The sequence below is a fragment of the Aminobacter niigataensis genome (assembly GCF_014200015.1).
Classification (GTDB): Bacteria; Pseudomonadota; Alphaproteobacteria; order Rhizobiales; family Rhizobiaceae; genus Aminobacter; species Aminobacter niigataensis.
This window is the reverse complement of record NZ_JACHOT010000003.1, coordinates 277,471-335,141: the sequence shown is the minus strand read 5'-3', so window position 1 is coordinate 335,141 and position 57,671 is coordinate 277,471. Positions and strand designations below refer to the sequence as shown.

The following is a 57,671-nucleotide window of genomic DNA, read 5'->3' as shown; positions in this document are numbered from 1 at the left end:
TCCCCGATGGCTGAAGACATCGAAAAGGCGGTGGCGCGCCGCCGCACCTTCGCGATCATCGCGCACCCTGACGCCGGCAAGACGACGCTGACCGAAAAGCTGCTGCTGTTCGGCGGCGCGATCCAGCTCGCCGGCGAGGTCAAGGCCAAGAAGGACAAGATCCAGACCCGCTCCGACTGGATGAAGATCGAGCGCGAGCGCGGCATCTCGGTCGTCACCTCGGTGATGACCTTCGAATATGGCGACAACGTCTTCAACCTGCTCGACACGCCCGGCCACGAGGACTTCGCTGACGACACCTATCGCACACTTTCGGCGGTTGACTCGGCCGTCATGGTCATCGACGCCGCCAAGGGCATCGAGCCGCGCACGCTGAAGCTGTTCGAGGTCTGCCGCCTGCGCGACATCCCGATCATCACCTTCGTCAACAAGATGGACCGCGAGGCGCGCAACACCTTCGAGGTCCTCGACGAGATCGAGGAGAAGCTGGCGCTCGACACCGCTCCGATCACCTGGCCAATCGGCCAGGGCAAGACCTTTGCCGGCACCTACCACCTCGCCCAGAACGCGGTGCGCCGCGGCGACGACGAGAAGGAGCGCACCGAGGTCCATGGCCCCGATTCCAACCGCGCCGCCGGCCTTCTGCCCGACAACGATCGCCCCGCCTTCATCGAGGAGCTGGAACTGGCCCGCGAGGCCTGCCGGCCCTTCGATCTCCAGGCGTTCCGCGAAGGCCACCTGACGCCGGTCTATTTCGGCTCGGCGCTGCGCAATTTCGGCGTCCGCGACCTGATCGAGGCGCTGGGCGAATTCGGCCCGGCACCACGCGCCCAGGAGGCCGACACGCGCAAGGTCGAGGCGACGGAGGAGAAGATGACGTCCTTCGTCTTCAAGATCCAGGCCAACATGGACCCCAACCACCGAGACCGCATCGCCTTTGTCCGCGTCTGCTCGGGCGAGCTCAAGCGCGGCATGAAGGCCAAGCTCGTGCGCACCGGCAAGCCGATGAGCCTGTCGGCGCCGCAGTTCTTCTTCGCCCGTTCGCGCATCACCGCCGACGAGGCCTATGCCGGCGACGTGGTCGGCATTCCCAATCACGGCACGCTGCGCATCGGTGACACGCTGACCGAGGGCGAGGACATCCTGTTCCGCGGCGTGCCCAACTTTGCGCCGGAAATCCTGCGCCGCGTGCGCCTGGGCGACGCGATGAAGGCCAAGAAGCTCAAGGAAGCGCTGCACCAGATGGCCGAAGAGGGCGTCGTCCAGCTGTTCCAGCCGGAGGACGGCTCGCCTGCCATCGTCGGCGTCGTCGGCGCGCTGCAGATCGACGTGCTCAAGGAGCGGCTGTCTGTCGAATACACGCTGCCTGTCGATTTCGAGATGGCGCGGTTTTCGATCTGCCGCTGGATCGATGCCGACGATGCGGCCGACCTGCATCGCTTCATCGAAAGCCATCGCGGCGACATCGCCCGCGATCTCGACAACGATCCGGTGTTCCTCGCCCAGCACGAGTTCTCGCTCAACTACGAGGCCGAGCGCTGGAAGATGATCCGCTTCGCCGCCATCAAGGACTATCAGGTCCGCGACAAGGTGGCGTAGCCGAGACTTTGCCGCCTTCTGGTGAGCCCGCTGGCCAAGGCTGGCGGGTGCATTTGCGTGACCACACCCGACATATATTCATGCTGCCATCGAGAGTATTTGGTTTCGCCCAATGGCGACATTTGAGCCGGAATTTTCTACTGGCCTATTCTATTAAATTACTGGAATATATATTCGATTATATAGGTCGGGTTGCAGCGCCCAACGAATGTCCATAGCGCTCATAGATTAGAGCGAGCTTGCGAAGGGCGGGTCACTGCCTTCGGCGGGTGCGAAGCACGGGCCAGCGCCGGTGGAGGCAAATGAACGGAATTGAAAAGCAGGAATACGATTCCACTGGAACAGGTGGAGGAAAGCTGGCTGCGCGCCTGGGTCAATGAGGGCATCATCACGGTCCAGGAATTCGAAACCGAAATGCGGCGGCGGGCGCCATCCGTAGTTTCAAGCCAATCCGGGGAGGTTGATGATGTTGAGCCGCCCCGCTCCGCGTCGAGCGACTAAAGCCCTTCAACGCAACCAAGTCTGTCGATGCGTTGCGTTTCGTCATTCCGTCATGCAAATCGCCTATTGGCATCGCAGCGCCGCCGTCCGCCCGTGGTCCAACCCATGGCGCGTGACAGGGCGGCACCGGAGATGTTCAATGCGCCGTTGCCTGCCAAGGGTCCCGGCGCCGCCGGGCGGGGGTCTGGCATGGAGGATATGACGTCGCATGATGGTTTCAGCATTGATCGAGCGTGAATTGACCCGTGTCGGCGCGCCTGTACGCAACGGGGTGTTCGTCGCCGTCGTTGGTCCCAGCGGCGCCGGCAAGGACACGCTGATTGCCTATGTCCGCGAGCGCCTGACCGACGACGACCATGTCGAGTTCGCCCGCCGCGTCATCACCCGCAACAGCGACGGTGCCACCGAAGACCACGACACGCTGGCCGATGCGGCCTTTGTCGACGCCGAGGCGTCAGGCGCTTTTGCGCTGTCGTGGGAAGCGCATGGCCTGCGCTACGGCATACCGGCGTCGGTCGACGACGCGATCTCGGTCGGCCACGTCGTCGTCGCCAACACCTCGCGCGGCGTCATCCCGGCCCTGCGCGCGCGTTACGCCCATGTCGCGGTCGTTGAGATCACCGCTGCCCCCGAAGTCCTCGCGACCCGTCTTGCCGCGCGTGGCCGCGAGTCGCGCGGCGAGGTTCTGGCGCGGCTCGCCCGCACCGCCCCGCACGATCTCTCCGGCCCAGGCCATGCGCTGATCGACAATTCCGGCACGCCCGAGATTGCAGGCGAGAAGTTCTTGGCCGTTCTGCGCCGGTCCGTCGCCTATTCGGATGTCTCCGGGCTTGTCTAAGCTTGTTGCGTAAGCATCAGCTTACGTTTTTCGCAAATTGATGCGCAGCATGTGATTGTCCCAGACATGCTGCGCATCGTCTGTTTCCTTGCCGCCGGGCGCGACAATAAGGCCGGCGCCGGTCGTGGCGAGGAAGCCGTCGCCGTCGGGCGCGAGGCCGCAGACCTCGACCAGATCGTTCTTCGCCACCACCTTGCCAGTCCTCGCCTCGATCGTCGCCCAGGCGTTGCCCTGTGGCGAGGAGACGGCAATCAGCCCGGCACTGCGGTTGGCCGCCACCGAGCCGATATAGTTGCGGAAGCCGCCCAAGATGCTCTCGGGCATGTCGAGCATCTCAAGCTCTTTGCCGCGCGCGGCGCGTCCGACCAGCAGCGGCTTTTCGCTGGCAGGGCCCTCGTGCTGGCAGCCGAACCACACGGTGCCCTGGGCGTCGATGTCCATGTGCCGGATCGACAGCTGGTGCAGTTTCTCAGGCAGCTCGTGCTTTTCGATGAGGTCGCCGGAAACGCGGTCGACCAGCACGAAGGATGGCTTCATGGTCGGGATGTTGAGCTTGGCGCGGCCGAAATCCGGGTGGGTCTCGATGCCGCCGTTGCAGATGGCCAGCGTGCGGCCGTCGCCGAGCAGGATCAGCTCGTGCGGGCCCACCCCATGGGTCGGGAACTCGCTGAGGCGGCGGAAGCCGTCGCGGGTGTCATAGACGCCGACCATGCCGGCGGCGTTGTCGAAGTCGTTCTCCGTCACGTAGAGCAGTGCGCCGTCGGGCGAGAACACGCCGTGGCCGTAATAGTGGCGGCCGGCGATGCTCGGGATGGTCAGCGGCTCCTCCCGGCCGGTGTGGTCGAACACGAGCATGAAGGTGCCCGGCTGGCGGGCGAACACCACCGACTTGCGCGAATGGGGATCGAAGGTCACGTCGTGGCCGCGCTCGGGCAGGGCCACGCTGTGCAAGATCTTGCCGGCCTCGGACAGCACCGCGACGCCGTATTCGCCTGAGCGTGCTTGGTAAGCAGTGGCGAACATAGCGTCGGTGTCGAGCGCCAGCGCACGTTTCGTCGGGGCGAGCGCCATCAGGAAGGACGTACCGGCGGCCTTGAGGAAGTCGCGGCGATCGAACAGGGGCGTGCGCATCGCCGAACCCTCAGTCGCCGTCGAGCGAGGAGAAGCCGGCGGTGAGGCCAAGCGCGCCGGCAAGGCGCGTCCCGAACAGTTCGGAAAGGCTCGAAGTCACCACGCCGAAATAGCCGAGCTTGCTGCGCATTTCGGTGTCGGCGAGTGCTGCATCGATCGGGCCGGAGACCGCAGCCACAGCGTTCTGCGCGTTGGCGAACTCGAATTCGATCGACTGGGCAACCCACCGGGAATCGTCGGATAGCAGGCTGCCGAACTGCGAGGCGTCGAACAGCGCCTTCATGCCTGATATGTTGCCGCCGAGCGAAGCAGCAGTGCCTTGCGAGCGCCAGTAGAGCGCCTGTTTCGGCTTGTCGGCTTTTGCCTCCTCGCCGAGGAAGCCGTTGACGCGCACGTCGCGCACCAGTTCGAGCCCGTTAACATAGACTTCGAGCAATTCGGTGACCGCTTCGGTCGCATCGCGGTAGAGCGGGTTTTCGGCGCCCGGATGCTTCCATTGGGCGGCGAAACCCTTGTCGTCGCGCCACGCGGCATCGACCTCGGAGGCTATCGAGCCGATGTTGCCAGAGATCGCCTTGCCATAGGCGCAGCGATAGGCGCCTTCGGCCCCGGTGAGATCGTCGGCGCCCGTGCCGAACAGCACGAACTCCAGCGCGCCAAGGCCCTGCATGGCGACGCTCTTCTGTGCCAGCCTGGCCGCGTCGGTCGCCGTTTCGTCCTTGTCGGCCAGCGCCGCCTGTACCTGCTTGAGGCCGGTGCCCTTGCGGTCCGGCCAGAACAGGATGCGTTCGAGCCGATTCTGCTCGGTGATCGGGCCGAAGCGGATAATTTCGATTTGCGACCATGTGGCCGTGGTTGCCGAGAACTGTGCGCGTGCGGCATCCAGATTGCCGTCCGACGGCGCCGCGCAGAGTGTAGCCATGGACCTGCCAAGCGTTGTGCTCGCCTCGACCAGCTTGCCATAGGCGGGCCGGATGAAACCCTCGATGGCGCCTGAGATCACCTTGTCCGAAGCTTCGTTAGACTGGGCCGCAGGCAGGGCGACGAAAAGCGCGAGGGATGCTGCGAGGACAATCCTAGCCATCAGAGCGACTCCAGGAATTTGATCAGGGCGTCACGGTCGGAAGCAGGCAAGGCTGCGAAGCGGTCGCGGGCGGCCTGTCCTTCGCCGGCGTGCCACAGGATGGCTTCGGTCAGGTTCCGCGCCCGCCCGTCATGCAGGAAGAAAGTGTGGCCGTTGACGGTTTGGGTCAGTCCGATGCCCCACAGCGGCGGCGTGCGCCATTCCCTGCCGGTGGCGTCGCCGACCTGCTGGCCGTCGGCGAGATCCTCGCCCATGTCGTGCAGCAGGAAGTCGGAATAGGGCCAGATCAGCTGGAAGGCCTGCGCCTTGTTTGGCGCGTCGCGCCGGGTGACGAATTTCGGCATGTGGCAGGACGCGCAGCCCGCCTCGTAGAACATCTGCTTGCCGCGCAGCACCTCCGGCTTGTCGATGTCGCGGCGCGCCGGCACGGCGAGGTTCTGCGAATAGAAGGTGACGAGGTCCATGATCGGGTCGGGTGCCTCTGCAGGACCCAGCCTGTCCTGCACGCCATTGGGCATGGCCAGGCAGGTGCCTTGCGCCTTGGTGCAGTCGCCCCAGTGGTGCGGCACGTCGGGCGTCGAGATGCCGATGTCGCCGGCGAAGGCGTCGGCCGATTGCTGGCGGATCGACGGCGCCGATGCCTTCCAGCCGAAGCGGCCAAGCGTCAGTTCCCCGGTCTTGTGGTCGCGGACGATGGAGGGCTTCCCGGAGATGCCGTCGCCGTCCTTGTCGTCGGGATCGGCGTTGGCAAGGATGTCGGCGGGGTGGATCTGCTCGACCAGCCCGAGGCCGATCATCTGCGGCGTGACGCGCGGCGACAGCGTCGTCTTGGGGTTCATCGGACCGTAGCCGAGGTCGGACACCGAATAGCTCGGCCAGCGCAGCACCATCTTGGTGCCGCCGGCCAGCTCGACCGGGAACTGCTGGTAGGAAATGACCATCCGGCCTTCGCCCTTGAGCCCGGGCACGGCCAGGTCTTGGAACTGGCCGCCATAGACCGGGTCGGGGAAGTTCAGCACCTTGCGCTCGGCCAGCGCGGCTTTTTCCTCCTCCGTCTCGGCCGGGCGTGCCAGCCTCAGGAACATCGAGGTGGCGTCGGAATTGCCCTCCGGCGGATGGCCGCGGCCATCTTTCAGGTGGCAGCTCTGGCAGGCGCGCGCATTGAACAGCGGGCCGAGGCCGTCGGAAGCCTGCGTCGAGGATGGCGACGACACCCAGAGCTTGCGGAACATGCCGTTGCCGAGCTTGAAGGTGCCTTCTTCCTCGAAGGTGATGTTGGCGGAAGAATGCGAGAATGCGTCCTGGTTGACGCGCTTCTCCGAGGTGCCGGCGCCGCCCTGCATCAGCTCGAACTGCTCGGGCCTGGAAAAGTCGGTCGTCGGCCTGACGACCCTATCGACGCGCGCCTTGTCCTTGGGCTTGAGGTCGTGGCGCTCGGTGGCCAGACCGGGCGAAACCTGTTCGCCCGCGGCCGAAGGTAAGGCCGCGGCGATCAGGATCAGGCCCGATGCAGCAACGGTGCGAAGCGCCTTGGCGCTTCGCGTCTCGTTGGCTGGGTTGGTGCTGGCAGGTGCACCCGGCAGCTTGCGGCGCGGGATCAGAAAAGTGCGCCGCATTCCGGCATGTCCTATTCGGCCTTGTCAGCTGTCTCGGCGTTGAGCTGGCCGTACTTCTCTTCGCCGATCTCGTTGAGCAGCTGCAACTGCGTCTCCAGGAAGTCGATATGGCCTTCCTCGTCGGCAAGCAGCTCCTCGAAGAGCTTCATGGATACGTAGTCGCCGTGCTGGGAGCAGACGTCCCGTGATTTCTTGTAGGAGGTGCGGGCGTCATATTCGCCGGCAAGATCGCTCTCGAGCACTTCCTTGACGTTCTGCCCGATGCGCAAGGGGGCCAAGGACTGCAGGTTGGGGTGGCCTTCGAGGAAGATGATGCGCGCGACCAGCTTGTCGGCGTGGTGCATCTCCTCGATCGATTCCTCGCGTTCCTTCTTGGCCAGCTTGCCGTAGCCCCAGTCTTCGAGCAGGCGGTAGTGCACCCAATACTGGTTGACCGCGCCGAGCTCGAGGAAAAGCGCTTCGTTAAGCCGCTCGATGACCTGTTTTTCGCCCTTCATTGATCCTACTCCCGAATTGGACCCGCAACTCTCTCACACGATCCATGTGAGAAACGATATCCACCCCACTCGCCTCAGTACGAGCGTGATAGGCTTCGGTTACCCGAATGATCGTTTCGACCACATTTGGAAAGCAGCCGCAACAGCGCCCGCGCTTTTGCAGCGTGTGATAGACCTTTGCCGGCACGATCAGGGACCACGGATCCCTGTCCAGGAGTTCTATGATCGTATCTTCGATCTCCCTTTGGGTGATCAGGTTGCAATGGCAGATCAGCATGACTTGCTCTGGGATGGCTGGCGGCGCGCATCGTGCGCGCCGCGTGGCTTGAATTATCTAGGTACGGCAGGCGCTCACTGGAAGACCTTGTCCGGAGCGTCGAGGCTGTCCGAGCCCTCGAAGGCGATGGCATCGAGCTTGAGCGTCGCCACGGCGCGCTCGATCGACTTGGTCTGGTCGACAAGAGCGTCGATTGCCGCCTGGACGGTGGCGTTGCCCTCGGCATTGCCTTCGCCGATCTGCTGGTCGTAGGCCTCGCCGCCGACGGCACGAGCCTGGATCGCTTCCATCTTGGCAACCGTGGCGTCCAGCTTGCCGGACAGTTCGGTGTCGATGGCGGCGTCGGCTGCCTTGACCATGTCGGAGACCGACGGTCCCTCGACGGTCGAACCGTCGATGCGCTTGTAGCTGCCGTGATAGGCGTTGCGGATGCCGACCGCGTCGTAGAGATGCGAGATGTGCGTGTTGTCGGAGAAGCAGTCGTGCTCTTCCTCCGGATCGTGCAGCAGCAGGCCGAGCTTCATGCGTTCGCCGGCCAGTTCGCCGTAGGACAGCGAGCCCATGCCGGTCAGGATGGTCGAGATGCCGGCATTGGCCTCGCCGTCGAGCAGCGCCTTGCGCGCGGCACCGTCGGCCTTCCAGTTGCCGACCATCTCTTCGAGATCGGCGACCAGGAGGTCGCTTGCGGCCGCGAGATACTGGCCGCGGCGGTCGCAATTGCCGCCGGTGCAGTTGGCCGTGTCGTAGTCGGTGTAGGGGCGGTTGCCGGCACCGGGGCCGGTGCCGTTGAGGTCCTGGCCCCAGAGCAGGAATTCGATGGCGTGGTAGCCGCTGGCGACGTTGGCCTCGATGTCGCCGGCCTCCTGCAGCGTGCCGGACAGGAATTCAGGCGTGATCTTCGAGGCATCGACCTTCTGGCCGTTGATCTCGATCGACGGGTTGGCGATCACGTTGGCAGTGTAGAGCTTGTTCTCGTCGGATTCGGTGCCGTAGGCCTTGTCGACATAGTCGATCAGGCCTTCGTCGAGCGGCCAGGCGTTCACGCGGCCTTCCCAGTCGTCGACGATGGAATTGCCGAAACGGTAGACTTCCGTCTGCTGGTAGGGGATGCGGGCAGCCTTCCAAGCTTCGCGCGCCACAGTGAGCGTTTCCGCCGACGGCTTGGCTATCAGCGCCTCGACCGCGGCGTCGAGTGCCTTGGCTGATGTCAGCGAGTCCTCGTATTTGGCCAGTGCGATGTCGGAATAGGTGGCGAGCACGGCCTTGGCGTCGGTCTCGGCCTTCGCCGGCAGCACGAAGATCGCGGCGGTCAGCGCGCTCGTCGCCGCAATGGCGGCAAGCCTGCCGAAGTGCCGGTTGCGCGAGATGGATGCAGGCATGGTCTCTCCTCAGTGAACCAGATGGCGCTGACGCGCGCCGGAATATCGTGTGCCGACAGCCACTTGCTGCATCGGCGGCATGGATTCGAATGAAAGCTCAGGGGTGGCCGGGCTTCGGACATGCGCACGGTTTGAAGCCCGCTCCGGGCTCGGCAAGACCATGCTGCAAACAGCCGTGCCGTGGCACGGTTCGACGAAGGCAGGCACCCGGTAGGCTCCAATCGAAAGGGTTAAAGGCCCAGACATCAAAGACAGGCGCGGTAAAGCACGGCTTCATAAAAGCGTTGCGTCTGCAAAAGTCAACGCAAAAGCCGCAAAAAGCGTAGCAGGATCAATAGTTTAGAATTATTCTAAACTAATTTTGTCCAGTTTGTGGCGCCGAGAAGCAGCCAAGTCGTTGATTTGTCGAGAGACGCATTGGACCGACGGCATCCTGCCGAGCAACGCCTGCGACAACGCGTAGCGGCTCGGCAATGCGGCCGGTGCAGGCAAAATGCCGCCTTGCGCGCTTGACAGGCCACCATCTGGCTGTCACCCCAAAATCTGCCCCTGGCCCCTTGTGCCCGTGCGGGCCAACGGCCATTTCCCCGGTTGATCCCCAACAGCGAGGCGGGCATGAAGAACGGTGTCGTGATTGTCGGTGCAGGCCATGCTGGGGTCCAGGCCGCCGCCAGCTTGCGCGAGGAGGGCTATGACGGTCCGGTCATCCTGCTCGGCGACGAGAAGGAACTGCCCTACCACAAGCCGCCGCTGTCCAAGACCTTCATCAAGGATCCGGCGGCCCAGCCGCAGCCGCTGCGCGGCGAGGTCTTCTATACTGGCCACACAATCGATTTCCGCCCGGGAACGCTGGTGGAGCGCATCGACGCCGGTGCCAACAGCCTGGCACTCGCTGGCGGCGAGAGCCTCGACTACGACCACCTGATCCTTGCCACCGGCTCGCGGCCGCGCATCCTGCCCTTGCCTGGCGCCGATCTTGCCGGCGTGCTGTCCTTGCGCTCGGTTGCCGATGCGCGGTTGATCCGCGACCATAGCGCTGCCTGCGAGGACGTCGTCGTCATCGGTGGCGGTTTCATTGGCCTGGAGATCGCAGCCACGCTCGCCGCCGGCGGGCGTCGCGTCACCGTGGTCGAGGCGCTCGACCGGCTGCTCGGCCGCGCCGTCGCTCCGCTGATTGCTGAGCATGTGCGCAAGCGGCTTGAGGCAACAGGCGTCCGCATCCTGCTCAAGACCACCATCGAGCGCATCGAGGGCGAGGGCGGCCATGCCGCCGGTGCGCTGACTTCGGCCGGCGAAAGGCTGCCGGCGAAGATGGTCATCATCGGCATCGGCGTCGTGCCCAATGTCGAACTTGCCGAGACCGCGGGCCTGGCGATTGCCAACGGCATCCGCGTCGACCAGGCGATGCGCAGCTCCGTCGCCAACATCCTGGCGGTGGGCGACAATGCCAGTTATCGCCACTGGCAGACCGGTTCCGATGTGCGGCTGGAATCGGTGCAGAACGCCACCGACCAGTCGAAGCTAGCCGCCCGGACCATCGTCGGCCATGGCGGCGACTACAGCGCCGTGCCGTGGTTCTGGTCCGATATCGGCGACATGAAGCTGCAGATGGTCGGACTGACGTCCGGCAGCGACCGCCAGATCCTGTCGGGCGACACGGCCGAGAACCGCTTTTCGGTCTACCACTTCATCGGCGAGCGGCTTGTCGCCATCGAGTCCGTCAACCGCCCCGCCGATCACATGCTCGGCCGCAAGATGCTCGGCCTCGGCTTCTCGCCGAAGGCGGAGCAAGTAGCGGGTGGCGCGGAAGCGCTGAAGGCGGCGCTGGCTGCGCAGCCGCCGGGCTGAGGCACTTCGCTCGCCATCCAACCTGGAATTCGTCGAAAGCTGGGTATCTTCTCCCATGGTCGACGGGGGAAGGTGGCTGGCGGCGACCGAACGAAGGGCTCCCCCAAAAAACCTCATGGTGAGCCTGTCGAACCATGGGTTTTGGGGCAGGCAGGACATGGCTCCCAGCGCCCTCGTGGTTCGACAGGCTCACCATGAGGGCTACTGACATGCCCTGCCTTACGCCCTTGCCTCGCTGATCGAGGCCTCGAGGATATCGAGCGCTTCGGTCATCACCTCGTCCTGGATGGTGATCGGCGCCAGGAAGCGGATGACGTTGCCGTGGACGCCGCAGGTCAACAGGATCAGCCCCTTCTCCAGCGCCTTGAGCCTCACCGCATTGGCGAAATCCGCCGAGGGCAGCTTCGTCTTCGCATCGTTGAACTCGACGGCGTTCATGAAGCCGGGGCCGCGGATGTCTGAAATCTCAGGCACATCGTCGCGCAGCGATTCCAGCCGTTGCTTGAGCCGCGCGCCGAGCTGGTTGGCGCGGTCGCACAGTTTCTCGTCCTCGATCACGTCGAGCACGGCATGCGCCGCGGCAATGCCGATCGGGCTGCCGCCATAGGTGCCGCCGAGGCCGCCGGGATTGGGCGCATCCATGATCTCGGCGCGGCCGGTGACGGCGGCGAGGGGGAAGCCGCCGGCCAGGCTCTTGGCCATGGTCATCAAGTCGGGCGCGACGTCGTGATGGTCCATGGCAAACATCTTGCCGGTGCGGGCGAAGCCGGTCTGCACCTCGTCGGCGATGAGGAGCATGCCGTGCTGGTCGCAGATCTTGCGCAGCGCCGTCATGAAGTCGCGCGGTACTTCGTAGAAGCCGCCTTCGCCCTGCACCGGTTCGATGATGATGGCGGCGACGCGCGCGGGATCGACATCGGCCTTGAACAGCCGGTCAAGTGCGGCCAGCGCGTCGGCGACCGTCACGCCGTGCAGCGGCACGGGGAAAGGCGCATGGAACACGTCGCCCGGCATCGCGCCGAAGCCTGCCTTGTAGGGCTGGACCTTGCCGGTCAGCGCCATGCCCATGAAGGTGCGGCCGTGGAAGCCGCCGGCAAAGGCGATGACGGCCTGCCGGCCGGTGGCGTTGCGGGCGATCTTGATGGCGTTCTCCACCGCCTCGGCGCCTGTCGTGACGAAGACGGTGCGCTTGTCGCCCTTCATCGGCGCGATGGCATTGAGCCTTTCGCCGAGCCGGACGTAGCTCTCATAGGGCACGACTTGGTGGCAGGTGTGGGTGAAGCGGTCGAGCTGCGCCTTGACCGCTTCGATGACGCGCGGGTGGCGGTGGCCGGTGTTGACCACGGCGATGCCGGAGGAGAAGTCGATGTAGCGGCGGCCCTCGACGTCCCAGATTTCGGAGTTCTCGGCCCGGTCGGCATAGACCTGCGTCGTCATGCCGACGCCGCGGGCGATGGTCTGCATCTTGCGTTGTGAGATTTCGGCGTTCTTCATCGCTCGTCCTCCAACCTTGTGGGCGCCTTGCACGCGCCAGACCGACGCCATTTCTGCACCTCTCCTGGTTTTTCACAAGCCGTCATGACGGACGAAGGCCTCGGTTCCCGATGGCAGCAAAAAAATTGCCGACGCCATGTCGGAATTGCGCATACTCGCGCGTCCTAGTCATGAAGGAACTGAATCGATGCTCTACGCGATCCTCTGCTACAACAACGAAGACGTGGTCTGTGCCTGGTCCAAGGAGCAGGACGACGAGGTGATGGCGCGCCTTCAGGTGGTGACCGAAAAGCTGGCCAAGCAAGGCCGCCTCGGTCCGGTCGCGCGCCTTTTGCCGACGACCGCCGCCACCACCTTGCGCAAGACCAAGGACGAGCCGCTGGTCATCGACGGCCCCTTTGCCGAAACCAAGGAGCAGTTCCTCGGCTTCTACGTGGTCGAATGCGCCACCCTCGACGATGCCGTCGATGTCGCCAAGGAGCTTGCCGATGCCAATCCCGGCGGCGGCTCTTATGAACTGCGCCCGATCGGCGCCTATTTTCCCGCACGAGAGGCTGTATGACCGACCCGGCCTGGATCAACACGGCACTGTCTTCGGCACGGCCCCAGGCCGTGGCGGCCCTGCTGCGCTACTTCCGCGATCTCGACACCGCCGAAGAAGCGTTCCAGGAGGCCTGCCTGCGCGCGCTGCGCAACTGGCCGAAGAACGGTTCGCCACGTGATCCGGCCGCCTGGCTGATCTTCGTCGGCCGCAACTCCGGCATCGATGCCGCCCGCCGCCGCAACAAGCAGGCACCGATGCCGCCGGAGGAAACCGTCTCCGACCTGGAAGACGTCGAGGGTGCTGTCGTCGAACGCCTCGACGGCGCGCATTACCGCGACGACATCCTGCGACTGCTGTTCATCTGCTGTCATCCCGATCTGCCGGCGACCCAGCAGATTGCGCTCGCCCTGCGTATCGTCTCGGGCATCCCGGTCAAGCAGATCGCCCGCGCCTTCCTGGTCGGGGAGAGTGCCATGGAACAGCGCATCACCCGCGCCAAGGCGCGCATCGCCAATGCCGACGTGCCGTTCGAGGCGCCGGGGCCGGTCGAGCGCTCGGAGCGGCTGGCTGCGGTGCTTGCCATGGTCTATCTCGTCTTCAACGAAGGTTATTCGGCAGGTGCGACCGAGATCGCCAACCGCGCCCCGCTTTGCGAGGAGGCGATCAGGCTGGCGCGGCTGCTGCTGCGCCTGTTCCAGACCGAGCCGGAGGTGATGGGCCTGACGGCGCTGCTGCTTCTCCAGCACGCGCGCGCCGCCGCCCGCTTCGATGCCGAGGGCGAACTGGTGCTGATGGACGACCAGGACCGCAGCCTGTGGAACCGGGCGCTGATCGACGAGGGCCTGGCGCTGATCGACAAGGCAATGCGCCATCGCCGCTCCGGTCCCTACCAGATCCAGGCCGCAATCGCCGCACTGCACGCCCGCGCCGCACGGCCCGAGGACACCGACTGGGCCGAGATCGACCTGCTCTATTCGGTGCTGGAATCGATGACGCCGTCGCCGGTGGTCACGCTCAATCGGGCTGTTGCCTATGCCAAGCTGCGCGGCCCGGAAGCGGCGCTGAAGCTGATCGAGCCGCTGGAGCCCAAGCTCGCGGGCTACTTCCACTTCTTCGGCGTCAAGGGTGGGCTCTTGATGCAGCTCGGACGCGCCGAGGACGCGCGCGAGGCGTTCGGCCGGGCGATTGCGCTCGCCAACACCGCGGCCGAGGCCGCCCATATCCGCATGCATCTCGACCGCCTGTCGGCCGAGAGCCTCCCGCGCGACGGCATCTCGGCTTAGTCAGCTTCCGCGGTCGCGGCGCGGGCAGGTCGAGATCGCCCGCGCGGCTTCTGTTCGGCTTGGCTTCGTCGACTATCAGCGAAGCCAATATGGGAAGTGTCTATCGTCCCCCTCGACGGGAGCAGGTGGCAGTGGCGTCTTCTTGTCGTCCGGGACGTCCACGACTTTGCGATAGAGGTGCCAGGTCGCGTGGCCGAGCACCGGAATGACGATGGCGAGGCCCGCCAGGAACGGCACGGACCCGATCAGCAGCGCGACCGCGACGATCAGGCCCCACAGCAGCATCGGAACCGGATTATCCCGCACCGCCCGTGCCGAGGTTTCGATCGCGGCATAGGCACCGACATCGCAGTCGAGCAGCAGTGGGAAGGCGACGACAGTGGTGCAGAGCACCACCAGGGCGAACAGGAATCCGATCAGATTGCCGAGCACAATCAGCGTCCAGCCACGCTGGGTGGTGAAGAGATCGCTGAAGAACGCTGCCGTCGACTGCGGGGCGTCCGGCCCGTAAAGCCAACCGTACAGCCCCTGCGCGACCAGGAGCCAAGCGACGAAGAGCACGAGCAGCATGATGCCGATGGCCACCATTGCAGGAATGGCTGGCGACTGCCTGACATCGAAGGCATGCCTCCAGGACGTGTCGAGGTTTTGCTCGCGCCTTCGGCTGATCTCGTACAGGCCTATGCCGGCGAATGGCCCGAGCAAGGCAAATCCCGACATCAGCGGGAAAATGAGCTGCAGGGCGTTGCCGCCCGATGTCCATGTGATCAGAAACACCCCGACGATCGGGTAGATCAGGCACAGGAAAACGTAATGCGACGGCTTGTCCCAAAAGTCTTCGAAGCCACGTCGCAGGGCGTCAAACACATCCGCGACCGTTATCCGGCGGATGGCGGGATGCTCGAGCGTATTGGTGGCGCCTGCGTACACATGGAAGCTTGCCATGACCACTCCTCCTTGGGGTGGGTCGCGGCCCGGGCTCGGCATGAGTGGTCACACCAAAACCGCGACCTTCACCATCTCAAATATAACGTGCTTCGAGCGATTTGACGACTCTCGCCGAACGTGTGCGGGGCTCCACGCAAGGTCATCGAATACAGTGGCCGTACCCGTTCGTCAGGGCTGCTTACCTTCGCGCCGTGTCAGGCGCTGTAGCGCCGCGGGAAGGTCGAGATCGCCCGGGCTGCCGTCTCGACGCCGCGCGCAAGTGCTGCGCCGAGCGATCCGCCCTTGGCAAGGGAAGCGAGGAAGGCGGCATTGAAGGTGTCGCCGGCGCCGACGGTGTCGATGACCTCGACCCTGGGCGATGCCGCATGAAAGTGCTCGCCGCCGGCATAGGCGTGGGCGCCCTGCGCGCCGTCCTTGACCACCAGCGTATGCGCGGAACCGATCTGCCGGACGAGTAGGGCGGTAGCAGTGTCGAGATCGTCGACGCCGGCAAGCCCTTTCGCTTCTTCGGCATTGATCAGCGAGATGTCGGCGGCGGCGATCCAGTCGCTGACCTGCCGCTTGTTCGCCTCGGTCCAGCCGACCGGCGGCCAGCCCGGGTCGATGGCGGTGCGCCAGCCTTTTGCCGACAGCGCTTCGAGCAGCGTCGTCGTGCCGGCCTCGATGCGCGGCATCAGGTGTCCGCCCGAGATGAGCGCCAGGGCATTGTCGCCCGGGGCCTGGGGCAGCCGCTCGATCAGGTCTTCGAGGCTGGCACGCTGCAGATGTCCCGGCGTGGTGAAGAACACCCGGTCGCCGCCCTTGTGGACGATGCCGACCGTCAGCGTCGTATCGCACGGCTCGACGATCCATTCGCACGAGGCGGCATCGAACTGTCCGCTCAGCCACGCCCCGTTCGGGTCGTTGCCGACGGATGCGATCATCAGGTGGGCTTCGCCCATCCCGGCCAGCGCAAGTGCGGTGTTGCCGGCGGAGCCTCCCGGCCGCATCTCGGAACGGTCGACGACCACCTCGGTGCCGACGGCCGGCCAGCCGTCGACTTCGCCGAGCACCAGGTCGACATTGACATTGCCGAGAACGAGCAGCGTCGGAACGGTCATAAGGTCTGCCTATGCTATTGCAGCATCCGCCCCGATGGGAGCGGACGCTCGTGTGTCAGTATGGTCACGCGCCGGTGCGCGCGACCACCGGCACATAGTTTTCGAGTTCGGGGGCAGGGAAGCTGACCGTTCCGTTGATCTCGGCAGAGCGATAGAGCCCCATCAGGATCTCGACCACCGCAAGCCCGTCGTCGAAGGTTTCGATCGGCTTCTCGCCCTTGCGGAAGCACTCCACCATGTGACGATTCTCGTCGGTATAGCCGTAGATGCCGGCTTCGTCTTCAAGAACCGGCATCAGGCCCTGTTCGGCATTCTGCTTTTCGACCAGGTCCTCGCCTTCGGCGCCCTTGACCTCACGCGACATGAACACCTTGAGGCCGGTGTTGAGCGAATTGAACTCCATCGCGTATTCCGGCCCGAGCAGTTCGAGCTGGATGCGCAGTCCGGCGCCGACATAGGCCCACGAGGTCGTCGCCTCGATCACCAGCTCGTTGCCGTCCTCGTCCTCGAGCAGGATGGTGCCGCGGGCGAAATCTTCGGACGGGCGGTTGCGGTAGTCGACCTCGGTGCCGAAACGTTTCTTCAACTGGTCGGCATAGTTTGGCCGCGTCCATTTGAGGTTGGCGACGGTGCCGCTGACCGACTTGATGGTCAGCGACTTGCGCTCGGCACCAGGCTTGGTCAGCAGGTGCCGCGCCACCTCGACGCTGTGGCACATCATGTCGGACAGGACGCCGCCGCCCTGCTTGTCGCCCTGCCAGAACCAAGGTTCGTGCGGGCCGGAATGTTCTTCCGCGGCGCGCGCCAGGTAGGGCCGGCCGGTGGCCGAGGCGGCGCGGCGCCAGATGATGTCCTTGCCGCGGATGACCGGCGTGCAGAACACCTGGTTTTCGAGGTAGCCGTGGTTGAGGCCGGCGTCGTCGGCCAGGCGCAGCATCTCGCGCGCTTCGGCGATGGTCCGGGCCAGCGGCTTTTCGCAGGCAACCGCGATGACCTTGCTGCGGCCTGCCTTCACCTCTGCGTGCAGCGTGCGCATCACGTCGAGGCGCGTGTAGTTGGGCGACAGGATCCAGATCGCGTCGACATCGTCGGCATTGACCAGCGATTCCAGGCTGTCGTGGCTGGTGCATTCGCCGAGGCCGAGTTCAGCGACGCGGTTGGCGAAGCGGGCGCGGTTCTCGGCCTTGCGGCTGTAGACGCCGGTGACGTCGACGTTGCGCACGCCGAGCATGCCCCTGAGGTGGAATTCCGCGATGAAGCCGCTTCCGACGAAGCCGACGCGCAGCCGCTGTTTGGGCAATCCGGTCATGGTCGATCCCTCATTTCCTGGTAACTGAAATCATTTCGGGGCTGGCGCCGTGGTGCCGCGTATCTTCAGCGTCGTCGGCAGCATCGCCGGCTTGCGCGGCGTCAGCCCGCCGGCAAGCATGTCGAGCAGCATGTTCATGGCGGCGCGGCCGATCTCGGCTCGCGGCTGGCTGACGGTGGTCAGCGGCGGGTAGAAGGCCTCGCTGAGGAACAGGTCGTCGAAGCCGACGACGGAGACGTCGCCGGGTACGTCGAGGCCTAGGCGGCGCAATTCGTGGATGACGCCGAAGGCCATTTCGTCGTTGGCGACGAAGATCGCCGTCGGCGGCTGCGGCAGCTCGAACAGTTCGCGGCACAGCCGCTGGCCGGTGTGCAACAGGTAGTCTCCGACCGGCTCGTAGCCGTCGGGGATCGCGAGCCCGGCCGCCTGCATGGCGGCGCGGTAGCCGTTGCGGCGGCTGACGCTCATGATCTCCGGCACTGGTCCCGAAATGTGGGCGATGCGCTTGTGGCCGAGCCCGATCAGGTGTTCGACAGCGTCGCGCGCAGCACCTTCGTTGTCGATCATCACATGCGGGAAGCCGGCGTCGCGGATCTCCTCCAGCGCCACCACGATCGGCGCGTCGGCGACCGAATCGAGAAAGCCTTCGCGCGCCGGCAGCTTGCCGGTCATCAGGATCATGCCGTCGGCATGGCCATCGCGCAGCATGTCGAAATACTCGACCTCGCGGTCGGAGTCGTTTTCGGTGTTGCCCATCAGGACGGAGTAGCCGGCGGCGCGGGCGGTGGCTTCGACGCCTTTCAGGATCTCGAGATAGAACGGGTTGCCGACGTCGCGGACCACCATCAGCACCGCCATTGCCCGTTGCGTGCGCAGATTGCGGGCGCTGACATTGGGCCGGTAGTTCATCTCGCGGGCGACCTCGCGGATGCGGCTGAGCGTCGGCTCGGCCACCAGTCCGCTGTCGGAGAGCGCGCGCGACACGGTGGCCGCGGAGACGCCCAGCCGCTCGGCGATGTCCTTGATCTTGGGCCGCTCGTTCATCCGCGCATCGCCCGTCCGCGTCCATAGAACAGCATCAGCAAGAGCAGCGTGGCGCCGAACACCATCTGGCGCCCGGATTCGTCGATGTGCACCGTGGTCAGGATGCCCTGCAGGATGACCAGCAGCAGCGCCCCCGCCATCGTGCCGGTGTAGCCGCCCTTGCCGCCCGACAGCGGCGTGCCGCCGAAGACCACGGCGATGATCGAGGCCAGCATGTATTGCTCGCCGACATTGGCGAAGGACGAGCCGGAATAGCCGAGCAGGCAGATGCCGGTGATGGCGGCGAACACGCCCGACAGCATGAACAGCGAGATGCGCATCGCCCTGACCGGCACGCCGGCCATGTAGGCGGCCTGCTCGTTGGAGCCGATGGCATAGATGCGGTGGCCGTAGACGGTGCGGGTCAGCATGAAGGCCATCAGCAGCCCGATCGCCACCCACAGCCAGATGATGCCGGGCAGGCCGAGCAGGAAGGGCTGGGTGACGAAGCGCGACAGGCCGGGTGCGGCGAAGCCCGAGGGGATGCCGTTGCGCACCACCACCAGCAGGCCCTGCAGCACGCCGAGCATGCCGAGCGTCATGACCAGCGGCGGGATGCGCAGAAGCGTCACCCCCATGCCGTTGATCAGGCCGATGAAGGCGCCGGCCGCCATGCAGGCGAGCACCGCCGGCACGATGGCGCTGTCGGCGCCGTTCATGACGTTGCCGGCGATGATGGCGCTGAGTGAGATGACGCCGCCGACCGACAGGTCGATGCCCTCGCGGCCGCCGAGGATGACGAGGTTCTGGCCGGCGGCGACGATGCCGAGCAGAGCCGCGACGATCAGCAGCCTGAGGATCTGCTGGGCCGAGGCAAAGCCGGGCGAGAGCGTCTCGCCGAGCAGGAGCAGGGCGACGATCAGGATCAGCGCCACGACCAGCGGCTGCTTGAGGAAGGTCAGCATGGGCGACGGCGCGCGTCCCTGGGTTTGCGTGGTGGCGGTCATGCGCGTGCCCTCCGGCCGACGAGCACGCCGGCCATCAGCGCGATCAGGATGGCCAGGCCCTGCACCAGGTTCTGCCATTCCGACGGCGTGCCGACGAAGAACACCAGCGAGTTGATGAGCCCGATGATCAGCGCCCCGATGATCGAGCCGACGACGGTGCCGAAGCCGCCCGACAATGCGCTGCCGCCGAGCACCACGGCCGCGACCGAGAACAGGGTCATCTTGCCGCCGACGAGCGGGTCGCCGCTGGCGGTGTCGCCGGTGATGCAGAAGGCGGCGAGTGCCGCGAACAGGCCGCAGAGCGCATAGCCCTGGATGCGGATTCTGGTCACCGGCAGGCCGCTCTGGAAGGCTGCCTGCGCGTCGTCGCCGACGGCGAGCAACTGGGTGGCGAGACGAGTGCGGGCGAGCACGTAGAGCACGATGGCCAGCAAGATCGCGGCGTAGAAGACGAACGGGATTTCGAAGAAGCGGCCGCCATAGGTGCGCCAGAACGCGGCCGGTGCCGGCGTGCCGGCGACAGGCATCACGTAGAGCGCCAGGCCGGTGAAGAAGATGCTGGTGGCGAAGGTGGCAACGATCGCCTGCAGTCTGAGTGCAGCCACCACGATGCCGTTGACGATGCCGCAGGCCAGTCCGGTGAGCAGGCCGACGCCGAGGGCCGCGACCACCGAAAAGCCGCTGCCGCCCATCTTTTCCATCAGCACGACGATGACGACATTGACCAGCGAGACGATGGCTCCGACCGACAGGTCGATGTCGCCGGCATAGACGACATAGGTCTGGGCGATGGCGAGCATCATCAGCGCGAGATAGGTCTTCACCAGGCCGGTGATGCCGATGAAGCTGATGCTGCGCGGCTGGTAGAGGCCGTTGAGCGCCAGCAACACCAGCGCGATCAGCAGTGCCGGCAAGAAGGGGTAGCGCTCGACGAGACGCTTGAGCCCGCCGCCCGGCTTTTGCGTGGAAATGGTCGCGGTTGTCATCACGCGGCCTCGTAAGCTGCCTGGTAGAGATTGTAGCGCGTACGGTCCGCGCCGGTGAGTTCGCGCCGCACCGAGCCGCCATTGAAGACGAGGATGCGGTCGGCATTGTTGAGCAATTCGGCGTCTTCGGAGGAGTAGAGCACGATACCCATGCCCTCTTCGGCGAGCTTGCGGATCAGCGAAAACAGGTCTGCCTTGGCCGACAGGTCGATCCCCTTGGTCGGATCGTCGAGCAACAGGACGTCGGGCCGGTCGATCAGCCAACGGGCGATGACGATCTTCTGCTGGTTGCCGCCCGACAGCGAATTGATCGGATGGCTGAGCCCGCCGAACTTGGTATGCAGCGCCTCGAGCGCCGGCTTCACCCGTGCCGCCAGCGCCGCCGGTCGCGCTAGTTGCAGCTTCTGCCGGAGATAGTGGATCGGCGTGGCGTTTTCGATGATCGGCCGGCCCTGGATGATGCCGTCGCGGCTGCGGTCGCCGGAGACATAGGCGAGGCCGCGCCGGATGGCGGTGCGTGGATTGGACGGCGTGAAGGCCGAACCCCCGAGCGTGATCGTACCGCCCGCCGCAAGGTTGGCGCCGAAGATGGCGCGCAGCACCGCTGACTGGCCCTGGCCGTGCAGGCCGCCGAAGCCGAGGATCTCGCCCTTGGCGACCTCGAAGCTGACATTGGCAAAACCCTTGCCGGAGAAGTTCTCGGCCTTGAGCACGGCCGCCTTGCGGTCGGTCGCCGCGGCCGGCGGGGCGCTGGCGCCGGCGGCAAGCTCATCCTGGCCGCCGACCATCAGCCGGATCACCGCGGCCGGGTTGGTGTCGGCGATGTTTTCGGTGCCCACCGTCTCGCCGTCGCGGATGACGGTGACGCGGTCGCCGATGGCGAAGATCTCGTCCATGCGGTGCGAGATGAAGATGATGCTGCGGCCATCGGCCTTCAGGCCGCGCAGGATATCAAAGAAGCGGTCGACCTGGGCCCGGTCGAGCGCCGACGTCGGTTCGTCGAAGATGGTGATCGGCGCTTCGGTTGCCAGCGCCTTCATGATCTCAACCAACTGGCGCTGGTCGGCGCGCAGGTTCTCCACCACCGCTTCCGCAGAAAAGCCTTCGCCGGCAACCGTTTCGAACAGGGCGATGTAGCGGGCGGCGCGTATCTCCAGCGCCTTGCGGTCGACGAAGATGCCGCCTGGCATGTCGGGCAGGCAGATGTTTTCCGCCACCGTCCGGTGCCCGGCCAGGCTGAGCTCCTGGTAGAAGATGCCGATGCCGTGCTCGCGCGCCGCATGCGGACCGGTGATGGTCACCGGCTTGCCGTCGATCAGGATTTCGCCGCCGTCAGGCCGCACGCTGCCGGCCAGCACCTTGCACAGCGTGCTCTTGCCGGAGCCGTTGGAGCCGATCAGCACATGCACTTCGCCGGCCTCGACCGTCAGGTCGCCGCGGCGCAAGGCCAGAGTGGCGCCGTAAGCTTTGCTTACGCCGCGCATGATGAGTTTCGACATGGTGGTGGCTTTCCGGTGCTTCGTCGGTCGGGGGACGCGCGGCTGTTTTCAGGCGCGCGTCCCCGTTCGTGGGAGGAAGCTTACTTGAACAGCGCTTCGGCGTCAGCGATCGAAAGCTGGCTGGTGTAGGAGAAGTAGCCCGGCTTGCCGTCGAGCTCCTTGGCGACCTGATCGACGTTCTTGCCGTCGATGAAGGGGATCGGCAGGTACATGGCGTTCTTGTACTGGCCAGCCGTTGCCGGCTCCTTCAGTTCCTTGCCTTCAAGCATCAGCACGGCGACGTTGAGTGCCGAAGCCATGACGCCGGGAGGGTTCACCGAAGCGCCCGAGTTCAGCTTGTCCTTGACCCAGAGGTCGATGAAGTCCTTGCGGATCTCGCCGGTGGCGGCGATCGACGACTGCTTCTTGGCATCGATGATCGACTTCCAGGCGCCTGCCGCCATGCCGTCCTGCACCCAGACACCGTTGATGTCGGGGTTGGTGGCGAGCAGGTTCTGCATCGCCTGCTGGCCCTGGGCCTGATCCCAGTTGGCGTTCACTTCATTGACGATCTTGATGTCGGGATACTGGCCGAACACTTCCTTGTAGCCGGCGACGCGCATCTCGTTGGCCGGGTGGCCGGCGACGCCGTTGATGGCAACGACGTTGCCCTTGCCGCCGAGTGTCTCGGCCAGCCACTTGGCGCCTGCGGCACCCCATGCCTTCTGGTCGATGCCGACATAGGTGGCGTCGGGCGACGACACTTCGGCGTCGGTCGAGATCACCAGGATGCCGGCTTCCTTGGCCTGGGCAAACACCGGATCGAACGCCGTCGGGCTGTTCGGGTTGATGATGATGGCGTTGACGCCTTCGCTGATGAAGTTGCGGACGTGTGCGATCTGGCCGGGCACGTCGACATTGGCGCTCTGCACCACGACCTCGACATTGACGCCCTTTTCCTTCCAGGCCGCTGCTGCTGCCTGTGCCTGTTCGATCATCTGCGTCCGCCACTCCGAGCCGACCCAGCCGTTGGATAGGCCGATCTTGTAGTCGGCCGCCTGGGTCGAGAACGCCGACACGGCCAGCGCCGCGACGGTGGTGAGCGCCAGTGCTGCAAATTTCTTCATGAATTCCTCCCGATGCAAAAACTGCTGCAGCAGATGATAGCCAGAAAATGTAATCGATTTCAATCGGCATTTTGCAAGGGTTTGCGGAACATTCGATTGCCTCAAAATGAGGTCGCCGGCGGGCCCTTCGAGGTGAACCTTTCCCGGCGTTGGCGCGACCAACGTCCAGGCGCCGCGTGGTGCGGTGTCATGAAAGGAAAACCCAATGACCACAGACACCAGGTGTTGCGGGTCACCGCGAGCACCCGGAGCACGGCGCGACCACCGCTTCAGGGACAGGGTGGACGCGTTGGGCTTCGGGCTTGTTCCATTGACCCTAGGTAAGCCCCGGCGTATCGTCGCGCCGAGGGACAATAGCAGGACTGCAAGGGAGGAAAGTGCCGGGTATCAGCGCTTCGCTCTCGCATGCGCTCCAGCACCTTCTTCCACACAACTCGGGAGAGGTGTCATGCCGTGCTTTCGTGGTGGTTTCGGCGCGCTCGCGCATGCAGCCGGACCGTCAGGCAACCGCCTGGGAGCACTCGCGCTGCACGCCGGCATGATGGCGCTGGCGCTCGCCGCCAATCTCTGGCTGGCGCCACAGGCCGGCGCCCAGGAAACCCAGATCATCAACCCAGGATCGATGGCGGTCACCGGCTTTTCCGGCACAGTCATTCCCGGTATCGAGGAAGGGTTGCCGCCCGGCGTCGACCCGGTAGACGAAACCTTCATCGACACAGAGCGCGCAACCTTGCGCGTTTTCGACGTTTCGGCCCTCGGCGGGCCGCCGTCGGGCCAGCTCGTCAATACGCCGTTGCCCTTCGAGGTCCTCGCCGGCCAGATCGGCCAGGTCTTCGCGCTGACCTATGACGACGGTGTCCGCGACGGCACCCCGTCGGGCGTGCCCGATCTCTACGCGGGCGCGACCTCGCTGCACGGCATCCGCATCGTCACGCCTGATGCCGACGACGACGGACGGCCTGAGCGCCAGCGCCGCGGCATCGCCGGCGCCACCTTCATGGCCGGCCAGTTCGGCGAGGAGAATGGCGGCGGCCCCGGCACGATCTGGCGGATCGACGGCATCTCGGGTGCTGTCACCAAGTTCGCCGACATCGACACCAACAGTGGTCCCGGCATTGGCGACGTTACCTTCGACAAGGTTCATCGCCAGTTCTTCGCCTCCGACCTCGACACTGGCCTGATCCACCGCATCGACGCAACGGGTGCACTGATCGACACCTTCGACCATGGCGTCACGGGCCGCCCGGTGCGCGGGCTGGCACCGACTGCCGATGACGGCGCGGTGATGGACATTGCCGGCGCCGCCTTCGACAGCGAGGACCCCGGCACCTGGGGCTATACCCAGGACGAGCGCCGCGTTTGGGGCGTGGCCTTCCACGGTGGCCGCGTCTACTACGCGGTCGGTGACGAGGCTGAGATCTGGTCGGTCGGCATCGCCCGCGACGGCAAATTTGCCGGCGACCCGCGCTGGGAGCTGACCGTCGAGGCCGACAAGGACCTGCCGGTCACCGACATCGTCTTCGACAGCAGGGGCTTCATGTATCTGGCCCAGCGCGGCGAGGTCGAAAACCGCTTCGACTACAGCCAGTTCGCCGACACCGGCGATGGCGAGGTCATCCGCTACTGGCGTGAAAGTCCCGATGATCCGGCGACCGAAAGCATCTGGGTGTCGGTGCCGCAGGAATATGCGGTCGGCTTTCCCGAAGGCAATCGCCAGTCGGCCGGCGGCATCGACCTGCAATATGGCTATGACGCGCAGGGCTTCATCAACCCCAACGCCTGCACCGACAGCATCGTCAAGACCGGCGACAAGCTCAGGGACAACCCGGCCCTGGCCGAGCAGCTCGCCGCGGGTGGTCCGCTTGCCGTCCATGGGGTGCAGATCACCTCGACCTCGCTCGTGAAGCCGGCGAACGTTCCGCCTTTCGGATCGTGGTTCGTCGACTTCGACAGCTTCTATGAAGATCCCGAGGTCGAGGGACATGTCGGCGACGTCGAGATATGGCGGCCATGCGAAGGCCGCGCCGGCTATTACGAGCAGGTTCCCTATCCCGGCGACTATCCGACGCCGCTGTGGCCGCCGGATTTTCCGCCGCCTGGCAACATCCCGCCCTGCCTCGACGTCGAGGCAGTCGAGTATTTCTGCACCCCGGCCGGGCTCGAGGCCGATCTCTATGTCCGTGACGTTGCAGGCATTGGCGGCGATTCCGTCAAGGCCGATTCCAGGACGCCGGGCGTTGGCATCTCACCGCTTCAGCAGACCAAGCCGGCAGGCGCGCCGTTCACCATCGGGGTGACCGGCCACTTCCCCGGCGACACGGTCAATGTCGGCCTGTGCTTCTACAAGCAGTCCGACGCCGACAAGGGCGGCTATTACCCTTGCTGCAAGGTGGTGGTGCCGCTCGAAACGCCCGCCGCAAGCTGCGAACCGTGAGGGAGGGAGAGATGAACATCCACGCTCCCGTCCCGCTCGACAGCAAAGCAACCGTCATGGAGACGATCATGAAACCCCTGTCATTCGCCAGGCGCGGTGCGCGCTGGCTGGTGGCGGCAGGTATCGCGCTCGCCGCCATGCCCCTGTCGCCGGCAGCCGCCCAGCCGTTGCCCGATGTCGTGCCTGAACTGAGGCTCGACCGCGTCGTGCCGCATCCCGGCCATGACGACGTCGTGCCGTTCTTCACCAAAAAGGGTGCCCAGCGCAATTGCGACTATGTCGTCTATAATTTGCGCTTCGGTGCCCGCGGCAATCCGGAAAAGTTCTTCGATCCGGCCTTCGCCAACGGTCTCAAGACGCTGCGGATGGATTTCCGCGACCAGCTTGCGCCCGGCCTGAAGATCGTCAACGTGCAGGCCAGCGGCGACGGCACCGATGCCGTCGGCGGACCGTTGCCGGCAGCCGGCATCGGCACCACCGCCAACCCGAACGACACGGCGACCATCGCCGACTTCCGGCTGTCGGCGACCGATCTCGACGGTGTCGGCGCGCCCAACGAACGCTACATCGACATCCGCATCACAGCTCTGATCGACCACGCAGCCTTCCCGGCGCCCACGGTCGTCGACAACCAGGGCTTCGTCAAGCTGTCGGCAGGTCCCGGTTCGATCGAGATCCCCTCGCACGATCCGGCCAGGCCCGACGATGGCGATTTCCGCACTGGCGAGAAGACCCAGATCCGCATCGACGTCACCGACTGCGAGCCGCCTCCGCCACCGCCTCCGGGCGGCGACGAGCCGTGCTTCAAGGTCGAGACCGGCGATGTCGACTGCGTGCCCGGTGGCGGCGCCTACATCTACAACATGCCTGTCGGGCCCGAGATGGCCGGCCGCTGGGTGCAGCTGCGCACCACCACGCCGGGCATCACCATCGACCCGCCGATGCAACTCGTTCCGCCCGGTGGCGGCGTGCTGCACTGGGAGATCGAAGGTGCAGGACCCGGCGATGTCGTGCATCTGATCGTCACCGGCATCGAAACCTATGCCGGTCCGGAAGAGGGCGTCGGCCTGTGCTGCACCCAGACGGTCGACATCGTCATTCCCCCCGACCTTCGCTGCCCGCCCGACAAGGAACCGGACATCAAGGTCGAGAAACGTGCCGACGTTGCCCGCTGCACGGTCCTTGGCGGCTGCAACTTCACTATCCGCGTCACCAATGTCGGTGACGGCCCCTACAATGGCAAGATCGTGCTCGACGAGGTGACCTTGCCCGGCAACGCCACGATAGATTCCGGGCCCAACGCGCCCTGGACCTGTCTGCCGGCAACCAGCCCTATGAGTTGCGAGCATCCCGCGACCACGCTCGATCCCGGCGAATGGGTCGATCTCAAGATCGGCTTTGAGCCCGGACCCGGCTGGGAGGCGAGCTTCATCCGCAATTGCGCCGAGTACGACTACACGGCGAGCGAAAAGCCCGACGTGTTCGGCCGCACCGACAACGACAAGGCGTGCGCCAGCATTCCGATCTGCAAGCGCGGCGATCCCGATTGCCGTCCACCGGTGGAAAAGAAGGTCGACCTGCGCATCACCAAGGATCCGCGTTCGGTCTCCTGCAGTGCCGATGGCGTCTGCAGCTTCCTGATCCGTGTCTACAACAACGGCACCCAAAACTATGTCGGTCCGCTGACCGTCATCGACGACTATCCCACTGGAGCGCCGACGTCCTCGACCTTCGGCCCGACCCCGCCCTGGGCCTGCGGTCCGGCCGGTCCCGGCCAGTTCCGCTGCGACCATCCGGGCGTGGCACTGGTGCCGGGCGCGTCAGTGCCGCTTTCGGTGGTCGCCATCGTGCCGCCGGACTATCCGTCCGACATGATCCGCAACTGTGGCGAGGTACGGGCGATCCCTGGTGAGACGGTGCTGGCCAACAACAAGGCCTGCGCCACCATGCGCATCCCGCATCCGGGACGGCCGCGGCTGACCGTCGCCAAGACCGGCGACCGGCAGTGCGAGACGGGCCGGCCCTGCTCGTTCGAGATCACCATCACCAACAGCGGCACCGGTCCCTTCAATGGCTCGGTCCGCATCGGCGATGCCATCGGCGTGGACGGGCTCGGCCGGCTGGACGGCGTTCCGATCAGCTCGATCGAGCCGCCTTTCGGCTGCACGCCCGAGCCAACGACGCTGCCATTGTCCTGCGTCACCAACATCAGCCTCGGCGCCGGCGAAAGCCGCGTCCACAGGGTGACGGTGATGATACCGGACGACGGCCGCCTCGCCAATCTCCCCCGGCCGGTGCCGGCCCAGAACTGCGTTGCCGTGCTTCCGCCCGACACGCCGGTTCGCGGGCTGGACCTGGCCGGTGGCACGGCCCTTCCGGGCGGTCTTGGCGCCGGCAGTCCCTATGCCTGCCACCGCTTCCTGATCGACCATGAGGTCAAGCAGGAGTGCTCGGAAGGTTTCGTGCTCAACCAGGCCGGCCGTTGCGTCTGCCCCGAAGGCACGGCGTTCCGCAATGGCCAGTGCGTGCCCGATGGCGGCACGGTGACGCCGGTTCCGCCGGTCAAGCCGCAATGCCGCCTGTTGCCGGGACAGATCCGCACCGAGGACGGACGCTGCATCTGCCCGCGCGGCACGGACCTCAAGAACGGCAAGTGCGTGCGGCCGGAACAGCCGCCGGAACGGCAGTGCAAGCTGCTGCCCGGCCAGATCCGGACGCAGGACGGAAGCTGCGTCTGCCCGCGTGGCACCGAGCTGAGGAACGGCCGCTGTGTCAAGGATGTGCCGCCGGTACGCCAGTGCACGCTGCTGCCGGGCCAGATCCGTACGCAGGACGGGCGCTGCATCTGCCCGCGTGGCACAGAGCTGAGGAACGGTCGCTGCGTCAAGGATCAGCCGCCGGTGCGCCAGTGCAAGCTGTTGCCTGGCCAGATCCGGACCCAGGACGGGCGTTGCATCTGTCCGCGCGGAACGCAGCTGGTCCGAGGCGCATGCCGCAAGGCACAGGTAGAGTGCCCGCAAGGCACGACGCTGGTGCGCGGCCGCTGTGTGCCCGACCGTCAGGACACCGTCTGCCGCCGTGGCGAGGTGCTGATCAACGGCCAGTGCGTGACCATCGAGCGTGAGTGCCCGCGCGGCACGGTCGGCAACTATCCGAACTGCCGTCCGATCCGCCAGCAGCCCACGTTGCAGATCCCGATCAATCCGGATGTGTTCCGCGGCCTGATTCCGCAGAGACGGGAGCAGCAACAGCCGAGGACCAACAACATCATCCCGCAGTGATCGGTATGAACGCATGGAACCCCGCCGGCTGGTCCGGCGGGGTTCTGCTTTCCGGGGTTTATACGGCGATGTGGCTGCATTCCGGTCTCGACAAGCCGGGCGCCGGAGATTAGGCAAGCCGGAAACCGGCTCTGCCCCTTTCGAAAGGCCTGAACGTGAGCAACAAAACCCTGATTGCGCCCTCGGTGCTGTCGTCGGACTTCTCAAAGCTCGGCGACGAGGTCGAGGCCATCGTCGCCGCCGGCGCCGACTGGATCCACCTCGATGTCATGGACGGCCATTTCGTCCCCAACATTACCTTCGGCCCCCCCGTCATCAAGGCGATCCGCAACCGCACCGACAAGGTGTTCGACTGCCACCTGATGATCGCGCCGGCCGATCCCTATCTCGCGGCCTTCGCCGACGCCGGCTGCGACATCATCACGGTCCATGCCGAGGCCGGGCCGCATCTCGACCGCTCGCTGCAGACGATCCGCAATCTCGGCAAGAAGGCCGGCGTGTCGCTCAACCCGTCGACGCCGGAATCGGTGATCGAATACGTGCTCGACCGGCTCGACCTGGTGCTTTTGATGACCGTCAATCCGGGCTTCGGCGGCCAGGCCTTCATCCCGGCGGTCATCGACAAGGTCAAGCGCGTCAAGGCGATGATCGGCAACCGTCCGATCGACATCGAGATCGACGGCGGCGTGACGCCAGAGACCGCGCCGCTGGTTACTGCAGCGGGAGCCAATGTACTGGTTGCCGGCAACGCCGTGTTCAAGGGTGGGCCGGCTGCCTATGCCGCGAACATCGAGGCGATCCGGGCCGCGGCTGACAAGGCTGCGATCTAAGCTAGAGAATTTGCCCCTCACCCTTACCCTCTCCCCGTGAAGGATGGGGCGTCAACGTTGCCGTTTGTCCCTTCTCCCCGTCATTACGGGGAGAAGGTGCCGGCAGGCGGATGAGGGGCAGCGCCGCCGTACGCGAACTTGGATCCTCGCCCCCAATTCGAGCAGAAATACCCCCGCCCCTAACCCCTCCCCACAAGGGGGAGGGGAACTAGCTCCTCACGGCTTCGGCCTGGATTGTCGAACTTTGGCGCTGAACGGTCGGTCCCCCTCCCCTGGGGAGGGGTTAGGGGTGGGGGTGTGAGCGCGAAAGCAGGTCGTTAGGCAAGCTGCGAGGGAGCATTGCGCTCCATCCAACCTACGCCGAAAACACCTTCTTGCCGTCGATCCAGGTGCCTGACACGTCGAGCGTGTCGGTCAGCTGCACGGCGTTCGCCGCGTAGCCCTTGGCCAGCCGCCCGAGGCGCTTTTCCTGCCCGACCGCCTCCGCCGGATAGAGCGAGGCCAAGCGGATCGCCTCGCCGAGGTCGTATCCGATTGTCTCGTGCATGAAGCGGATCGCCGAGATCATGTCGAGGTCGGCGCCGGCAAGCGTGCCGTCTTCCAGTGTCAGCCGTCCGTTCTCGCGCTTGATGGTGCGGCCGTTGAGCGTGAACGACTTGAGATCGGTGCCGATGGTTGCCATCGCGTCGGTGACCAGGAAGATGCGCGCTGGGCCGTTCTTGGCCTTGAGCGCGATCTGCATTGTTGCCGGGTCGACGTGGATACCGTCGGCGATCAGCCCTGCGGAGAACGTGCCGATGTCGACTGCCGCGCCGGCAAGGCCGGGCTCGCGGTTGCCGATCTGGCTCATGGCGTTGAACAGATGCGTCGCCATCGACGCGCCGGCCTCGGCATATTGCTTCGCCGTGCGGTAGCTGGTGTCGGTGTGGCCGAGGCTGACGACGACGCCGGCATCGGCCAGCGTCTTGACCTGCCCGGCCGTGACCGACTCCGGTGCCACCGTGGTCAGCAGCACCGGCATCGTGGCCCGCGCGGCGATCAGCGCGGCCTCGTCGTCACCGTCCATCGGCCGGATCAGCTTGGGATCGTGCGCGCCCTTGCGGGAGAGCGACAGATGCGGCCCCTCGAGATGCAGGCCGAGGAAGCCGGGCATCTTGCGTTTCGCTGCTTCCGCACCCGCGGCGATGGTCGAGCGCGTGATCTCGGGGGTGTCGGTGATCAGCGTTGGCAGCACCGCGGTCGTGCCGAACGGCATTTGCGCCTTGCAGATGATGTCGAGCGTGTCGGCGTCGGGCTTGTCGTTGAGCATCAGCCCGCCGCCGCCATTGACCTGGAGGTCGATGAAGCCGGGGACGAGCATGGCGCCGCCTCCGGCCACCGTCAGGCCGGCCGGCACAGCGTCGCGCTCGACGATGCCCTCGACCAGCCCTTCAGCGACGATGAGCGCAGCATTTTCATGCCACGCCTCTCCGTCGAAGATGCGCCCCGCAGCTATCGCAAAACGATCGCTCATATCGTTTCGGTCACTTTCCTGAGATTGGGCGGGCTGTCGGGGTCGAGGCCGCGATGGCGAGCGAAGGCCTCGACGAAGCCGTAGAACGAGGCGATCAGCATCAGCGGATCGGTCAGCGGATGGCCGGTCGCTACATGCGGCAGCACCTTGGCCTTTTTGGCCAGCGAAGACGTGATGTGGATCGCTGCACCGCGCCCGGCAAGCCCGTCGGCGGCTTCGGCGATCGACGGCTCCGAGGCATCGCGGGCGGCAAGCGCCAGCACCGGGAAGCCCGGGCGCACCAGTGCCAGCGGGCCGTGCATGACCTCTGCCGCGCTGTAGGATTCGGCGTGCATGGCGCAGGTTTCCTTGAACTTCAGCGCCGCCTCGTTGGCGATGGCAAAGGACGGGCCGCGGCCGAGGATGAACAGCGAATTGCCGTCGGTCAGGTCTCCGGCAATGTCCATCCAGTCGCATTCGACTGCCTTGGCGAAATGCTCGGGCAAGGCTTTCAGCGCTGCGAGCAACTTGTCGTCGCTGGTCCAGTGGGCGAGCACGGCCAGGCCCGCTACCGCCGAATTGACGAAGGTCTTTGTCGCCGCGACGCTTTTTTCGACGCCTGCCTGGATGTCGATGGCATGGTCGGATGCGGCTGCCAGTGGCGAGCCGGCGGTGTTGGTGAGCGCGATCGTCAGCGCACCGCCGGCGCGTGCGCCTTCCGCCATGGCGACGATGTCGGGGCTCTTGCCCGACTGCGAAATGGCGAGGCAGGCGGAATCGGCGAGCTTCAGCTCAGCGCCGTAGATCGACGAGATCGACGGGCCAATCGAAGCCACGGGAAGCCCGGCCGTCAGCTCGATGGCGTATTTGAGGAAGGACGCCGCATGGTCGGAGGAGCCGCGCGCAACGGTGGTAACGAAGCGCGGCGACGCGCGCTTGAGATGCAGGCCGGTTTCGGCCAGTTCCTTGGCTGAACCTTCGAGCAGGCGCGCAGTCGCTTCGGGGATTTCGGCGATTTCGCGCCGCATGTGCGTTGTCGCGTTCAAGCGATGTCTCCTTCTTGCCCATCCGGGCCGGGTAGCCTTAGTTCAGCGACGAAGTCATAGGCGTCGCCACGGTAGATCGACTTGGTGAACTCGATCACCTTGCCGCTGGCAAGGTATGAGATGCGCTCGATCTGCAGGCAGGCCGAGCCTTCCGGCACGACCAGCAGCTTGGCCTCGGCGCCACCGAGATTGACCGCCGAGATGCGCTGCACGGCGCGCACCGGCCGGTGGCCGGTCTTGCCCAATGCCATATAGAGCGACGTTGTGACTTCGCGAGGGTCAGGCAGCACCGAAGCAGAGATTGCCGCGCGTTCGATCGCCAGCGGCGTCTCGTCGGCGATGCGCAGGCGGCTCAGCCTGGAAACGAGCTCGCTCGCTGACAGCCCGAGCACCATCATCTCGTCGGGCGAGGGCGGGTAGACGCCGCGCTCGAGCCATTGCGAGCGCGCCGCCATGCCGCGCCGGGCCATGTCTTCGGTGAACGACGTCAGTCGCGACAGCGACTGCTCGACGCGCTCCATGCGCGGCGCCACGAAAGTGCCGGAGCCATGGCGCTGGACCAGCACGCCGGACTTGACCAGGTCCTGCACCGCCTTGCGCACGGTGACGCGGGAAATGTCGGCCTGGGCTGCGATGTCGCGTTCCGAAGGCAGGGCATCGCCGGGGCCGATCAGTCCGCGCCTGACTGCATCCTCGATGTTCTTCTTGAGCTGCAGGTAGAGCGGCGCGCCGCTCTGGCTGACGTCGCGCAGGGCTGCGAAAATCCGCTCGGCGGCGTCATCCATGGCCGCCTCCCGCCTTGCCGAATATCCTGGCCGCCATTGCCACGGCGCCGCCGAGCGCGTCCTGCAGCGGCGGATGCATGATCGCGCGGTAGCGCTTCGAAAGCAGTGGCGCATAGAGGCCGGCAAGCCCGCCAAGCAGGCACAGCCGCTCGGTTGGCGCCAGATCGAAGACAGCGAGCGTTTCCTCGACGTCGGCGACGGCACGCTCGACAAGCTTCTGGCCGAGAGCGTCGCCTTTCGCTGCGTGCTCGAACACCATTGGCGCGAATGCACCGTAGTCGCCGGGCTTGGCAGCCGTGGTGAATTCGACGATGTCGCTGGGGTCGCGGTTGAAACGCTCGAGCATGATGTCGGCGAGCGGCGTGCCGGCATGGACCTTGTCATGGACCAGCAGCGTTTCCTGCAAAAGGTCGCGGCCGATGCGCGCGCCGCTGCCGAGATCGCCGATCTGGAAGCCCCAGCCGCCGACGGGACGGAGATGTCCTTTCTGGCGTGCCAGATAGACGGTGCCGGTTCCAAGTGCCGCGATGGCGCCGTCATGCTCGCCGAGCGCGCCTTCGAGCGAGATCAGCGAGTCGTTTTCGATGCGGCTGTTCCGGAACGGCAGCATGGCTTGGAGCCGCTGCTTGTAGTCGCCGACATTGGCGCCGGCGAGGCCGAGCACGGCACCGGCCGTGCCGATCAGTGCGGGATCGCGGCCGGCCTCGGCAAACGCCAGGCGGGCGGCTTCGACGATATTTTCACAGGCGCCTGCGAGGTCGGTGCGGATATTGGCGGGTCCGCCCCGCCCGCGACCCAGAATGTCGCCGGTCGCGCTGGCCAGTGCGGCCCGGCAGCCGGTGCCGCCACCATCTATCCCGAGCACAAGATCCACGGCGTTTTCTCCTCGTGATGGATAATACCAATAAAATACCAATAGCCAAGTGTTAAATTCCCGCTTCCGGACAGACTTCCGCATAATATTGAATTTTATAGATTTTTTGGCCTGCCTTGCATTGCAGCAAAGGAATTTGTTAACGCCGCTGGACAAGTGGTATTTTTTTGGTATTGTCGATGAAAGGGAGAGACAGAATGGCGCCAACGCGTACCGAAGCGGTGCATAAAGATGCCGGGGGCATTGATGCCCAGGCACCTGAATCCGTTCTTCGCCTGCTTGCCGCAGCGCAGGTCGAGGCTGCCGGTGCCGTTCACGCTGCCATCCCCGCAATTGCCGAAGCTGCCGCCAAGATCGCCGAGCGTCTCGCTGCCGGCGGACGTCTTGTCTATGCCGCGGCCGGCAGTTCCGGCCTGATGGCGCTGGCCGATGCGCTCGAGCTTCCCGGAACCTTCGGCATTCCCCGCGACCGCGTCGTCATCCTGCTTGCGGGCGGCACCGACAGCCTTGTCAATCTCACCGGTGCGCCGGAAGACGATGCCGGGCAGGCCATGAAAGAAGTCGCCGCCGCCGAGCTGAATGCCGGTGATTGCCTGATCGCCATCTCGGCCAGCGGCTCGACGCCTTTTGCCATAGGCGCGCTCAACGAGGCCCGGCGCCGCGGTGCTGCGACGATTGCGGTCGCCAACAATGCCGGTGCGCCGATGTTCGACATCGCCGAAATTTCGGTCCTGCTTGCCACGCCGCCGGAAGTCGTTGCCGGCTCGACCCGCATGGGCGCCGGCACGGCGCAGAAGATCGCGCTCAACATGATGTCGACGCTCGTCGCCATCCATCTCGGCCATGTCCATGACGGCTACATGGTCAATCTTCATGCCGACAACATCAAGCTGCACGAGCGCGCCGCACGCATCGTCTCGGCGATTGCAGGCTGCGACACGGCCACCGCGAAAACCCTGCTCGAAATGAGCGGCGGTTCGGTCAAGGTGGCGATCCTTTTGGCCTCGGGTGCGGCAAGCCCGGAGGCGGCAAACCAACTTCTGGATGGGGCGGGCCAGAAACTGAGGTCCGCTCTGTCGAAGCTCGAGGGGAGCAGAGGCTCTCATCAGTAGAGGCCCGAGAGAAAGTAAACAGGGAGAATGGAAATGAAACATAGGTTGCTTACTGGACTTCTGATGGCGTCCAGCATCCTCGGCTCCGCCGGGATCGCGCTCGCCCAGGACAAGACGCTGACCATCGAGAGCTGGCGCAATGACGACCTCGCCATCTGGCAGGAAAAGCTGATCCCGGCGTTCGAAGCCAAGAACCCCGGCATCAAGGTCACCTTCTCGCCGTCGGCTCCGACCGAGTACAACGCCGCGCTCAACGCCAAGCTCGATGCTGGCTCGGCTGGCGATCTCATCACCTGCCGTCCGTTCACGTCGATCGACCTCTATGGCAAGGGTCAACTTGCCGATCTGACTGCGCTGCCCGGCATGGAGAACTTCTCCGATGTCGCCAAGTCCGCCTGGCAGACCGACGACGGCAAGGCGACCTTCTGCGTGCCGATGGCATCCGTCATCCACGGCTTCATCTACAACAAGGAAGCCTTCGACAAGCTCGGCATCGCCGTGCCGGCGACCGAAGAAGAGTTCTTCGCCGCCCTCGACAAGATCAAGGCTGACGGCACCTACATCCCGATGGCGATGGGCACCAAGGATCTCTGGGAAGCTGCGACCATGGGCTACCAGAACATCGGACCGAACTACTGGAAGGGCGAGGAAGGCCGCCTGGCGCTCATCAAGGGCGAGCAGAAGCTGACCGATGCCGACTGGGTTGCGCCGTTTGCGACGCTCGCCAAGTGGAAGCCTTATCTCGGCGACGGCTTCGAGGCGCAGAGCTACCCCGACAGCCAGAACCTGTTCACGCTCGGCCGCGCCGCGATCTTCCCGGCCGGCTCGTGGGAGATCTCGACCTTCAACACCCAGGCGCAGTTCAAGATGGGCGCCTTCCCGCCGCCGGTCCAGAAGGCTGGCGACACCTGCTACATCTCCGACCACACCGATATCGGCCTGGGCCTGAACCCCAAGAGCGCGAATGCCGATGCCGCCAAGGCCTTCCTGTCCTGGGTCGCTTCGCCTGAATTCGCCACGATCTACGCCAACGCGCTGCCGGGCTTCTTCAGCCTGAACTCGGCGCCGGTGAAGATGGAAGACCCGCTCGCCCAGGAATTCGTCTCCTGGCGTGAGAAGTGCAAGCCGACCATCCGCTCGACCTACCAGATCCTGTCGCGCGGCACGCCGAACCTCGAAAACGAGACCTGGGTCAAGTCGGCCAACGTCATCAACGGCACCGAGACCCCGGAAGCCGCTGCTGCCGAGCTGCAGAAGGGCCTCGACAGCTGGTTCAAGCCGGCTAAGTAAGATGCGGCGGGCTTGATGCTCGCTCGGGAGGGCGCCGCTTCGGCGGCGCTCTCCCACCCCCTCGAATATTCGAACGTTGCGGACTCGGAATCAGGGGTTGAACGTCGGCGTACAAAGATGCGCTACTGCTTCCGACAGCCATTGGCGGGAAGCCCGCTGAGGTCCATCCTCGCTATCACCATCAACGGCCCGACACGGCCGGACCAGGGAATTTGAGATGTCGGAGCAAAGCCTAGAGCATAGCCAAGACAAGAGACCGACGCGTTGGCACATTGCCGTCTTCCTCGCGCCGGCCCTCCTGGTCTACACCGCCGTGATGATCCTGCCGCTGTTCGGCACGCTGCAGCTGTCGCTGTTCCGTAGCATAGACAATGTGCAGGTCTTCACCGGCCTCGAAAATTTCCGCACGCTGTTCGGTGATCCGCGCTGGTCGAACTCGTTCTGGAACGCGCTCGGCAACAATACCTGGTTCTTCATCATCCACATGCTGGTGCAGAATCCGATCGGCATCCTGCTTGCCGCCCTGCTGTCGAGCCCCAAGCTGCGGTTCTCCGCCTTCTACCGCACGGCGATCTTCATTCCGACCATACTGTCCTTCGTCATCGTCGGCTTCGCCTGGAAGCTGATCCTGAGCCCGTTGTGGGGTGTCGCGCCCAACCTGCTCGATATGGTTGGTCTCAAAAGCCTGTTCGTGCCCTGGCTCGGCAAGGAAGAATATGCGCTGACCGCGCTCAGCCTGATCTCGGTATGGCAATTTGTCGGTATCCCGATGATGCTGATCTATGCCGCCATGCTGTCGATCCCAGAAGAGGTCATTGAGGCTGCCGAATGCGACGGCGTCACCGGCTTCTCCCAGTTCTGGAAGATCAAGCTGCCGCTGATCCTGCCTTCGATAGGCATCATCTCGATCCTCACTTTCGTCGGCAACTTCAACGCCTTCGACCTGATCTATTCGGCGCAGGGCGCGCTGGCCGGGCCGAACTACGCCACCGATATCCTCGGCACGTTCCTCTACCGCACCTTCTTCGGCTTCCAGCTGCAGACGGGCGATCCGAACATGGGCGCCACCATCGCCTCGATGATGTTCTTCATCATCCTCACCGGCGTCTGCGTCTATCTTTTCCTCATCCAGACGCGGCTGCGCCGCTACCAGTTCTGAGGGTGTCATGAGCAAGGCTGCCACATCCCTGCCGCGCACCATCGGCGCACACGCGATCCTTTTGACCTACACCGTCATCGCGCTGTTCCCGGTGATCGTCATCGTCGTCAACTCGTTCAAGTCGCGGGCCGCGATCTTTCGCTCGCCGCTGACGCCGCCGACGGCCGAGACCTTCGACCTCATCGGCTACACCACTGTGATGGCGCAGGGCGACTTCATCCAGTATTTCCAGAACAGCCTGACGGTCACCGTCGCCTCGCTGTTCCTGGTGCTGCTGTTTGGTGCCATGGCGGCGTTCGCGCTGTCGGAATACCGCTTCAAGGGCAACACCATGATGGGCCTCTATCTGGCCCTCGGCATCATGATCCCGATCCGCCTCGGCACCGTCGCGATCCTGCAGCTGATGGTGGCGTCAGGGCTGGTCAACACGCTGACAGCACTTGTCCTGGTCTACACCGCTCAAGGCCTGCCGCTCGCCGTTTTCATCCTCTCCGAGTTCATGAAGCAGGTGTCGGACGACCTCAAGAATGCCGGCCGCATCGACGGGCTCTCGGAATACCGCATCTTCTTCCGTCTCGTCCTGCCGCTGGTCCGACCGGCCATGGCGACCGTCGCTGTCTTCACCATGATCCCGATCTGGAACGATTTGTGGTTCCCACTGATCCTGGCGCCCGGAGAGTCGACCAAGACCGTCACGCTCGGCGCCCAGGTCTTCATCGGCCAGTTCGTCACCAACTGGAACGCCGTGCTGGCGGCGCTGTCGCTCGCCATCCTGCCGGTGCTCGTCCTCTATCTCTTCTTCTCGCGGCAGCTGATCCGCGGCATCACTTCCGGAGCAGTCAAGTGAGCACTGAAAAGCCCCTACGCGTCGTCGTTGCCGGCCTCGGCAACATGGGCCGCAGCCACGCCCTGGCCTATCACAACAACCCCGGCTTCGAGATCGCAGCCCTCGTCAACCGTTCCGATGTGCAGCTGCCCGCGGGCATGGAAGGCTACGGCATCCAGCGCTCGTTCGAAGGCGCGATCCACGAGCTGAAGCCGGACGTCGCCTCGATCAACACCTATTCCGACAGCCATGCCGACTATGCGGTCATGGCGCTGGAAGCCGGTTGCCATGTCTTCCTCGAGAAGCCGCTGGCAACCACCGTTGCCGACGCGGAACGTGTCGTGGCCTGCGCCAAGGCCAATGGCCGCAAGCTGGTGATCGGCTACATCCTGCGCCATCACCCTTCCTGGATGCGGCTGATCGGCGAGGCGCGTGCGCTCGGCGGTCCCTACGTCTTCCGCATGAACCTCAACCAGCAGTCTTCCGGCCACAAGTGGGACACCCACAAGCAGCTGATGAAGACGACCTCGCCGATCGTCGACTGCGGTGTCCACTATCTCGACGTGATGTGCCAGATCACCGATGCCGACCCGGTCGAGGTGCGCGGCATGGGCCTGCGCATGACCGACGAGATCGATCCGGCGATGTATAATTACGGTCACCTCCAGGTGCTGTTCGCCGACGGCTCGGTCGGCTGGTACGAGGCAGGCTGGGGACCGATGATGTCGGAGACCGCCTTCTTCGTGAAGGACGTCATCTCGCCCAAGGGCAGTGTCTCGATCGTCGTCAACGAAGCCGCCACCAAGTCGGATGACGTCGATGCCCACACCAAGACCAGCATGATCCGCGTCCACCGCGCCGATCTCGGTGCCGACGGCAATTTCGTCCATGCCGACGAGGACCTGTCGATGAAGGACGAGCCTGGCCACCAGGGCCTTTGCGACCGCGAGCAGGCCTTCGTGCTGAAGGCCATCCGCGAGGACATCGACCTCACCCGTCATATGGATGACGCCGTCAAATCGCTGCGCGTGTGCCTGGCTGCGGACGAAAGCGTCCGCACCGGCCGCCCCGTGAAGCTCTAGAGACAGGAAAAGCCCGTGGGTTCGCTCAAGATCGAAAATGTCAAAAAGTCCTTCGGCCCGGTCGAGGTGCTGAAAGGCATCGACCTCGACGTCAAGGACGGCGAGTTCGTCGTGTTCGTCGGCCCGTCCGGCTGCGGAAAGTCGACGCTGCTGCGCATCATCGCCGGCCTCGAGGACGCATCGTCGGGCGACGTGCTGATCGACGGCCAAAGGGTCACCAACGCGCCGCCCGCCAAACGCGGCATCGCCATGGTGTTCCAGACCTACGCGCTCTATCCGCATCTCAACGTGCGCGACAACATGGCGCTCGGCCTCAAGCAGGCGGGAACGCCGGCCGCCGAGATCGACCAGCGCATCGGGGCATCTTCGGCGATGCTGTCGCTGGAGCCCTACCTCAAGCGCCGCCCGGCCGAACTCTCCGGCGGCCAGCGCCAGCGCGTCGCCATCGGCCGCGCCCTGGTGCGCGAACCGAAGCTGTTCCTGTTCGACGAGCCGCTGTCGAACCTCGACGCGGCGCTTCGCGTCAACACGCGCCTGGAGATCGCCCAGCTGCACAACCGGCTCAAGGCGACGATGGTCTACGTCACCCACGACCAGGTCGAGGCGATGACGCTGGCCGACCGCATCGTCGTGCTCAATGCCGGCCGCGTCGAGCAGGTCGGTGCGCCGATGGAACTCTACAACAAGCCGGCGAACCTGTTCGTCGCGGGCTTCATAGGCTCGCCCAAGATGAACTTCATCGACGGCGCGCGGCTGGGCGAAACCGCCAAGACTGTCGGTGTCCGCCCCGAGCATATCGCAGTCAGCGACACCTCTGGCGCCTGGAAGGGCACGGTCATCCACGCCGAACATCTCGGCGCCGACACCAACGTCTTCCTTGAGACGGAAAAGGCCGGCCTCGTCACCATTCGCTTGTTCGGTGAGTACCAGACCGGCCCAGGCGCCACGCTCTACGCGACGCCCGATGCGGCGCGCACCTATCGCTTCGACGCGGATGGGCGGGCGCTGGGCTGACAGCGGCAGTACACAAAGCCCCCTCACCGGTTCGCTGCGCGAACCACCTCTCCCCCATGGCATGTGGCGAGGAACCCAAGTTCTGTTGTGACCCAGCCTTCACGGTTAGCGTTTCCTCTCCCCCACGGAGTGGGGGAGAGGTGGCCGTGAAGCGGCCGGTGAGGGGGCTACTTCGCTCGTAGTTGCGAGGTGGAAATCACATCCACGCCATCATCCCCAATCATTACCCCGAACATCGCAGATGCCTGCTCGCGCGTGTAGTAGCCGAGCCCGACATCGCGCAGCACCAGTTCGGGATCGCGTGAAAGCGGATCGCCATAACCGCCGCCGCCCGGCGTGCTGACCAGAACCCGGTCGCCGGCCTTGAGCGGAATGTCCTGCTCCTTCGACAGATGCGGCGGCACATGCGGCTGCCCGTCGCGAAAAACTGTCACCGTATTGACGGCACCATCCTTGCCTCCGAGCGCGCCCTGCGGGCCGAAGCGGCCATGGTCCATGACGAAGGAGGCGCGGGCTTCGCCGCGCAACAGCTCTATCTCGTAGGCGAGGCCGAAGCCGCCGCGCTGCTTGCCGGCGCCGCCCGAGCCTTCGCGCAACGCGTATTGCCGGTAGAGCACCGGATAGGCCTGCTCCATGATCTCGACCGGCGGCGATTTCGAGATGCCGATGGTCGAGCAGCCATTCGACAGCCCGTCATGGTCTGAATTGCCGCCATAGCCGCCGCCGGAGATCTGGTACATGACATAGTCGCGGCCGCGCGCCGGGTCGTTGCCGCCGAGCGCGAAGTTGCCGCTCGAACCAGCCGGTGATGCCGTCACCTTGTCGGGTGCTGCCTGCACCATCGCCGCGAACACCGCTTCGGCGATGCGCTGGGACACCTCCGCCGCACAGCCTGAAACCGGTCGCGGATAGCGCGCGTCGAGGAATGTGCCTTCCGGCCGCTTGACGATCAGCGGCTCGAAGGCGCCCGCACTGATCGGCACGTCGGGGAAGATGTGGCGCATGGCGAGATAGACCGACGACAAGGTCGTGGCCAAGACGCTGTTCATCGGCCCAGTGCATGGTTTCGACGAGCCTGAGAAGTCGAAGGTCAGCGTATCGCCAGCCTTTTCGACCGATAGCGCGATCGTCAGCGGCGCGTCGACAACGCCGTCGGAATCGACGAAGGCCTTCGACCTGTACGTGCCGTCGGGCAGGGACGCGATATGCGCCCGCATCTGTTCGGCCGCCCGGCGTCGCAGCTCGGCGATGGCCTCGACAACGGTTTCGTCACCGTAACGATCCAGGATCTGGAACAGCCTGTCCTGTCCGACATGGAGCGCTGCCGCCTGGGCGCGGATATCGCCGATGCGCTGGTCGGCCACCCGGATGTTGGAGCAGATGATGGCGTAGATCTCGGGGTCCATGACCCCTTTCTTGAACAGCTTGACCGGCGGCAGGCGCAGGCCTTCCTGCTCGACCGCAGTCGCCGAGGCGGAAAAGCCGCCCGGCACCGCGCCGCCGATATCAGGCCAGTGGCCGGTGTTGGACAGCCAGCAGAAGATTTTTCCTGCGCGCCATACCGGCATGGCGAAACGCACGTCCATCAGATGCGTGCCGCCGAGATAGGGGTCGTTGACGATGTAGATGTCGCCCGGCTCGGGCGGCAGCACATGCCCGTCAGCAATCATCTTGATGATGGTTTTGGTCGAGTGCTGCATGACGCCGACAAACACCGGCAGCCCTTGCGACCCCTGCGCGATCAACGCGCCGTCGACGGCGGAGTAGATGCCGTCGGAGCGGTCGTTGGCCTCGGCGATGACGGGCGAGAAAGCCGCGCGCGAGAATGTCAGGTCCATCTCGTCGCAGGTCTGCTGCAGCGCCGCCTGGATGACCGAAAGGGTGATGGCGTCGAGGGTCATGACGTCGCCCTTCTGCCGAGCAACAGCACCCCCTCACCGGTTTGCTGCGCAAACCACCTCTCCCCCTGCCCGGGGGAGAGGAATCGCCGCTTGGACGACGGCGCTTGTCTAGCTTGGGTTCCTCGCCTCCACGGAGTGGGGGAGAGGTGGCGAGCGAAGCGAGACCGTGAGGGGGTCTTCATCAACTCCCCACCTGTACAACAATATTCCCATCCCCATCGCTTCGCGCCCTATCTCCAGGCTCCAACACCGTCGTTGCGTCCATCTGCTCAAGGATGGCCGGTCCTTCGATCGCGGCGTCGAGCGGTAGCTTTTCGCGCTCATAAACCGGCGTGTCGCGCCAGTCGCCGTCGAACCACACCGGCCTGACCTCGCGCAGCGCCTCCGCAAGCGTCGCCGCCCGCCCGGCGGGATCGATCAGCCGGCTGAGGTCGATGTCGGGACGCACGCCAGTCACCGAGGTGTTGAGATTGACGAGGTTGGCCCGGATCTCGGGCAGCTCGACCTTGAAGCGGGCGAAATAGGCCCTTTCGAATAGTGCCTGCAGCGTGGCGCGGTCGACTTCTGCCGAGGGCAGCGGCACGTTGATGAGATGCGTCTGGCCGATAAACTGCATGTCGGCGGAATGGCTGACGCGGATGCTGCGGGGCCGGATCGCCTCTTTGGCGATCAGCGTCTCGCCCTCGGCCCGGTGTTGCGCCAGCACGGCCCGCGCCCGCTGCTCGTCGAGCGTCGCCACCGGCTGGTTGATCGTGTTGACGAAGTCGTGGCGCAGGTCGGCGACGACGCAGCCCAGCGCATTGGTGATGCCCGGTCGCGCCGGCACCAGAACGCGGGGAAGGCCGAGTTCGCGGGCCAGCGCCGAGGCGTGCAGCGGCCCGGCGCCGCCGAAGGCAAACAGCGTGAAATCGCGCGGATCGTGGCCGCGCGACACCGACACCATGCGGATGGCGCCCGCCATCCTGATATTGCCCAGCCGCAGCACCGCGCCTGCTGCCTCGACCCCGTCGAGCCCGGTCGTCTTGCCGATCCTGTCTGCGAAGACATTGCGCACCGCCTCGACCGTGACGGGGGCGTCGACCGCCAGCAGCTTCTTCGGGTCGAGCCGCCCGAGCACCAGGTTGGCGTCGGTGATCGTCGGCTCGGTACCGCCGCGGCCATAGCAGATCGGTCCGGGATTGGCCCCGGCACTCTCCGGCCCGACCTGGATCAGTCCGGAGGCATCGACGCGCGCGATCGAGCCGCCGCCGGCGCCCACCGTGTGCACCGCCACCATCGGCACATGGATCGGCATCGCATATTCGATCTCGATCTCGTTCGACACCGCCGGCTCGGCATTGAGGATCAGCGCCACATCGGTCGAGGTGCCGCCCATGTCGTAGGTGACGAGGTTCTCGAAGCCGGCTCGGCGTCCGGTATAGGCGGCGGCGATCACGCCCGAGGCCGGGCCGGACATGACGGTCTTCGCCGCCTCGCGGGTGACGAAGCGCGCCGAGATCATGCCGCCATTGCCGTTCATGATCAGGAAGTCGCGGCCATAGCCACGGCTCGCCAGTTCATCGCGCAGCCGCGCGACATAACGTTCGAGGATCGGCTGCACGGCTGCATTGACCGAGGCCGTCACCCCGCGCTCGAACTCGCGCGCCTCCGATAGCAGCGAGTGTCCGGTCGTGATGTACCCGTTCGGCCAGGCCTCGGCGGCGATCTCGGCGGCACGGCGCTCGTGCGCCGGGTTGGCATAGGCGTGCAGGAAATGGATCACCAGCGCTTCGCAGCCGGCGGCAACCAGTTCGTGCACCGCCGCCCGCATGCCGTCCTCGTCGAGTGGCTCGCGCACGCGCCCCGAGGCCTCGACGCGCTCGCTGACTTCGAGCCGGAGGTTGCGCGGGATGACCGGCACGAAAGTGCCTGTCATGCCATAAGGCTGGGGACGGGTGCGGCGGCCGAGCTCGATCACGTCGCGGAAACCGCGCGTCGTGATCATGCCCGTCCTCGCCAGCCGCCGCTCCAGCACCGCATTGGTGGTGGTCGTCGTGCCGTGGACGATGAGGTCGATACCGGCGATGGCAAAGCCTGTCTCGGCAAGCGCGGCGATGACGCCATGTGCCTGGTTGTCGACCGTCGTCGGCGTCTTGGCGATGCGGACCGCGCCGCCATTCGCGCCGTCGACCAGCAGCAGGTCGGTGAAGGTCCCGCCCACGTCGATGCCTGCCACGACATTTCCCGCGTTTGCGGGAATATTCTCGTCCATGGACTAATCCCGAAAAGCCCGGACTACGATCATGTGCCAGTTTAGAAAGGCGTTTTATGCCACAATCTTGACGCTGATATCATTTGTATACTAATTAATAAGGTGAACAAGGCCCCACACTTTGCCTGTATTTCCGCAGCGCGCCGGTCCAGAAACGCCGCCCGCGCCGGGCGAGAGGTTTGATCGATGAACACTGCAGCAGCGCTGAAGACGGCCGACGCAAAGCCGCTTCAGTTCCCCATCCCTGCCAATGTCTACGCCGAAACGGTTGTTTCGGTGAAGCATTACACGGATCGCCTCTTCGCCTTCCGCATCACCCGGCCTCAGTCGCTGCGCTTCCGCTCGGGCGAATTCGTCATGATCGGCCTGCCCAATGCCGAAAAGCCAGTCTACCGCGCCTATTCGGTGGCAAGCCCGTCCTGGGACGATGAAGTCGAGTTCTTCTCGATCAAGGTGCCGGATGGCCCGCTGACCTCCGAGCTGCAGAAAATCCAGCCCGGCGACACCGTGCTGATGCGCCAGAAGTCGACCGGGACGCTGGTGCTCGACGCGCTGACTCCGGGCAAGCGCCTGTTCATGATCTCGACCGGCACCGGCATAGCACCCTTCGCCAGCCTGTTGCGCGATCCCGATACCTATGAGCGCTACGAGCAGGTCGTTTTGACTCACACCTGCCGCGACGTCGCCGAACTGGCCTATGGCCAGGAACTGGTCGCCAATCTCGAGAACGATCCGCTGATCGGCGAACTGACCCACGGCCGCGTGACGCTCTACAATTCGACGACGCGCGAGGAATCCGAGCGCATGGGCCGCATCACCGCGCTCATCTCGTCGGGCAAGTTCTTCAGCGACCTCGGCATCGACAAGTTCGATCCCGAGACCGACCGCATCATGATCTGCGGCTCGATGCACATGCTGAAGGACGTCAAGGAACTCGCCGAAAGCCTCGGCTTCGTCGAAGGCTCGCTCAACGAGCCGGGCACCTTCGTCGTCGAGCGCGCCTTCGTCGGCTGACGGCTGATTGCGTCGGACCGGCTGCCGATCCGACGCCTTGACCATCCGGTCAAAATACCGCTGCACCCCTTTGGTTTTTTCGTCTATCTTCCGGCCCTAGGGGGCTCGTGGAGCGTCGCTCCGCGGGCTATTCTTTGTCGCGCCGCGCCAGGCGGTGCCTGAGATGTTTCGCCCGCCACAGTGTCACTTGAATGCTGGGCATCAGGAGGAAAGGCAGTCAGATGAGCGGAAAGCCGCGTGAAGCCGAATTGCAGTCGTCAGCGACTGTCATGCCTTTGCCGTCGCGGCTGGCGGCGAACGCTGCGGAGGGCCACGGGATCGTGCGCAATCCCGGCATGGCGCTGGACCTGGGGTTCGTGGAATCGATGCGGAACGTCAACCGCTCGGCTTTGGAACGCCGGGTAGGCACGCTGACCAAGCGGCGTTCGATCAAGGCCGACAACCAGGCCGCCTGGCTGTTGCGCTCGATCTCGCTGATGGACCTGACGACGCTCAACTCCAACGACACCGACGAGCGCGTCCGCCGGCTCTGCGCCAAGGCTGTCTATCCGCTGCGGCGTGATCTTGTTGAAGCGCTCGGCCTGGGCGACACCGTGATCCGCCCGGCTGCCGTCTGCGTTTACCACCCGTTTGTCGCCACCGCAGTCGACGCGGTGAAGGGGACCGGCATCCATGTCGCTGCGGTGTCGACGGCCTTCCCGCATGGTCTCGCACCGCTTTCGACCCGTATCGCCGAGATCGAGGCGTCTGTTGCCGACGGTGCCGACGAGATCGACGTCGTCATTCCGCGCGGGCTGGTGTTTGGCGCCAGGTGGCAGGAACTCTACGACGAGATCAAGGCCTTCCGCGCTGCCTGCGGCGAGGCGCATCTCAAGGTCATCTTGGGCACCGGCGACCTGGCGACACTGCGCAATGTCACGCTCGCCTCGATGGTGGCGATGATGGCGGGCGCCGACTTCATCAAGACCTCGACCGGCAAGGAGAGCGTCAATGCCACGCTGCCTGTCGGCCTCGCCATGGTCAGGGCGATCCGCGCCTATCACGAGCAGACCGGCTATCTCATTGGCTTCAAGCCCGCCGGCGGCATCTCGACGGCGAAGGTCTCGCTCGACTGGCTGGTGCTGATGAAGGAAGAACTCGGCCGGCCCTGGCTCGAGCCCGAGCTGTTCCGCTTCGGCGCGTCGAGCTTGCTCACCGACATCGAGCGCCAGCTCGAGCACCATGTCAGCGGCCGTTACTCGGCCAACCACCGCCACGCCATGGCGTGAGGCTGCGCCCCTTACCCTCCCCCTTGTGGGGGAGGGTCGCGCCGCAGGCGCGGGGTGGGGGTGAAGCCCGACAGCAGACAAGTAACTGATGTAACCGAACAACGACCCCCACCCGGCCCTTTGGGCCACCCTCCCCACAAAAGGGAGGGTAAGGGAGAGCCTCTCATGAACATCCTCGAACGATATCACGCCATGGATTATGCCCCAGCACCCGAGGCCCGCACGGAAGCCGATGCCTGGCTCTCTGCCCGCGACTTCTCGAAGGCGCTGTTCATCGCGGGCGACTGGCGCGCCGCTGTCGACGGCAAGAGCTTCGACACCGAAGATCCGTCGACCGGCAAGCTTCTGGCCAAGGTCTCCGATGCCGGTGCTGCCGACATCGAGGCGGCGGTTGCTGCGGCGCGCAAGGCCCTGCCCAAGTGGAGCGCGGCCTCGGGTTACGAGCGCGCCAAGGTGCTCTATGCCATCGGACGCTCCATGCAGCGCCACCAGCGCCTGTTTGCCGTGCTGGAAACCCTCGACAACGGCAAGCCGATCCGTGAAAGCCGCGACATCGATGTGCCCTTGGCGATCCGCCACTTCATCCACCATGCCGGCTGGGCCCAGTCGCTCGATCGTGAGTTTCCAGGCCGCAAGGCAGCCGGGGTCGTCGGCCAGATCATCCCGTGGAACTTTCCGCTTTTGATGCTCGCCTGGAAGATCGCGCCCGCGCTCGCCACCGGCTGCACGGTGGTCTTGAAGCCGGCCGAGTTCACGCCGCTGACGGCGATCCTCTTCGCCGAGATATGCGAGCGCGCCGGTGTGCCGAAGGGCGTGGTCAACATCGTCCAGGGTGGGCCCGAGGCAGGGGCTGCGATCGTCAACCATGCCGGCATCGACAAGATCGCCTTCACCGGCTCGTCCGAGGTGGGAAAAATCATCCGCAAGGCGACGGCGGGCTCGGGGAAAAAGCTGTCGCTGGAGCTCGGCGGCAAGTCGGCCTTCATCGTCTTCGAGGACGCCGATCTCGACAGCGCCGTCGAAGGGCTTGTCGACGGCATCTGGTTCAACCAGGGCCAGGTCTGCTGCGCCGGCTCGCGCCTCCTGGTGCAGGAAAGCGTCGCGGATGCCTTCATCGCCAAGGTCAAGACGCGCATGAGCCGGCTGCGCGTCGGCGCGCCATTGGACAAGAACACCGACATCGGCCCGCTGGTCGACAAGACCCAGCTCGACCGGGTCAGGCGCCTGGTCGAGGAGGGCGCCAGGCAGGGTGCCGTTTGCTGGCAGCCGGACCAGGACGTGCCAACGACCGGCTATTACCACCTGCCGACACTGGCGACCGGTGTTGCGCCTGCCAACATCCTCGCCCAGGAGGAAGTGTTCGGCCCGGTGCTCGCCACCATGAGCTTCCGCAACACCGAGGAGGCGGTCGAGCTCGCCAACAACACCCGTTATGGCCTTGCCGCCTCGGTGTGGAGCGAGAATGTCAATCTGGCACTGCATGTCGCGCCGCAGCTCAAGGCCGGCGTGGTCTGGGTCAACGGCACCAACATGTTCGACGCCGCCTGCGGCTTCGGCGGCTATCGCGAGTCAGGCTTCGGCCGCGAGGGCGGGCGCGAGGGGCTGGAGGAGTATCTGGCGCCCAGCGAGCCGCATGGGCCGGTCATCAAGCCTGCGGCGGCACCGAAGGCAGCCGCGCGCGACAATGGCGAGAGCCACGGTATCGACCGTACCGCCAAGCTGTTCATCGGCGGCAAGCAGGTGCGCCCCGACGGCAACTATTCGTTGCCGGTGCTGACACCCAAGGGCAAGCTCGCGGGCGAGGTCGGCCTAGGTAGCCGCAAGGACATCCGCGACGCGGTCTCGGCGGCGCGCGGCTGCAAGGCCTGGCCGGAGGCGACAGTCTACAACCGCGCGCAGGTGCTCTACTACCTCGCCGAAAACCTGTCGGGCCGCACGGAGGAGTTCGCCGCCCGCATCTCGGAACTGACCGCTGCCAGCCACAAGGTGGCGAAGGCCGAGGTGGAAACCTCGATCGAGCGGCTGTTCTATTATGCCGGCATGGCCGACAAATTCGAGGGCCGGGTGCACCAGCCGCCGGCCCGCACGGTGACGCTGGCGCTGCACGAGCCTGTTGGCGTCATCGGCATCGTCGCTCCCGACGAGGCCCCGCTGCTCGGGTTGGTCTCGCTCGTCGCTCCGGCACTGGCCATGGGCAACACGGTGGTCGTGGTGCCCTCGACCACGGCGCCGCTGGTCGCCACCGATCTCTACCAGGTGATCGAATATTCCGACCTGCCGGCGGGTGCGATCAATATCGTCACCGGCCACACCGCCGAGCTTGCCGCGGTACTTGCCAAGCATGACGACGTCGACGGCCTCTGGGTCGTCGCCGAGGCCGAGACCTGCGCCAAGGCTGAAGCGGAATCGACGGGCAACCTCAAGCGCGTCTGGACCGGCCATGGCCGCGGTCTCGACTGGCCAACCGCCCAGGGCGAGGCCTTCCTGCGCCGCGCCGTCGAGGTCAAGAACGTCTGGGTGCCGTATGGGGATTAAGGGAATAGGGGAATAGGGGAATAGGGGAATAGGGGAATAGGGGAATAGGGGAATAGGGGAATAGGGAGTAACATACTGCCTTACTCCCCTACTCCCTCAGCTAATCTTCGAAAGCAGTATCACCAGCGTCGCCGCATCCTTGGCGGACAGCGGCGACAGCGTCTCGGTGGTAATCGTGCGCGCCAGCGGCACAAGCTGGTCGATCATCTGCCGCCCTTCGCCGGTCAGGCGCACCATCAGCCGCCGCTTGTCGACCTCGTGCTTGGCCAGTTGCACCAGCCCGCGCGCGGCGAGCCGGTCGATCACGCCCTTGACCGTCGCCGCATCCATGGCGATCAGCCCGCCGAGCTGGTTTTGCGAGGTCTCGCCGACATCGCGCAACTTGGCCAGTGCCGCGAATTGCGGCGGCGTCAGGTCGCCGATATGCGAGGCGAAGATCGCCAAATGGCGCTGGTGCGCCTTGCGCAGAATGAACCCGATCTGCCCCTGCAATTGATAGTCGCCCTCGGCTGGTTCAGGGCTCATCTCAACCCGTCCCAGGCCTTGATGTCGGAGGCCTTCAATCCACCCATGCGGTCGTGGATGCGCGGCCCGCAAGTCATGACCAGTGCGAAGACGATCTCGTCGGGACGCGGACCGTCCGGCACGCCGACTTCCATGGCGTCGAAATGGCTGCGCACATAGGCTGCGTTGATGTGCCCGACCGGCACGTCCATGCGCGCGCCGAAGCCGCCGAGTTTCTTGGCCGAAGGCACGATCGCCTTGGCCTCGCCCAGCCTTTCGCGCATGGCGTAGCCGCCGGGCACATGCCACAGCGCCCCATGTTCGAGTTCGCCCGCACTGCCGACGATGGCACCCTTGCCATAGCCGTCGATGGCCTTGGCATCGCTGCCAAGCGCCGCGATCAGCCGGTCGGTCAGCATCAGCCCGAGCGGCTTGAGATCGTCCATGGCGCTCTGCAGATCCTCGACATAGCGCCCGGCGAACGGGTTCTTCACCACCGCAAGTGCGGCCGCACGTCGTCGCGGCTCGCGGGCGGGCGGCCCACCGTCGTGGAATATCTCTTCGACGGTCACCGCAATCTTGCGGATCGGAAACTCATGCATGGCTCAGTACCCCCCTCGTGAACCGCTCAGCCGGCATGCCGCTGACACGATGTTCGCCTGCAAGGAATAGCACGGCAGTCTGGATCGACCCTTGCCGCCGCATCTGGTCGGCGACCGCAAGCCCCGCGTCGAGCGCTCGGAAGATCTCCCGGGGCGTCAGCAAGCCGACGCCGGTGGTCGCCAGCCTGTCGCCGAGATCGCTGTCGGGTGCCAGTTCGCACGCAGGCCTGCGCACGATTGCCGGGTGGCCGGGCAGGTCGACGGCGTTGGCGACCAGCGTCGCCGCTGCGTCCGCCGCCGCCCCGTTCGCGGCAAGCACCGTCACCGCATCGGCGATGCCGCGCGAAAAGCTGCGCCCGCGCCAGCCGCTGGTGGCGATGCCGCGCACCGGGTCCTGCCAGCGGATCGTCATCCGGTCGGCGAGACCATGGCCGGTGCCGGCGATGGCTGCCGACATCTGCTGGCCAGGGGCGAGGTACAGCGCGATGTCGCCGCCATTGTTGACATAGGCCCGGTCGAGCCGGCTTCCGGCAACCATTGCCGCCAGCATCTCGTCGGCCACCGAGCCGGCGACGGCAGCCATCGGCGTGATGAACTGTTCGGCCAGCGGCGCGACCGCCGCCTCCATGCGTCGTGCCGTCGGGCCGGTGAAGCGCCGGGGACTGGTCGAAGCCGGTCGGCGCAGCTCGGTCAGCTCTTCGACCAGTTCGGGCAAGATGGTCTGGAAGCGTTCGACCGCCTGGCTGTAGGCGGCATGCAACTCGTCCTTGGCGCCGAAACCCTCGACGATCAGGTCGATCGGGCCGTGGTTGAGATGCAGCCGGCGTCCGTCCGGCAGCCAGCTTGCCTGGGGTCCGTTCATGACGATCCGCCCGGCGCCCGGCGCAGTTGCGCCAGTGGCGGCCACGGATTGTCGGCACAGGCCCGGGCCTCCGCCCGCTCGTTGAAATATTCGCCGCCGCGGGCGAGCACGTCGCCGATGCTCCTGATCTCGGCGGCATGTCCGCCGAGCAGCAGATAATCGTCCTTGCGCAGCGTGAACTCGATCGGCGCCACCAGCGCCGGGGTCGGCACATAGCCGAAGGCGCCATCGGGGACGCGCGTGACGTCGACCATCAGTGTGATGCCGCCCCCCGGCCAGACATAGACCGGCGCGCCGCCGACCGTCACATAGGTCTTCAGTCCATGGACGGAGCGCGTCAGGTTGACGGGGTTTTCGGTGACCCCGGCGCGCAGCGAGCCGCCTGCGCCGCCGACGAACAGAACGGTGCACAAAGCCGGCTCACAATTGTCCTCGATCAGCCCAACGGATTTGCGCAGCCGTTCGGGAAACGGCTTTTCGACCGGCCTCAGCTGGTCGTCGAGCTCGTAATAGGCGAACTGTTCGCCTGTCGTCGACACCATCAGCAGCGTGAGCCCGGGGCGGGCGCCCTTCTTGGCGTTCCAGTCGCCGAGGATGGAGAGCGGGTCGGAGATACTGGTGCCGCCCCAGCCGAGCCCAGGCTCCGAGACCTTGAAATAGCGCCCCGGCGTGGATTTTCGCCCGAGGATTCTTATCCCCGTGTCTTCCCAGCCCAGCACCTTTCCGGCCTGGTGTTCGGAAACGACACCGGTGATGTGATCGTCGACCACCACCACCTCGTCGACCAGCCCGCGCCATTGCGTGGCGAACATGCCGATGGCCGCCGAGCCGCAGCCGACGCGCATGCGGTGTTCGGTCTGGCCGTCGATGACCGGCGCCTTGCCGGCTTCGACCACAATGGTCGCGCCGCTGTCGATGGTCAGTTCCACCGGCTTCTTGTTGCAGAGGTCGAGCAGGGTCTCGCAGGTCACCCGGCCCTCGGATTTCGAACCGCCGGTGAGGTGGTGCACGCCGCCGAGCGACAGCATCTGCGAGCCGTATTCGCCCGTCGTCACATGGCCGACCGCTTCGCCCTGCGCGCGCACAGTCGCCGTTTCAGGTCCGAGATGGCGGTCGGTGTCGATCTTCACCTTGACGCCGCAGTAGGAGAAGATGCCTTCGGTGACGACAGTCACCAGGTCGACGCCCTCGACCTCCTGGCTGACGATGAAGGGAGCCGGCTTGTAGTCGGGGTAGGTCGTGCCGGAACCGATGGCGGTGACGAAACGCCGGCCGGTGTTGACAAGCTCGCCGTCCCAGGCCTCGCCGCCGAACGGCACCAGCGGGGCGCCGCTTTCGACCGCAAAGTCGAGCACGCGCACGGGGTCGCAGCGCACGATGCGGCCGCCGAAATTGCCGTAACGGTCGCAGGCGCCGGTGCGGCCCTCGGCGATGTAGCACATGACAGGGCAGGCATCGCAGCGCAGCTTTTCGCCCGCCTGCCTGTCGCCGGGCTCATGCGTCTCGAAGCGTTCGGAGAGCTCGTTCATCGGCGCGCCTCCTGGATTGCCGCCAGGATGCGCGACGGCGTTGCCGGCACCTTGGTCACCAGAACGCCGGTGGCGTGGCGGATGGCGTTGAGGATCGCCGGTGCTGTCGGGATCAGAACGTGTTCACCCAAGCCCTTGGCGCCGAAGGGTCCTTCCGGGTCCGGAACTTCCACCAGGATGGTCTCGATCGGCGGAACGTCGCCGATGGTCGGGATCAGGTAGTCGTGCAGGTTTTCTGTCCGGCCGGGGATGTATTCTTCCATCAGCGCCATGCCGATGCCCTGGGCGATACCGCCCTCGATCTGTCCTTCGGCGAGCAGCGGATTGATCGCGCGGCCGACATCGTGGGCTGCGGTGATTTTGACCAGCCTGACCGTACCCAATGCCATGTCGACCTCGAGCTCGGCGATCTGCGCGCCATAGCCGTAGACGGCATAGGGCTTGCCCTGGCCCTTGGCGTCGAGCGGCGTGGTGGGCGGGTCGTAGCTCTCTTCTGCCGCAAAGACCAAGCCGTCGCCGTCGGGCTTTAGCAGCGCAAGATCGATGCGCCGCCGCTCGCCGCCTTCATGCACCAGCAGCAGGCCGCCGGGCAGCAATTGCAGCGATGCCTCGGCCGAGACATTGGCATAGCGCAGCACCTTTTCGCGCAGCGTCCGCGTCGCCTTCTCCGCCGCCTTGCCCGAGACATAGGTCTGGCGAGACGCCGAGGTCTTGCCGGCATCGGGCGTGATCGACGTGTCCGCGCCGCGCAAGACGAAATCGCCGAGCGGCAGGCCGAGCGCGTCGGCAGCGATCTGGGCGATCACCGTGTTCGATCCCTGGCCGATGTCGACTGCGCCCTGGTGCAGCGCCACCTTGCCGTCGGGGGTGATGCCGAGCTTGATGGTCGAGGGGTTGGGCAGCGAGGTGTTGCCGCAGCCGTACCAGCACGAGGCGATGCCGACGCCGCGCCTGACACCGACCTGGGATACATTGAAGGCCTCCGCCTCAGCCAAAGCGCGCCGCCAATGCGGCTCCAGTGCGGCGAGGCAGTCGATGATGCCGACGCCGGTTTCGAGACGCTGGCCGGTCACTGTTTCGGAGCCGTTTCGAAGCGCATTCTGCAAGCGAAACTGCAACCGATCGATGTCGAGCCTGTCGGCCAGCTCGTCATAAAGGGTTTCCTGCATCAGCGTTGCCTGCGGCACGCCGAAACCGCGGAAGGCGCCCGACACCGGGCCGTTGGTGTGGATGGCGCGGGCATTGGCGCGATAGTTCGGCGTGGCATAGGGGCCCGATGCATGCACCGGCACGCGGTTGGCGACGGTGGGCCCGAAACTGGCATAGGCGCCGGTGTTGAAATCGCCGGCAAAGATCATCCCGCGGATCATGCCGTCGGCATCGGTGCCGATCGTCGCCTGCATCGAAGCGGGATGGCGCTTGGTGGTCGAGGCCATCGATTCCGTGCGCGTGTAGGCAAGCGCCGCCGGCCGGCCGGTCTTCAGCGCGACGAGGCCGATCAGCGGCTGCAGCGAGACATCGATCTTCGAGCCGAAGCCGCCGCCGGTCGCAGTCGGCACGATGTGGACCTTGTCCGGTGCAAGGCCGAGGATGCGCGCCGTGTCGTCCCGGTCCATGTGCGGCGCCTGCGTACAGGCGACGATGGTGAGCACGCCGTCGTTGACGAATGCATAGCCGGCTTCCGGTTCGATATAGGCATGCTCGACATAGGAGGTTTCAAAGCTGCCAGACACGACGACAGCCGCGTTGGCGAGCGCCGTTTTGGCATCGCCATGCTCGACCACGCCTTGCACGAGGAGATTGCCAGGCCGGCTGGAATGGATCAGTGCCGCCCCCGTCGCCTGTGCCGCGGCAGGCTCCATCACTGCCGGCAGTTCGCGCCATTGCACCGGGAACCTGGCGAGGTCCAGTTCGCGAGCCGCCCAGCTTTCGCAGGCGACGAGCGCGATAGCCTCGCCGCGAAACCGGGTTTCGCCTTCGGCCAAAGCCGGCTGGTCGGCGAAGGGCGGGATGACACCGAAGCAATTGATCCCGGGAATGTCCGCGGCAGTGAAAACCGCGACCACGCCGGCATTGTCCGCCACATACGCCTCAAGGTCGCCGAAGCTGAACGCTGAGCGGTGATGCGGTGAGCGGACGACCAGTACCGACAGCGCATCCGCCGGGAACGAATCGCCGCCGAATTTCTCCGCCCCGGTCACCTTTGCCACGCCGTCGAGCCTGACCGGCGAGGCGCCGACGGCATGGCCTGCGGGCGGGAGGCTAAAGTCCGGGACACGGCCTGGTATGTGTTGATGCGCCTCCATCACCGCTGCCACGATCTTGCGGTAGCCGGTGCAGCGGCACAGAACGCCACCGAGCGCCTCCTGCACTGCGGCTTCGCCAGGGGACGCATTGCGTTCGAGCAGTGCGGTGGCCGCCACCAGGATTCCAGGGGTGCAGATGCCGCATTGTGCGGCGCCATGCGCCAGCAATGAGGCCTGGAGCGCGGACAGGCCGTCGCCGCCCAGGCCCTCGACCGTGCGCACGGCAGCACCTTCCACCGAAGCCATCGGCAACAGGCAGGCGCAGACCGGCTCGCCGTCGAGCATCACGGTGCAGGCGCCGCAGTCGCCAGCATCGCAGCCGACCTTGGTGCCGGTGAGCCCGAGTTCATCGCGCAGGACCGATGACAGTCGCCGCATCGGCGCCGCCGATACCGACACCGGTGCGCCGTTGACGGTGAAGCTGATCGGCGCGCGGTCGTTTTTCATGCCGCCGCACGTCTGTCGCTTGCGCCGGCGGCCTGCACAAGCGCGCGCGTCACGATTTCCCGCGCCGCGGCTCGCCGATAGGCCGCGCTGCCACGCACGTCGTCGATCGGCGCCAACTCGTCGAAGGTGACGCTGCCGACGATCCTTTCGATGAACTCCGGTGGCTGGCCGGCCAAATCGCGCTCGAGCCGATGCAGCCGCTGCGCTACCGCCGAGCACGAACCCACCGCGACCGCCGCCGTTGCAATGCGTCCTTCGCCGTCGAGAATGACCCGTGCTGCTGCCATGGCGATCGAAATCACCAGGTAGCGCCGCGCCCCGAGCTTGTAGAAGGCGGAGTTGCCGGCAGTTGCCGCCTTGGGAACCCGCACCGCTGTCACCATCTCGTCCTCCCGCAGGATGGTCTTGCGGTTGCCGAGGATGAACTGGTCTAGCGGAACAATCCGCGTTGCGCGCCGCGATCGCAACTCGACCTCGGCGTCGAGCACCTGCAACGCCGGAACACCGTCCGCTGCCGGAGAGGCGTTGCAGATGTTGCCGGCGACCGAAGCCACGTTCTGGATCTGGATCGAGCCGATTTCGCGCGCCGCCTGCTTCAGCGCATCGAAGGCGGGAGGCAGCGGGGTGCGGAGCAACTCCGTCCAGTTTGTCCGGGCTGCGATGATGAAATGGCTGTCGGTCTCGGCGACGCCGCGCAGCGCGGCGATGCCGTTGATATCGATGACGTCCTGCTGCAGGGGGCGACTGCCGAGGGCGGGGTAGAAGTCGGTCGCTCCCGCCACAATACGCCACGACCCTTCGCTGAGCAGCGCGAGCGCTTCTTCGAGCGTCTTGGGTTTCGCGTAACGGGTCACGCAATGCCTCCCGGCATGTCGCCGGACAAACTCATTCGCATGCAAATGATAACTCGCTGCGACCTTTTGTCAAAGCCCGTAACGTTGGGTGAGGGTGGTCCTCGTGAACTGCAACGGCCAGTTTGACGGTTGACGCGGGCGGCCATCTGGCCGAGTTTCGGCGCTCGCCAAGACGGCGGTCCCACTCGACGCAGGTTTGATGGAGGCTCCATGGCTGGTGATGCGCTCATCGTCATCGACATACAGAACGATTTTTGCCCCGGCGGCGCGCTTGCCGTGTCAGGCGGCGACGAGATCATGCCACTGGTCAACGATCTCATCCGCAACACCGAGCATGTGCTGTTGACGCAGGACTGGCACCCGGCAGGCCACTCCAGCTTTGCCTCCAGCCACCAGGGCAGGCAGCCGTTCGAGTCCATCGACATGCCCTACGGCGCCCAGACGCTTTGGCCCGACCATTGCATCCAGGGCAGCAAGGGTGCCGATTTCCATTCCGGCCTCGCCTGGGCAAAGTCCGAGCTGGTCATCCGCAAGGGCTTCCGCGCCGGCATCGACAGCTATTCGGCCTTCTTCGAGAACGATCATCTGACGCCGACCGGCCTTGCCGGCTATCTCAACGAGCGCGGCATCGACTCGATCACTCTGGTAGGTCTTGCGACCGATTTCTGCGTGGCCTATTCGGCGCTCGATGCGGTCAGGCAGGGGTTTGCGACGACGGTGCGGCTCGATGCCTGCCGCGCGATCGATCTCGGCGGCTCGCTCGACATCATGATCGGAAAGATGCGCGACGCCGGCGTCAAGCTCGTTTGAGCATTGGCGATCGCCTACTGGATAAACCGGCGTTTGCGTCGGCTTGAGGGGACGAAATGAAACTCTTGCATATTGCTGCAGCTCCCTTGGCGCTGTTCGGGTTGCTGCTGACCGCCGGTTCGGCTTTTGCAGCGGAAGCTGGATTGCCCGGTGCCGCGATGTCGTTGTGGTGGGCGCTGCCTTTTGCCGGCTTGCTGCTTTGCATTGCCACTGGGCCGCTGCTCTATCCCCACGTCTGGGAGCACCATTACGGCAAGATCACAGCCCTCTGGGCGGCCCTCGTCGTCGTGCCGATGGCGATTGCGTTCGGCACGGCTGTCTCCGCCGAGGCGGTGCTGCATGCCTTGCTGCTCGAATACATGTCCTTCATCATCCTGCTGTTCGGGCTGTTCACCATCGCCGGCGGCATCCTGGTCGCCGGCAACATCCACGGCACGCCCATGGTCAATGGCGCGTTGCTGCTGATAGGTGCTGCGCTTGCCTCGGTGGTCGGC

Annotated in this window: 46 protein-coding genes (1 of these 46 running past the window's edge); 19 read left to right on the top strand and 27 right to left on the bottom strand. The window is 65.4% G+C overall.

Annotated elements, in window-relative coordinates:
- Positions 1 to 6: 6 nt before the first annotated feature.
- Entirely contained in the window at positions 7 to 1,599 is a 1,593-nt protein-coding gene (locus GGQ99_RS14635) for a peptide chain release factor 3 (protein ID WP_108605803.1), read from the top strand.
- Between the two features lie 709 nt (positions 1,600 to 2,308).
- The gene (gene phnN / locus GGQ99_RS14630; protein WP_183263088.1) at positions 2,309 to 2,938 is read left to right on the top strand and encodes a phosphonate metabolism protein/1,5-bisphosphokinase (PRPP-forming) PhnN; all 630 of its coding nucleotides are present in this window, start codon (positions 2,309 to 2,311) and stop codon (positions 2,936 to 2,938) included.
- Positions 2,939 to 2,959: 21 nt separating this feature from the next.
- On the opposite strand, the gene GGQ99_RS14625 is transcribed toward phnN, so the two are convergent.
- The 6 genes from GGQ99_RS14625 to GGQ99_RS14600 form a co-directional block, all read right to left on the bottom strand.
- Positions 2,960 to 4,069, bottom strand: a complete 1,110-nt coding sequence (locus GGQ99_RS14625) for a DUF1513 domain-containing protein (protein WP_183263087.1) — start codon at positions 4,067 to 4,069, stop codon at positions 2,960 to 2,962.
- 10 nt (positions 4,070 to 4,079) lie between these two features.
- Positions 4,080 to 5,153 carry an imelysin family protein gene (locus GGQ99_RS14620; RefSeq protein ID WP_183263086.1) on the bottom strand — a complete coding sequence of 358 codons (1,074 nt, stop codon included), beginning with the start codon at positions 5,151 to 5,153 and terminating at the stop codon, positions 4,080 to 4,082.
- Positions 5,153 to 6,769, bottom strand: coding sequence for a di-heme oxidoreductase family protein (locus GGQ99_RS14615; protein ID WP_183263085.1), 1,617 nt, complete (start codon positions 6,767 to 6,769; stop codon positions 5,153 to 5,155). Before GGQ99_RS14615 ends, GGQ99_RS14620 begins: the two co-directional genes overlap by 1 nt.
- A gap of 11 nt (positions 6,770 to 6,780) precedes the next feature.
- Entirely contained in the window at positions 6,781 to 7,266 is a 486-nt protein-coding gene (bfr, locus tag GGQ99_RS14610) for a bacterioferritin (protein ID WP_055972116.1), read from the bottom strand.
- Positions 7,232 to 7,543, bottom strand: coding sequence for a (2Fe-2S)-binding protein (locus GGQ99_RS14605; RefSeq protein WP_108605798.1), 312 nt, complete (start codon positions 7,541 to 7,543; stop codon positions 7,232 to 7,234). The genes bfr and GGQ99_RS14605 overlap by 35 nt, the downstream gene beginning before the upstream one ends.
- Before the next feature lie 74 nt (positions 7,544 to 7,617).
- Complete coding sequence (locus GGQ99_RS14600; protein ID WP_108605797.1) at positions 7,618 to 8,922, bottom strand: imelysin family protein; 1,305 nt, start codon at positions 8,920 to 8,922, stop codon at positions 7,618 to 7,620.
- A 615-nt stretch (positions 8,923 to 9,537) separates the two neighbouring features.
- Here GGQ99_RS14600 and GGQ99_RS14595 point away from each other — a divergent pair.
- On the top strand, positions 9,538 to 10,770 hold the full coding sequence (locus GGQ99_RS14595; protein WP_183263084.1) for an NAD(P)/FAD-dependent oxidoreductase: 1,233 nt from the start codon (positions 9,538 to 9,540) through the stop codon (positions 10,768 to 10,770).
- Between the two features lie 219 nt (positions 10,771 to 10,989).
- On the opposite strand, the gene GGQ99_RS14590 is transcribed toward GGQ99_RS14595, so the two are convergent.
- Positions 10,990 to 12,264, bottom strand: coding sequence for a 4-aminobutyrate--2-oxoglutarate transaminase (locus GGQ99_RS14590; RefSeq protein WP_183263083.1), 1,275 nt, complete (start codon positions 12,262 to 12,264; stop codon positions 10,990 to 10,992).
- 187 nt (positions 12,265 to 12,451) lie between these two features.
- On the opposite strand from GGQ99_RS14590, the gene GGQ99_RS14585 reads away from it, so the two are divergent.
- The gene (locus GGQ99_RS14585; RefSeq protein ID WP_108605796.1) at positions 12,452 to 12,826 is read left to right on the top strand and encodes a YciI family protein; all 375 of its coding nucleotides are present in this window, start codon (positions 12,452 to 12,454) and stop codon (positions 12,824 to 12,826) included.
- Complete coding sequence (locus tag GGQ99_RS14580) at positions 12,823 to 14,091, top strand: RNA polymerase sigma factor (protein WP_183263082.1); 1,269 nt, start codon at positions 12,823 to 12,825, stop codon at positions 14,089 to 14,091. The genes GGQ99_RS14585 and GGQ99_RS14580 overlap by 4 nt, the downstream gene beginning before the upstream one ends.
- Positions 14,092 to 14,166: 75 nt before the next feature.
- Here GGQ99_RS14580 and GGQ99_RS14575 read toward each other — a convergent pair whose 3' ends face one another.
- The 8 genes from GGQ99_RS14575 to GGQ99_RS14540 form a co-directional block, all read right to left on the bottom strand.
- The gene (locus tag GGQ99_RS14575) at positions 14,167 to 15,036 is read right to left on the bottom strand and encodes a DUF2189 domain-containing protein (protein ID WP_183263081.1); all 870 of its coding nucleotides are present in this window, start codon (positions 15,034 to 15,036) and stop codon (positions 14,167 to 14,169) included.
- Between the two features lie 197 nt (positions 15,037 to 15,233).
- Positions 15,234 to 16,139 carry a carbohydrate kinase family protein gene (locus tag GGQ99_RS14570; RefSeq protein ID WP_183263080.1) on the bottom strand — a complete coding sequence of 302 codons (906 nt, stop codon included), beginning with the start codon at positions 16,137 to 16,139 and terminating at the stop codon, positions 15,234 to 15,236.
- A 64-nt stretch (positions 16,140 to 16,203) separates the two neighbouring features.
- Positions 16,204 to 17,448: a Gfo/Idh/MocA family protein gene (locus tag GGQ99_RS14565; RefSeq protein ID WP_108605792.1), complete on the bottom strand. Its 1,245-nt coding sequence runs from the start codon at positions 17,446 to 17,448 to the stop codon at positions 16,204 to 16,206.
- 30 nt (positions 17,449 to 17,478) lie between these two features.
- Complete coding sequence (locus GGQ99_RS14560; RefSeq protein WP_183263079.1) at positions 17,479 to 18,492, bottom strand: LacI family DNA-binding transcriptional regulator; 1,014 nt, start codon at positions 18,490 to 18,492, stop codon at positions 17,479 to 17,481.
- Positions 18,489 to 19,478 carry an ABC transporter permease gene (locus GGQ99_RS14555; RefSeq protein WP_183263078.1) on the bottom strand — a complete coding sequence of 330 codons (990 nt, stop codon included), beginning with the start codon at positions 19,476 to 19,478 and terminating at the stop codon, positions 18,489 to 18,491. Before GGQ99_RS14555 ends, GGQ99_RS14560 begins: the two co-directional genes overlap by 4 nt.
- Positions 19,475 to 20,467: an ABC transporter permease subunit gene (locus tag GGQ99_RS14550; protein WP_183263077.1), complete on the bottom strand. Its 993-nt coding sequence runs from the start codon at positions 20,465 to 20,467 to the stop codon at positions 19,475 to 19,477. Before GGQ99_RS14550 ends, GGQ99_RS14555 begins: the two co-directional genes overlap by 4 nt.
- Entirely contained in the window at positions 20,464 to 21,963 is a 1,500-nt protein-coding gene (locus GGQ99_RS14545; RefSeq protein ID WP_183263076.1) for a sugar ABC transporter ATP-binding protein, read from the bottom strand. The genes GGQ99_RS14550 and GGQ99_RS14545 overlap by 4 nt, the downstream gene beginning before the upstream one ends.
- An 80-nt stretch (positions 21,964 to 22,043) precedes the next feature.
- Positions 22,044 to 23,069 (bottom strand): ABC transporter substrate-binding protein, encoded by a 1,026-nt coding sequence (locus GGQ99_RS14540; RefSeq protein ID WP_108609586.1) that lies wholly within the window; start codon positions 23,067 to 23,069, stop codon positions 22,044 to 22,046.
- 538 nt (positions 23,070 to 23,607) lie between these two features.
- Here GGQ99_RS14540 and GGQ99_RS14535 point away from each other — a divergent pair.
- The 3 genes from GGQ99_RS14535 (at position 23,608) to rpe (ending at position 29,614) form a co-directional block, all read left to right on the top strand.
- The gene (locus tag GGQ99_RS14535) at positions 23,608 to 25,503 is read left to right on the top strand and encodes an NHL repeat-containing protein (RefSeq protein ID WP_246389606.1); all 1,896 of its coding nucleotides are present in this window, start codon (positions 23,608 to 23,610) and stop codon (positions 25,501 to 25,503) included.
- A gap of 11 nt (positions 25,504 to 25,514) precedes the next feature.
- On the top strand, positions 25,515 to 28,784 hold the full coding sequence (locus tag GGQ99_RS14530) for a DUF7929 domain-containing protein (protein ID WP_183263074.1): 3,270 nt from the start codon (positions 25,515 to 25,517) through the stop codon (positions 28,782 to 28,784).
- Positions 28,785 to 28,939: 155 nt separating this feature from the next.
- The gene (gene rpe, locus GGQ99_RS14525) at positions 28,940 to 29,614 is read left to right on the top strand and encodes a ribulose-phosphate 3-epimerase (protein WP_183263073.1); all 675 of its coding nucleotides are present in this window, start codon (positions 28,940 to 28,942) and stop codon (positions 29,612 to 29,614) included.
- 355 nt (positions 29,615 to 29,969) lie between these two features.
- On the opposite strand, the gene nagA is transcribed toward rpe, so the two are convergent.
- From nagA to GGQ99_RS14505, 4 genes are read right to left on the bottom strand one after another with little or no spacing between them, the layout of a single operon-like run.
- Positions 29,970 to 31,127 carry an N-acetylglucosamine-6-phosphate deacetylase gene (gene nagA, locus GGQ99_RS14520; protein WP_183263072.1) on the bottom strand — a complete coding sequence of 386 codons (1,158 nt, stop codon included), beginning with the start codon at positions 31,125 to 31,127 and terminating at the stop codon, positions 29,970 to 29,972.
- Complete coding sequence (locus GGQ99_RS14515) at positions 31,124 to 32,134, bottom strand: SIS domain-containing protein (RefSeq protein WP_183263185.1); 1,011 nt, start codon at positions 32,132 to 32,134, stop codon at positions 31,124 to 31,126. The genes nagA and GGQ99_RS14515 overlap by 4 nt, the downstream gene beginning before the upstream one ends.
- Before the next feature lie 14 nt (positions 32,135 to 32,148).
- Positions 32,149 to 32,937 (bottom strand): GntR family transcriptional regulator, encoded by a 789-nt coding sequence (locus GGQ99_RS14510; protein WP_183263071.1) that lies wholly within the window; start codon positions 32,935 to 32,937, stop codon positions 32,149 to 32,151.
- Positions 32,930 to 33,811, bottom strand: coding sequence for a BadF/BadG/BcrA/BcrD ATPase family protein (locus GGQ99_RS14505; RefSeq protein ID WP_183263070.1), 882 nt, complete (start codon positions 33,809 to 33,811; stop codon positions 32,930 to 32,932). The genes GGQ99_RS14510 and GGQ99_RS14505 overlap by 8 nt, the downstream gene beginning before the upstream one ends.
- Positions 33,812 to 34,008: 197 nt before the next feature.
- On the opposite strand from GGQ99_RS14505, the gene GGQ99_RS14500 reads away from it, so the two are divergent.
- The 6 genes from GGQ99_RS14500 (at position 34,009) to GGQ99_RS14475 (ending at position 40,294) form a co-directional block, all read left to right on the top strand.
- Complete coding sequence (locus tag GGQ99_RS14500; RefSeq protein WP_183263069.1) at positions 34,009 to 34,923, top strand: N-acetylmuramic acid 6-phosphate etherase; 915 nt, start codon at positions 34,009 to 34,011, stop codon at positions 34,921 to 34,923.
- A 33-nt stretch (positions 34,924 to 34,956) separates the two neighbouring features.
- Positions 34,957 to 36,213: an ABC transporter substrate-binding protein gene (locus GGQ99_RS14495; protein WP_183263068.1), complete on the top strand. Its 1,257-nt coding sequence runs from the start codon at positions 34,957 to 34,959 to the stop codon at positions 36,211 to 36,213.
- A gap of 217 nt (positions 36,214 to 36,430) precedes the next feature.
- Positions 36,431 to 37,372 carry a carbohydrate ABC transporter permease gene (locus tag GGQ99_RS14490; RefSeq protein WP_108605780.1) on the top strand — a complete coding sequence of 314 codons (942 nt, stop codon included), beginning with the start codon at positions 36,431 to 36,433 and terminating at the stop codon, positions 37,370 to 37,372.
- 7 nt (positions 37,373 to 37,379) lie between these two features.
- Positions 37,380 to 38,219 carry a carbohydrate ABC transporter permease gene (locus GGQ99_RS14485; protein WP_108605779.1) on the top strand — a complete coding sequence of 280 codons (840 nt, stop codon included), beginning with the start codon at positions 37,380 to 37,382 and terminating at the stop codon, positions 38,217 to 38,219.
- Entirely contained in the window at positions 38,216 to 39,280 is a 1,065-nt protein-coding gene (locus GGQ99_RS14480; RefSeq protein WP_183263067.1) for a Gfo/Idh/MocA family oxidoreductase, read from the top strand. The genes GGQ99_RS14485 and GGQ99_RS14480 overlap by 4 nt, the downstream gene beginning before the upstream one ends.
- A 15-nt stretch (positions 39,281 to 39,295) precedes the next feature.
- On the top strand, positions 39,296 to 40,294 hold the full coding sequence (locus GGQ99_RS14475; RefSeq protein ID WP_108605777.1) for an ABC transporter ATP-binding protein: 999 nt from the start codon (positions 39,296 to 39,298) through the stop codon (positions 40,292 to 40,294).
- 167 nt (positions 40,295 to 40,461) lie between these two features.
- Here the strand turns inward: GGQ99_RS14475 and GGQ99_RS14470 are convergent, their stop codons facing one another.
- Together GGQ99_RS14470 and GGQ99_RS14465 are read right to left on the bottom strand one after the other, a co-directional pair.
- Complete coding sequence (locus GGQ99_RS14470) at positions 40,462 to 42,195, bottom strand: hydantoinase B/oxoprolinase family protein (protein WP_183263066.1); 1,734 nt, start codon at positions 42,193 to 42,195, stop codon at positions 40,462 to 40,464.
- A gap of 181 nt (positions 42,196 to 42,376) precedes the next feature.
- On the bottom strand, positions 42,377 to 44,446 hold the full coding sequence (locus GGQ99_RS14465; protein ID WP_183263065.1) for a hydantoinase/oxoprolinase family protein: 2,070 nt from the start codon (positions 44,444 to 44,446) through the stop codon (positions 42,377 to 42,379).
- Positions 44,447 to 44,632: 186 nt separating this feature from the next.
- Between GGQ99_RS14465 and GGQ99_RS14460 the strand changes: the two genes are divergently transcribed.
- From GGQ99_RS14460 to GGQ99_RS14450, 3 genes are all read left to right on the top strand, one after another.
- Positions 44,633 to 45,460 (top strand): ferredoxin--NADP reductase, encoded by an 828-nt coding sequence (locus GGQ99_RS14460; protein ID WP_108605774.1) that lies wholly within the window; start codon positions 44,633 to 44,635, stop codon positions 45,458 to 45,460.
- A 221-nt stretch (positions 45,461 to 45,681) separates the two neighbouring features.
- Positions 45,682 to 46,728 carry a deoxyribose-phosphate aldolase gene (gene deoC / locus GGQ99_RS14455; RefSeq protein WP_183263064.1) on the top strand — a complete coding sequence of 349 codons (1,047 nt, stop codon included), beginning with the start codon at positions 45,682 to 45,684 and terminating at the stop codon, positions 46,726 to 46,728.
- 165 nt (positions 46,729 to 46,893) lie between these two features.
- On the top strand, positions 46,894 to 49,263 hold the full coding sequence (locus GGQ99_RS14450; protein ID WP_183263063.1) for an aldehyde dehydrogenase family protein: 2,370 nt from the start codon (positions 46,894 to 46,896) through the stop codon (positions 49,261 to 49,263).
- Positions 49,264 to 49,359: 96 nt separating this feature from the next.
- Here the strand turns inward: GGQ99_RS14450 and GGQ99_RS14445 are convergent, their stop codons facing one another.
- The 6 genes from GGQ99_RS14445 to GGQ99_RS14420 are packed head-to-tail and all read right to left on the bottom strand — an operon-like array spanning position 49,360 to position 56,367.
- Positions 49,360 to 49,788 carry a MarR family winged helix-turn-helix transcriptional regulator gene (locus tag GGQ99_RS14445; RefSeq protein WP_183263062.1) on the bottom strand — a complete coding sequence of 143 codons (429 nt, stop codon included), beginning with the start codon at positions 49,786 to 49,788 and terminating at the stop codon, positions 49,360 to 49,362.
- On the bottom strand, positions 49,785 to 50,369 hold the full coding sequence (locus tag GGQ99_RS14440) for an amino acid synthesis family protein (protein ID WP_183263061.1): 585 nt from the start codon (positions 50,367 to 50,369) through the stop codon (positions 49,785 to 49,787). The genes GGQ99_RS14445 and GGQ99_RS14440 overlap by 4 nt, the downstream gene beginning before the upstream one ends.
- The gene (locus GGQ99_RS14435) at positions 50,362 to 51,231 is read right to left on the bottom strand and encodes a UPF0280 family protein (RefSeq protein WP_183263060.1); all 870 of its coding nucleotides are present in this window, start codon (positions 51,229 to 51,231) and stop codon (positions 50,362 to 50,364) included. Before GGQ99_RS14435 ends, GGQ99_RS14440 begins: the two co-directional genes overlap by 8 nt.
- Entirely contained in the window at positions 51,228 to 52,760 is a 1,533-nt protein-coding gene (locus tag GGQ99_RS14430; RefSeq protein WP_183263059.1) for a 6-hydroxynicotinate reductase, read from the bottom strand. The genes GGQ99_RS14435 and GGQ99_RS14430 overlap by 4 nt, the downstream gene beginning before the upstream one ends.
- Positions 52,757 to 55,513 (bottom strand): molybdopterin-dependent oxidoreductase, encoded by a 2,757-nt coding sequence (locus GGQ99_RS14425; protein WP_183263058.1) that lies wholly within the window; start codon positions 55,511 to 55,513, stop codon positions 52,757 to 52,759. Before GGQ99_RS14425 ends, GGQ99_RS14430 begins: the two co-directional genes overlap by 4 nt.
- Positions 55,510 to 56,367: an FAD binding domain-containing protein gene (locus GGQ99_RS14420; RefSeq protein WP_183263057.1), complete on the bottom strand. Its 858-nt coding sequence runs from the start codon at positions 56,365 to 56,367 to the stop codon at positions 55,510 to 55,512. The genes GGQ99_RS14425 and GGQ99_RS14420 overlap by 4 nt, the downstream gene beginning before the upstream one ends.
- A gap of 210 nt (positions 56,368 to 56,577) precedes the next feature.
- On the opposite strand from GGQ99_RS14420, the gene pncA reads away from it, so the two are divergent.
- Both pncA and GGQ99_RS14410 read left to right on the top strand, forming a co-directional pair.
- Positions 56,578 to 57,177, top strand: a complete 600-nt coding sequence (pncA, locus tag GGQ99_RS14415) for a bifunctional nicotinamidase/pyrazinamidase (protein ID WP_183263056.1) — start codon at positions 56,578 to 56,580, stop codon at positions 57,175 to 57,177.
- A 56-nt stretch (positions 57,178 to 57,233) separates the two neighbouring features.
- A protein-coding gene (locus GGQ99_RS14410; protein WP_183263055.1) for a sodium:proton antiporter crosses the window boundary here: on the top strand, positions 57,234 to 57,671 show its 5' end (the start). Its footprint extends 990 nt past the window's final position; the window shows 438 of its 1,428 coding nt (coding positions 1-438); its start codon is at positions 57,234 to 57,236; its stop codon lies beyond the right edge, outside the window.

Bases quoted from the DNA above. Each gene is read 5' to 3' on its own strand.
- GGQ99_RS14635 (WP_108605803.1), top strand. From the start codon at position 7: ATGGCTGAAGACATCGAAAAGGCGGTGGCGCGCCGCCGCACCTTCGCG.
- phnN (WP_183263088.1), top strand. From the start codon at position 2,309: ATGATGGTTTCAGCATTGATCGAGCGTGAATTGACCCGTGTCGGCGCG.
- GGQ99_RS14625 (WP_183263087.1), bottom strand. From the start codon at position 4,069: ATGCGCACGCCCCTGTTCGATCGCCGCGACTTCCTCAAGGCCGCCGGT.
- GGQ99_RS14620 (WP_183263086.1), bottom strand. From the start codon at position 5,153: ATGGCTAGGATTGTCCTCGCAGCATCCCTCGCGCTTTTCGTCGCCCTG.
- GGQ99_RS14615 (WP_183263085.1), bottom strand. From the start codon at position 6,769: ATGCGGCGCACTTTTCTGATCCCGCGCCGCAAGCTGCCGGGTGCACCT.
- bfr (WP_055972116.1), bottom strand. From the start codon at position 7,266: ATGAAGGGCGAAAAACAGGTCATCGAGCGGCTTAACGAAGCGCTTTTC.
- GGQ99_RS14605 (WP_108605798.1), bottom strand. From the start codon at position 7,543: ATGCTGATCTGCCATTGCAACCTGATCACCCAAAGGGAGATCGAAGAT.
- GGQ99_RS14600 (WP_108605797.1), bottom strand. From the start codon at position 8,922: ATGCCTGCATCCATCTCGCGCAACCGGCACTTCGGCAGGCTTGCCGCC.
- GGQ99_RS14595 (WP_183263084.1), top strand. From the start codon at position 9,538: ATGAAGAACGGTGTCGTGATTGTCGGTGCAGGCCATGCTGGGGTCCAG.
- GGQ99_RS14590 (WP_183263083.1), bottom strand. From the start codon at position 12,264: ATGAAGAACGCCGAAATCTCACAACGCAAGATGCAGACCATCGCCCGC.
- GGQ99_RS14585 (WP_108605796.1), top strand. From the start codon at position 12,452: ATGCTCTACGCGATCCTCTGCTACAACAACGAAGACGTGGTCTGTGCC.
- GGQ99_RS14580 (WP_183263082.1), top strand. From the start codon at position 12,823: ATGACCGACCCGGCCTGGATCAACACGGCACTGTCTTCGGCACGGCCC.
- GGQ99_RS14575 (WP_183263081.1), bottom strand. From the start codon at position 15,036: ATGGCAAGCTTCCATGTGTACGCAGGCGCCACCAATACGCTCGAGCAT.
- GGQ99_RS14570 (WP_183263080.1), bottom strand. From the start codon at position 16,139: ATGACCGTTCCGACGCTGCTCGTTCTCGGCAATGTCAATGTCGACCTG.
- GGQ99_RS14565 (WP_108605792.1), bottom strand. From the start codon at position 17,448: ATGACCGGATTGCCCAAACAGCGGCTGCGCGTCGGCTTCGTCGGAAGC.
- GGQ99_RS14560 (WP_183263079.1), bottom strand. From the start codon at position 18,492: ATGAACGAGCGGCCCAAGATCAAGGACATCGCCGAGCGGCTGGGCGTC.
- GGQ99_RS14555 (WP_183263078.1), bottom strand. From the start codon at position 19,478: ATGACCGCCACCACGCAAACCCAGGGACGCGCGCCGTCGCCCATGCTG.
- GGQ99_RS14545 (WP_183263076.1), bottom strand. From the start codon at position 21,963: ATGTCGAAACTCATCATGCGCGGCGTAAGCAAAGCTTACGGCGCCACT.
- GGQ99_RS14540 (WP_108609586.1), bottom strand. From the start codon at position 23,069: ATGAAGAAATTTGCAGCACTGGCGCTCACCACCGTCGCGGCGCTGGCC.
- GGQ99_RS14535 (WP_246389606.1), top strand. From the start codon at position 23,608: ATGATGGCGCTGGCGCTCGCCGCCAATCTCTGGCTGGCGCCACAGGCC.
- GGQ99_RS14530 (WP_183263074.1), top strand. From the start codon at position 25,515: ATGAACATCCACGCTCCCGTCCCGCTCGACAGCAAAGCAACCGTCATG.
- nagA (WP_183263072.1), bottom strand. From the start codon at position 31,127: ATGAGCGATCGTTTTGCGATAGCTGCGGGGCGCATCTTCGACGGAGAG.
- GGQ99_RS14515 (WP_183263185.1), bottom strand. From the start codon at position 32,134: ATGCGGCGCGAAATCGCCGAAATCCCCGAAGCGACTGCGCGCCTGCTC.
- GGQ99_RS14510 (WP_183263071.1), bottom strand. From the start codon at position 32,937: ATGGATGACGCCGCCGAGCGGATTTTCGCAGCCCTGCGCGACGTCAGC.
- GGQ99_RS14500 (WP_183263069.1), top strand. From the start codon at position 34,009: ATGGCGCCAACGCGTACCGAAGCGGTGCATAAAGATGCCGGGGGCATT.
- GGQ99_RS14495 (WP_183263068.1), top strand. From the start codon at position 34,957: ATGAAACATAGGTTGCTTACTGGACTTCTGATGGCGTCCAGCATCCTC.
- GGQ99_RS14490 (WP_108605780.1), top strand. From the start codon at position 36,431: ATGTCGGAGCAAAGCCTAGAGCATAGCCAAGACAAGAGACCGACGCGT.
- GGQ99_RS14485 (WP_108605779.1), top strand. From the start codon at position 37,380: ATGAGCAAGGCTGCCACATCCCTGCCGCGCACCATCGGCGCACACGCG.
- GGQ99_RS14470 (WP_183263066.1), bottom strand. From the start codon at position 42,195: ATGACCCTCGACGCCATCACCCTTTCGGTCATCCAGGCGGCGCTGCAG.
- GGQ99_RS14465 (WP_183263065.1), bottom strand. From the start codon at position 44,446: ATGGACGAGAATATTCCCGCAAACGCGGGAAATGTCGTGGCAGGCATC.
- GGQ99_RS14460 (WP_108605774.1), top strand. From the start codon at position 44,633: ATGAACACTGCAGCAGCGCTGAAGACGGCCGACGCAAAGCCGCTTCAG.
- deoC (WP_183263064.1), top strand. From the start codon at position 45,682: ATGAGCGGAAAGCCGCGTGAAGCCGAATTGCAGTCGTCAGCGACTGTC.
- GGQ99_RS14450 (WP_183263063.1), top strand. From the start codon at position 46,894: ATGAACATCCTCGAACGATATCACGCCATGGATTATGCCCCAGCACCC.
- GGQ99_RS14445 (WP_183263062.1), bottom strand. From the start codon at position 49,788: ATGAGCCCTGAACCAGCCGAGGGCGACTATCAATTGCAGGGGCAGATC.
- GGQ99_RS14440 (WP_183263061.1), bottom strand. From the start codon at position 50,369: ATGCATGAGTTTCCGATCCGCAAGATTGCGGTGACCGTCGAAGAGATA.
- GGQ99_RS14435 (WP_183263060.1), bottom strand. From the start codon at position 51,231: ATGAACGGACCCCAGGCAAGCTGGCTGCCGGACGGACGCCGGCTGCAT.
- GGQ99_RS14430 (WP_183263059.1), bottom strand. From the start codon at position 52,760: ATGAACGAGCTCTCCGAACGCTTCGAGACGCATGAGCCCGGCGACAGG.
- GGQ99_RS14425 (WP_183263058.1), bottom strand. From the start codon at position 55,513: ATGAAAAACGACCGCGCGCCGATCAGCTTCACCGTCAACGGCGCACCG.
- pncA (WP_183263056.1), top strand. From the start codon at position 56,578: ATGGCTGGTGATGCGCTCATCGTCATCGACATACAGAACGATTTTTGC.